Below are 56514 nucleotides of genomic sequence, written 5' to 3'. Positions count from 1 at the left end.
GTGCCGTCATCCAGCACGCGGTGGCCTTGGCCTTTGGGAGCCAGCCCCAAAGCCTCATAGATCAATAGCTCGGCGATCGTAAAGCAGTCGTGCACTTCGGCGAAGTCGAGATCAGCGGTCGTGATTCCCGCCTGCTGCAAGGCTTGCGCCATGGCCTTCTGGGGGCCTTCGAAAGCCAGAAAGTCGCGCGCCGACATGGGGAGAAGATCGCTGACGTGGGCAGTGGCCCGTATGGCGACCTCTTTTTGAAACTGCTTTGCCCGGGCGGCACTGACCAATACAACGGCTGCCGCGCCATCGGTAATCAGGGAGCAGTCCGACAACCGCAGGGGAGGCGCGATCATCGGGTTTTTGTCGGAAACCGTATTACACGCTTCTACGCTCAAGGCCCGGTGCATGTGCGCCAGTGGATTGGCGAGCGCATTATGGTGGTTTTTGGAGGCAATGGCGGCCATGGCCGACATGGGGTCTTGATAGCGCTCGGTATAGGCCTGCGCCGCAATGGCAAATACCTGGGGAAAGCTAAGAGCCCGTTCTTGCTCGCTGTTTTGGTAGCCTGCCCCAGCCAGGGCGCGGGTGACATCTTCGGTGCTGTTTGAGGTCATTTTCTCGGCCCCGACAACCAACACGACTTCAGCCTGCCCGGCTTGTATGGCGGCCATGCCGGCAAACAGCGCCGCCGCGCCCGAAGCACAAGCGTTTTCACACCGGGTGGCCGGCTTGAAGCGCAGATCGGGCGATGCCTGGTGAACCAGCGACGATGCGAAGCCGTCAGGCACCATGCCGGAATTGAAGTGCCCGAGATACACAGCGTCTATCTCCGATGCGTCGATTTTCGCATCGGCGAGTGCCTCGCGCGTGGCGGACACGATGAGGTCTTCCAGAGTCAGTGCGTCGAGCCGGCCGAACTTGGTATGGCCGCTGCCAACGATGGACACGGTATGTGATGCCATGCTGTCTCCCAGCGTTTGTGTTTTCAACGTGTTTGTTTTTTATATGTTGGCCCGCTAGCATACGTATGTCTATGCGTGCAACTACGTACATAAATACGTACAACCAAAGAGAATCATGCTCGATCACAATCTCGAAGAACTGGCGTTTCGCGAGTCGCCTGCGCCGCAAATCATCACCAAGAATCGAACCATCTTGCGATGCAACAAGGCGTTTGCGACGCTATTCGGTTACGAAGTCGAAGATCTGGAGGGAGAGCTGATCCTGAAGCTCTACCCAAGCAGCGCGGACTATTACGAGATCGGTGAACGCTGTCTGCATGCACTGCGCATCAAGACAAGTTACGAAGACGAACGCTTCATGCAACATCGCGACAGGCAGATTTTCTGGGCGCGTGCACGTGGCGTGACGCTGACGCCCGAACAGCCCTTCAACCTGATGATCTGGAGCTTCGAACGCATCCACCACAACCGGACTAAAACGGCAGAGCTGACGCACCGCGAGCAGGAAATATCCGGCTATATCGTCAATGGCCTGACTTGCAAGGAAACGGCGCAGGCATTGGGTATCTCGCACCGCACAGTCGAAGTACATCGCGGCCGGCTAATGAAAAAATTGGGCGCCAAGAATACGGCCGAACTCGTGTCAAAAATCATTATGGTGACCAATCCCGAACACTGAGACGGACGAGTTACCGTGGAGCTTGGCGAAGTTTCCGCGCACCGCAATAATCCCCGCCCTCAATCCTGCGGCGCGTCGCGCGATGAGCGCTGGCGCGCCGTGCCACCCGCAGCGCTCAGGTTATAGGCAGTATTGACCAAGCCGATGTGCGAAAAGCCCTGCGGGAAATTGCCCACCAGGCGCTTGCGCACCACGTCGTACTCTTCGGCCAGCAGTCCCAGATCATTGCGCAGCGACAGCAGACGATCGAACAAGCAGTGCGCGTCATCCAGTCGGCCCAGCATGATGTAGGCATCGGCCAGCCAGAAACTGCACACCAGGAACACGCCTTCGTTGCCCGGCAGACCATCGTCGCTACGCTCGGTCGAATAGCGCAGCAGCAGGCCGTCGCGCAACAACTCGCGTTCGACCGCCTGCACGGTGCCCGACACGCGCGGATCATCCACCGGCAGAAAGCCAACCTGCGGAATCAACAGCAAACTGGCGTCCAGCGCTGTGCCGTCGTAATACTGAACAAAGGTGTTGCGTCCGGCGTCGTAGCCATGCGTGCATATGTCCTCGCGGATCTCGGCGGCCAAGGCTCGCCAGCGATCTACCGGGCCTTCCAGGCCAAAGCGCTCACAAGACTTCACGGTACGATCCAGCGCCACCCAGCACATCAGCCGCGAATGCGTGAAGGCCCGGCGCGGCCCGCGCATTTCCCAGATTCCATGATCCGGCTGTCGCCATAGCGCTTCAAGCGGTTTGAGCAGCACCTTCTGCATGCGCCAAGCTTCGGCCAGCGGCGCCAAGTCGGCCACCCGCGCGGCATGCAGGGTCTCGATCAGTTCGCCATACACGTCCAGCTGCATCTGACCGGCTGCGCCATTGCCCAGGCGTACCGGCCTACTTCCCTCGTAGCCCGGCAGCCAGGGAATATCGTGCTCGGGGAGCCAGCGTTCGCCGGCGATGCCATACATGATCTGCAGTTGATTGGGGTGGCCGGCCGCCGCGCGCAGCAGCCATTGCCGCCAGGCCTCGGCTTCTTCCCGGTAGCCGGCATTCAGCAAGGCATACAACGTCAGGGCTGAATCGCGCAGCCAGCAGTGGCGGTAATCCCAGTTGCGGCTGCCGCCCAGTTGTTCGGGCAGCGAAGTCGTGGGCGCCGCCACGATGCCGCCGGTTGGCTGAAAAGTCAGCAGTTTCAGCGTGATCAACGATCGCACCACCGCGTCGCGCCGTGCGCCCGGACCGTCGTCCCAATGGCACCGCTTGGCCCATTCGTGCCACCAGGCAATAGTGCGGTCCATGCTTTCCATACGGTCGGGCACAAAATGCGGCGTCTTGTGCGAGCGATGGTACGACAAGGTAAAGGGCACGATCTCGCCTTGCCGCAGGATGAAGCGAGCCACGCTTTTCATGTCGCGGCCTTCCAATGGCACGGGCGTATGCAGTTCGACGGCATCGGGTCCAGCGATCGCACTCAGGCCATAATCACGCCGCCGCACCCAGGGAACCGCCTGCCCGTAGTTAAAGCGCAGCGTCAATTCCATTTGCATGTCGACCTGACCCGACTCGCCTTGCACAATGCGCACCACATCCACCCGTTCTTCGTCATCGCTCAGGGGCATGAAGTCGTACACGCGTACGACGCCGGAGGGCGTCTCATGGAGGGTTTCCAGCACGGCGGTATCGGGCAGGTAGCGGCGCGTGGTGTGCCCCGGATGACAGGGCGCGACCAGCCAGCGGCCGTGGCTATCGTCGCCCAGCAAAGCGGCGAAGCAGGCCGGCGAATCGAAATGCGGCAAGCACAGCCAATCGATGGAACCGTCGCGCGCCACCAGCGCCGCGGACAGCATGTTGCCGATCAGACCATAGTCTTCAATGGGCTTGGACATGCGCTCAACCCGCACCGCGAAACGCAGGATACAACGTCATGCCGCCGTCGATGAACAGCGTGGAACCAGTGACGTAATCGGAATCGTCGCTGGCCAACCAGGCGACGGCGCGCGCCACGTCCTCCGGTTCACCGATACGCCCGTACGGAATCAGCTTGAGCAGCGACGCCAGGCTTTCCGGTGTGTCCCAAGCAGGCGCGTTGATGGGCGTGCGTATCGCCCCGGGCGCTACGGAATTGACGCGAATCTTCATGGGAGCAAGCTCTTGCGCCAACGACTGCATCAGCAGCGACACGCCCCCTTTGGACGCTGCATAGTTGGCCTGGAATGCCCACGGGATAACCTCGTGGACTGAACTGATGAAAACGATCTTGCCTGCGGCCGCGTTGGCCGGCGGTGGGGGCACGCGATTCAGGAAGGCCCGGGCGGCGGCACGGGCACACAAGAATTGGCCGGTCAGGTTGACGTCGATGACCTTCTGCCACTGAGCCAGCGTCATGTCCTGAATGGCGGCCGGCTGTTCGATGCCGGCGTTGTTGATCAGGATGTCGACGCCCTGGTAATGATCCACGGCCACCCGGAATAGATGCTCGACATCTTCTTCGCGACTGATGTCGGCGGCAGCCGGAACAGCCTTGCCGCCCGCACGTGCGATTTCCTGCACGACCTCGACACCGCGTCGCTCGGAGTCTTCGTTGGGACGGTGGTTGACGACAACCCGCGCCCCCGCTGCCGCCAATTCCAGGGCGACGCCACGCCCGATCCCCGAGTTGGCGCCAGTGACAATAGCCACGCGCCCGGACAAATCTACCGCATGTCGCATGGTGCTCTCCTTGCGGCGAGCGGTTCCGGTATTGCTGTCTTGAGGATCCGCGGGCGCCGCTCTCGATAGCCAGCGGTCAGCTTAGTCCTTGATGGGGCATGGGTTCAACCCCGGGGCGGCCGCGCGGGGCAATCTCGGCCACCATCATCCCGACACGGTCGACTGAGTCCACGTGATAAGACGCGAAGTATTCATACGCTAGTAGCGAGGGGGCTCCTTGAATGATTTGAAGCGACTCAGCGTCGCGCGAAACGTTCACGCATGCTTCGATGATGACACCTATGCCCATACCGGCTTTAACAACGCCCAACAGCGCTTCGGTTGAATTGGTGCAACTCAGTCAGACTGACTATAGGCCATTATTGCGAAACAACGTTTCTAGCGAGCCGTAGGCAGCGAAGTCCCTGGCATAAGTCATGATGCGATGCTGGGCTATGTCAGCCAACGCCGTCGTTTCAGAAGATGGTTAAGATAATGTAGACGGCATCAATCCGCAGGCCTTATCTGGCGCCTGCGGTCTAAATCGATGAATTAAATACTCGCGAAGTGACTGCAGCCTAGCTTTACGTTGAAAGCGCCAGGCCACCTGTCTATTCACGATCAACAACAAGGTCCATGAACAACTCTTCCATGATTGAGCGCAGCCTGCGCCATGTGTGGCACCCCTGCACACAGATGAAACGGCACGAATCCCAGCCCCCAGCGCCCATCGCGAAAGCTGAAGGCGTGTGGCTATATGACTTTGAAGGCCGCCGTTATCTGGACGGCATCAGTTCCTGGTGGGTCAATCTGTTTGGCCACGGCCATCCACACATCAAGTCGGCACTGCGCGATCAATTGGAGCAGCTTGATCACGTCATGCTGGCCGGCTTCACCCATGCGCCTGTTGTGGAATTGTCCGAGCGGCTGAGCGCACTGACCGGTCTGGGACATGCGTTTTATGGCAGCGATGGCGCCAGCGCCACCGAAATTGCCTTGAAAATGAGCGCTCACTATTGGCGCAACGCAGGCCACCCTGAGAAAAGTCACTTTGTGGGCTTGGCTGGCGGCTACCACGGTGAGACAGTGGGCGCGCTGGGTGTCACCGATATCGCCCTGTTTCGCGAAGCCTATGCGCCGCTGATTCGACTGGCCGCCACCGTACCCAGTCCTGATGCGCGAGGCGCGCAGCCGGGCGAAAGCGCTGCGGACGTGGCGCATCGTGCTGCATCAGGGCTAGAACGCTGGTTGGAGCAGCACCATGCGCAAACGGCGGCGCTGATTCTTGAGCCCATGATTCAGTGCGCCGCGGGCATGGTCATGTACGACGCCAGCTATCTGACTCAAGCACGCGCGCTGTGCGATCGCTACCAAGTGCACCTGATCGTTGACGAGATCGCCACCGGCTTTGGTCGCAGCGGCACAATGTTTGCACACCAGCAGGCCGACATATTGCCCGACTTTATCTGCCTCTCGAAGGGGCTGACCGGCGGCACCCTGCCGTTATCGGCCGTGCTGACCACGGATGCGGTGTACCAGGCGTTTTACGACGACGAAGTGGCACGTGGCTTTCTGCACTCGCACTCGTACACTGGCAATCCGCTGGCCTGCCGCGCGGCACTGGCTACGCTGGAATTGTTCGAACAGTCCGACGTGTTGGCGGACAATGCTGCCCTGGCGCGGACGCTGGATCAGGCCTTTGCTCCGTTGACGCAACACCCTTCGGTTCGACATGCGCGCCGACGGGGCATGATCTGGGCCTGGGAAATAGACGAAAGCTTTGAAGGCGCAACCCCCAGGCCGGGGTTCGCCAGCCGTTACGCCCAGCACGCGATGGCGCAAGGCGTGGTCTTGCGCCCGATCGGCAACACGCTTTATGCAATGCCGCCCTACGCCCTTGATGCGGACACGGCTGCCCATTTGGCGCAAGGCGCACTGGCCGCGCTACGGGCCACGCTGGACGTTAAGGACGAAACCCATGACTAATGCCCAATCCGAAAAACTGTCAATTTTTGTCACTGGCACCGACACTGGTGTGGGAAAAACGCTGGTCAGCACCGCCCTGCTTCATGCCCTGGCCCAACACCATGGCCGCGTGGTTGGCATGAAGCCCGTGGCTGCTGGCACGGAACTGATCGATGGTGTTCACGCCAATGAAGACGTGATCGCCCTGCGCGCAGCCGCCACATGCAGCGTGCCGCCCGAACTCGACAACCCGGTGCTGCTGCCCGACCCGGTGTCGCCGCACATCGCCGCCGCGCGCGCCGGAGTGCGGATTGATATTGCCCATTTGGTCGCCTGCCAGCGCGCACTGACTGAGTTGGCCGACGCAGTGGTGGTGGAAGGCGCAGGCGGCTTTCTCGTTCCCCTCTCGGACACTGAGACCGGCGCCGACCTTGCACAAGCCTTGGGCCTGCCCGTGCTGCTGGTGGTGGGCTTGCGGCTTGGCTGCCTGAACCATGCCCTGCTGACCACCGAAGCCATTCGCGCACGTGGACTCACGCTGGCCGGATGGGTTGCCAACCATGTAGATGCCAACATGTTGGCGCAAGAAAACAACATTGCTTTTTTGCAGCAAAAGCTTCAAGTACCGCTGGTAGCAACGATCCCGTTTCAGTGCTCGCCCAATCCGCGAACACTGAGCTTCAACCTTCCACAGGCATGGCAATGACAAATTCATGGCTGGACGAATTCCCGGCGCGTATTGAAGAACTGGACCAGGCCCACCTGCGCCGCCGCCGTGCCGTGGTCGCTCCCGACGGCGGCGCGCGCCTGCGGGTCGACGGGCGCAGCATGCTGGCCTTTTGCAGCAATGATTACCTGGGACTGTCGCAACACCCAGAGATGGTGCAGGCGGCCTGCGATGGCGCCCAGACCTTTGGCGTCGGTTCTGGCGGCTCGCCGCTGGTGAGCGGCCATAGTGCCGCCAACGAGGCACTGGAGCATGAGCTTGCCGCGTTTGTGGGTCTGCCGCGTGCGCTGTATTTTTATGCGGGCTTTTCCACCAATGTCGGCATCATCCCGGCGCTGGTGGGAGCCGGTGACGCGATCTTCTCAGACGCGTTGAATCATGCCTGCCTGATCGATGGCGCCCGGCTTTCTCGCGCTCAGATTCATCGCTACGCACATATCGACCTCGACTCCCTGGACCACGAACTAAAGCACAGCAGTGCCCGCCGCAAACTGGTCATCAGCGATGCCGTCTTCAGCATGGATGGCACCTGCGCCGACATCCCTGCCCTCTTGGCGCTGTGCGAACGGCATGACGCACTGCTGCTGTTGGACGACGCGCACGGCTTTGGCGTTAGGGGCCCGCAAGGCCGCGGTAGCCTGGCCGACGCCGGGCTGTACGACGATCAGGGCACGCGGCGAGTGCTCTACATGGCTACATTGGGCAAAGCTGCCGGTGTGGCCGGTGCCTTTGTGGCCGGCGACGCAGCACTAGTGGAATGGCTGCTGCAAAAAACCCGCAGCTATACGTTTGCCACCGCAGCGCCCGCCTTGCTGGCAAGCGCACTAAGTATCAGTTTGCGCGTGATCGCAAAAGAAGACTGGCGGCGCAGCCACCTGAACCTGTTAATTGCACGCCTGCGCAGCGGCTTGGCCGCCGGCCTGCAGGGTAGCGACTGGCAGCTGACAGAATCGCACACGGCCATCCAACCCTTGCTGATTGGTGCTAACGACAAGGCACTTGCCGTCATGCAAGCTCTGCGCGAGCAAGGCATCTGGGTGCCTGCAATTCGCCCGCCTACGGTGCAGGAGGGCACTGCCCGCCTGCGCATCGCGTTGTCAGCCGCCCACGGCGAGGCCGATGTTGATCTGTTGATTGAAACCTTGATCACTCTGTCCAGATCCTTGCGCTAAACCCTCACGGCGAACGGCGTCGCGCTAGGTCAAATCATGACGCAATCGCGGAATCGGAAAGCATCGTATCGGCAATATCCAGCATCGCTCGCAGTCGATCCATATGTCGCAGGTCGTGATGGTAGCCCACCCATATATCCCTGGTTGGAGGCTCATCTGCTGTTTCGACACGCTGCAATCCAGATATGGCATCGCCAAGCGGTCTTGGCAGCACTGCAACGCCCATACCGCGCAGGCACATCTGCGCCTGAACCGCTCGGCTCGTACTTGTGAAAACACGCCGTGAACGAGGAAACCTATCGAGCAGCCAGACGACATCAGGAAAGTGGGACTGTGCCGTATTCATGAGAACAAGTCCCACAGAGCCCGGATCGTCCTGCATTGCACGTGCGGTTTCGGCCGAACCATAAAGACTATATGACATCGTCATCAGCCGGCGTTGAACAATGTCCGGCTCGGTGAAGGGAACAATACGAAAGGCCACGTCGGCATCACGCCGCGACAGGTTGAGCAATCGATAGCTCGCGATCACCTCTGGCACAACGGCCGGATGGCGGTTCGTCAATTCAGCCAGGACCGGAGCCAAAACATAGCCGGCAAACCACTCTGCTGCAGATATCCGCAGGATACCTTCGAGCCGCTCGTGATTGCCCGCCAGACGCCTTTCCATTGCCAACGCGGAGTTTTCCATGGACTCCGCCAGCGCGAGTACGGTGTCTCCGGCGTCCGTGAGCACCAGTCGATTTCCAGTCCTGCGAAAGAGCGGCTGCTCTGCCTCGTCTTCCAGTGCCTTTATCCGGCGCCCGATCGTTGGATGACTCACGCCCAAGCTTCGGGCCGCCTCGCCAAAGGATCCGCAGCGGACGACTGCCAAATAGATTCGGACGTCGCTCCATTCCATGCGATAGACCTATACGTTCAAAAGTGTACGAGAAATATACAAGAATGATAGTTCACAAACAATTTTGTTGATATCACCATAGAGCCCTAGCTGAGCTGGCCTATCCCGGGTCAGCGTTATCCGGAATCCAAGGTCATGAGCAAACTCAAAGACAAGGTCGCCATCGTAACGGGTGCCTCCAAAGGCATCGGAGCGGGCATTGCCCGCCGACTTGCCGCCGATGGGGCGACAGTCATCGTCAATTACGTCTCCAGCAAAGACGACGCAGACAAGGTGGTCGCCGACATCGAGGCGGCTGGGGGAAAAGCCCTCGCGGTAGGCGCAGACGTGACCAACAAGACGGAGGTCGAATGGCTGATCAGAGCCGCCATCGACAGCTTCGGCCGATTGGATATTTTGGTGAACAACTCTGGGATCTACCAGTTCGCCAAGATCGAAGACACCACTGAAGAACTCTACCGCAAGCAATTCGACCTTAACGTTCTTGGTCCTTTGCTGGTTACCGCCGCCGCCACACCACACATGCGCAAGGGCGCGAGCATCATCAACATCAGCTCGTTCGTCACGCGTGTCCTTCCGGTAGAAAGTGCCATCTACACGGGCTCGAAAGGAGCGATTGACGCTATCACCGGCGTGCTGTCGCGCGAACTCGGCCCCAAAGGCATCCGTGTCAACGCCGTAAACCCAGGCCTCATCGAAACCGACGGCACCCACACGGCTGGCGTCATTGGTTCAGATTTCCAGACCTGGAACGAGAGCCAGACGCCGCTGGGCCGTATCGGTCAAGTGCAGGATATTGCGCCGATCGTTTCGTATCTCGCCTCCGACGATGCGGGTTGGGTGACGGGTGAGCGCATCCTGGGTTCGGGTGGCATGCGCTGACACAACAGCGCGATCTAGCGTTGGAACGGATTATTGCGCGTACCGATGCGCAGGATTAAACGAAAGGAAAAAGCATGAAAAAGACATGGTTGATTACCGGTTGCTCGAGTGGCTTCGGGCTGCGTTTGGCCCAGGAGGCCGCAGCCCGCGGAGACGAGGTGGTGGCAACGGCCCGCAACGCGGATGCCCTAAAGGGTCTGGCGCAGCGTTACCCGAATACGGTGCGTGTTGCTGCTCTGGACGTGACCAGGCCAGAGACAATACAGGCTGCCATAGCGATGACTGAGGAAACCTTCGGCAGACTGAACGTACTGATCAACAATGCCGGACACGGGTTCATGGGCGCGATTGAGGAGGCGACGTCAGACGAATATCGCTCCCTATTCGACGTCAATGTTTTTGGTCTGATTGAGATGACGCGCGCGGCGTTGCCGCTAATGCGGCGCACTCAAAGAGGCCGGATCGTGAACCTCTCCTCTGGAGCCGGCATCATCGGCAGGGGTGGGCACGGATATTACAACGCGACCAAATTTGCGGTGGAAGGCCTGTCGGAGGCGCTTGCGCAAGAGGTAGCGCCGATGGATATTCGGGTGTTAATCGTCGAGCCGGGACCGTTTCGCACCGAGTTCCTGGGGCGCTCTATCGCGGTCGCCAAGCAGAAAATTGAGGCCTACGCGGCAACCGCAGGCGCTGCCCGTACCTATCGCGAGAGCAACGACGGACGCCAGCTGGGAGACCCGAGCAAAGCTGTAGCGGTGATGATTCGGGCCATCGATGCCGATGATCCGCCATTGCACTTGCCGATCGGCCCACGCGCCCACTCGCTTGCCGAACTCAAGCTGGAAACGTTCCGTCAAGATATTGATGCGTGGCGCGACGTATCCATCGCCACGGATTTCGATTGACGACAACGGCTGGATGCCATGGCAAGCGTCGCCGCCTAGACACGGGACGACTTTGACATGAATGTTGAAAAATCGTCCCGCGAAGTCAACCCTCATTGGCGTGGCCGTCTATGCGTATTGGGAGCAATCCTCACGGAGGGGCGTAGGCGGAGATACGAAAGATCCAGCGTATTCGCGACACACGCCCCGGGTGCCGCAATCAAAAGCACCTGCTCTGCGATCGGCTCGAAGTCAGCCCGGAAGTGGCAGGTGCTCTTCAGGACAATCAATCTCTGATTCTCGAGATCCACTCCCAGATGGTGGAATGGCGCGGGATCAAAGGCCTGCATCCGCTTTGACGTCACGACGATCTGGACGCCCTCGATACGCAGCAAGGCCATGGGGCCCAGATCTGTCTCGTTGCCGCCATTAATTTTACCGGTAGCCACAAACCGACCGTCGCCGATCTGCTCGACCAAACATTCTGCTGTCAGCGGCGTTACGCCTGCCGGCCCATGTCTACCGCCGATGGAGAGTGTCAAGCGTCGGCCCTTGCCGACCTCGCAGGCTTGGGCAGCAGTATGAGGATCATGAATCAAGCCGACGACCGCATCCTGCGCACCTGCCTCGATCAGCGCCTTAAGCAGATCTGTGGTGTCACCGGTACCGCCGCCGCCAGGGTTGTCCTGGATATCGGCCACCACGACAGGCTTCTGGGCATGGCGGGCAATTCGCAAAGCTTCGTGGACACCTGATGGAACGTCCCAGACCCGCTCGGCAAAGTCGGGCTCCCGGCTTTCGATCGCCTCCAGAAGGCTGGCCGTGACCTGCTCCGCCTCAGCTTGCGTCGTGGCATAGGCCACGACGCAAGGTCCGCACCAAAAAACGTCCGCCTGGGGAAACCCGGCTAGATATGACAGAGAAACGACTCCACCGTCATCGCATCTCGAATGTGCCACGATCGAACGCGTCGGCTCAAGCAGGGTGCATTGGCTCTCCAGCGGGATAAGGAAGCTCGCATGTCGCAGCGAGCGCCCCTGGGGCCGCCCTTCGCGCACCAACCTCTCCAGCACGGCGGCCGCTCGCCGCCCGGTATCAACGCGGTCTACGTGTGGATAAGTCCTGAAGGCAACGATTCCGTCGGCCAGCTCAACCATTTGCGGTGTGACGTTGGCGTGGTAATCCAGACTGATCACGATCGGTACGGATTCGCCAACACACGCCCGTACACGCCGCAGAAGTTCTCCTTCTCCATCCTCGAGACTGGCCGTCACCATCGCACCGTGCAAGTCCAGGTAGACAGCGTCCACTGGCGCTGCCTCCGAAAGTCGTCCCACGAGTTCGGCGCAGATACGTTCGAATGCATCGTCCGTCACCAGGCCACCGGCCCCGCCACTGGACCAGACCAGAGGCACCAGATCGACATCCGCGCCGATCGTGTCCAGGAAGCCGGACATCGCAAAGCTGGTGCCCGCTAGCCGGTCCAGGATGGCGGGCCCCCGGGTGAGCGCCGGCCGGTCCCGCTCATCCAAGAAATAACGGTAGTCGGCCCGGTGCTTGACACTGAACGTGTTTGTCTCGTATTGGAATCCGCCCAGCGCGATTCTGTGGATAGTCATCAGAGCCCTCCAATCACTTCGATGATGTCACCCCACCGCTTGCGTTCACTTTGAAGAAATTCCGTGAACTCCGCAGTACCCTTGGGTGCCGATGACACGCCCAGAGACTCCAACTGTTTGACAATGCTTGGTGCACGTGCAGCCACCAACGCCGCCTTTTCCAGACGTGACAACGCATCGCTGGGAGTGCCACTGGGCACGAAAAGCCCATTCCAGGTCGGAAAGCCAAACCCCTTGAAACCAAGCTCGGCCACTGTCGGGACGTCGGGCATGATGCCGATGCGCTGATCGCCGAGGGCTGCCAGCGTCCGCAGGCGGCCTTCGGCGACAAAGGACTTGACCAAGCCAGCGCTCATGGGCGCGATGTCGACTCTGCCTTCTTGCAGATCGATAACACCTTGGCTTTCGCCCTTGTATGGTACGTGGAGCATCTGCACGCCTGCGAGCTTGCAGAGATACTCCATGATGAGATGCAGGGACCCCAAGTGCCCCGTCGAGGCGAACGTCAGCGCATTGCCGGACAAAGATGCCGCTTGCAGAACGTCGTCCAAGGTCTTGAATTTGCTGCTTGCGGCAACCACCAACACAAAATCAACGGCACATAGACTCGCCACGGGCTGTAGATCTTTCTCGGCATCGTAGGCCAGTCCAGTCTGCGTCAGGGGAAGCACGACATTGGTTGCCAGGCCACCGAACAAGGCGCTGTGTCCGTCGGGTCGTGCTCTGGCGACCGATGACGCCCCAATCGCCCCAGATGCACCGGGGCGGTTCTCGATGATGACAGAACCGAATCCCTCTGGCACCCCCTGGGCCAACAGCCGTGCCGCAGCATCGGTGGTGCCGCCGGCAGCAAAGGGCACGACCCAGTGCGTTGGGCTGGCAGCGGCGGCGATGCGTACCTGTGGCGCCAGTAGCGCGGCGGCGAATGCAGTGAGTATGTGGCGACGAGACGGCATAGCGAGATCTTGTTCGGGATAGATGTCGCCAGTGTGCGCTTTACGGTGTGCGACAGGAAGGGCATAATCGATCACACGGTGTTGCAGTATGGGCAACACGCTTCGATTGCCATAATGAAAAACTCCCAGATCAATGAAGCCCGTGTTGCATATTTCGCAGCTGTAATGGACGCTGGCAGCATCAGGGGAGGCGCCGACCGATTGGGACTGGAAGCATCCGTGCTGAGCCGACAGATCCAGACCCTAGAGCGTGAACTGGGCGTGCAACTCTTCCTGCGCAGTGCCCGTGGCGTGACGCCAACGGATGCCGCGGCGGTGCTGCTGTCCTATGCGAGAACAGCGCAATCGAATGCCAACCTGCTCAAGGCGCAACTGGAAGAACTCACCAGCGCCAAACGAGGATTGATTCGTCTGGCAGTCGCCGAAGGCTTCATTGAACCCTTGGTCGAATATGTCTTGCGCGACTTCAACCAAGCGCACGAAAAAGTCGAAGTGACTTTGACCCTGGTGAGTTCAGTGGAAGCGGTACGCATGGTCGCTGAAGACACCGCCGACATAGGGCTGGCAATCAATCCGCCGCCAGCGGAACAGGTGCTCGTGCGCAATCGACGTGCACGGCCCACAAGACTGGTTGTCTGGCCCGAGCACAGGCTCGCATCGTGTAAGACCGCAGTGCCATTGAATGAACTCCTGCATGAACCCCTCGCGCTGATGTCGCCAGGATATGGGCTGCGACAGATGGCGCAACTCGCGGGCTATGTAGAAAGGGCATCGCTTCGGCCCAAATATATGACGAGTTCGGTGGCAGCGCTCAAACTCCTCGTACGCAATCAACTGGCGGTCACGTTTATGTCCGATGCCGCAGTGGAGAGCGATGTCCGACGGGGCGAACTGAAAACAGTTCCCCTGGAGAATGCCGTATTCAATGCAACCGAGGTGCAGTTGATCGTCAAATCTGGCAAGACGCTTTCAAGCGCATCTCAAACGCTGATGGCGTACATCGATCAACATATCTTCTAACGTGCGGCTCTTGATTCCCATGGCCCGCAAATTGACGGGTGACTACGCAGCAGTCGGAATCACGGCCAACTGCGTCGCGCGAGGTCAAATCATGACGCAATCGCGGATGCCGTCTTCAACAACTGGGGCACTAGGTCGCTGATCACACGCTTGCGCGGGTAATCGCTAAGCGCCGTGGCCAGGCTAATGGCGGCGATGGGTCGCTGCGCGTCATCGTGCAGCAGCACCGCGGCGCCAATTTGATTCAAGTGCACCTGCTCTTCGGCAATCGAATACCCCAGGCTGCGCGCCTGGCCGATCTGCGCCACCAGTTCATCGATGTCCAGTGTGGTCTTGTTCGTCATTGCACGCGGGGGAATCCGGCGCAGGATATCGCGCACGCCGTCGTCATCGAACTGCGTCAGCAGCATGCGGCCCGAACTGTTGGCCCACGCGGGCATACGCCGCCCCGGCAACATTTCGGATAGCGTGTTCTGCCGGCTGGGCAGACGCAACACGTACAACATTTCCTGGCCGGCCAACACGCTCAGGTTCACCGCCAGCCCGCAGCGATCGCGCAACGCCACCAGATGTGGCGTGGCTGCCGAAATCAATACGTCGGACCGCAGATACGAATAGCCCAATTCCAGGACCTTGTGCGCTAGGCGATAACGACGCGACCCGCTTTCTTGCGACAGATACCCCAGTTGCTCCCACGTATGTACAAAGCGTTGCGCGGCGCTTTTCCCCAAGCCCGTCAGTTGCCCCAGCTCGGTCACGCCCAGCGCGTCCCGTCTGCCCGCAAAGGCCTCCAGCACGCGCACGCTGCGCGCCACGGCGGCTACAAACAGCGGATCGTTGTGATTCAGGTCCGGATCGACGGCGGTGGAATTCTTGCCAACGCTGTTGGATACAGGCTTGGACGGCGTCATGACGGCAACCTCCGGTTCTTGGTGGATATCCCGATTGTTCGGCCCTGTTTTCGAACTTATAGTATCTTATATTCAATACATTGTATTGACATACGATACAAAAGACAGAGCGTCGTGACTTCAGATACCGGTTTATGTGACCTTAGCGCCACCGACATGCGTGCCCTGATCCAGGCCCGCGACATCAGCGCCGTCGAATTGGCTAGCGCGCACCTGGATCGCATCCGGGCCTGCAATCCGCAGATCAACGCTATCGTCACCCTCGACGCGGAACGCGCGCTTATCGCCGCGGCGCGTGCCGACCAACACCAGGCCAGCGGTGCCGCAATAGGCTTGCTGCATGGCCTGCCTATTGTGCATAAGGACTGCTTCTACACAGCGGGCATGCGCACGACCCAGGGATCGCCGTTATTCCGCGACCATGTCCCCGACTTCGACAGTCTGATCGTGCAGCGCGAACGCGCTGCCGGCGCGATTACGCTGGGCAAAAGCAACGTGCCGGAATTCTGCGCGGGATCGCACACGTTCAATACCGTGTTTGGCGCCACGCGCAATCCGTACGCACCCACGCGGTCGGCCGGTGGAAGCAGCGGTGGCTCAGCGGCAGCGCTGGCCGCGCGCATGACGCCGTTGGCCGACGGCAGCGACATGGGCGGCTCGTTGCGCAATCCCGCCGCGTTCTGCAACGTCGTAGGACTGCGACCCTCGATAGGCCGGATCCCTCACTGGCCGCAAGCGAATCCATTCAATACCTTGACCGCGATCGGCCCCATGGCGCGCACGGTCGGCGACGTGGCGTTGTTGCTGGCGGCCATTGCCGGGACCGACGCACGGGATCCCTACTCGCTGACCGACGATCCGCGGCGCTACGCCGCCCCACTACGCCGCGATTTTCGGGGCACGCGCATCGCCTATTGCGCGGACTGGGGCGGATTGCCCGTCGACGACGACATCCGCGGCGCCACTGACAACACGTTGCCGGTGTTTCGCGAATTGGGGCTGGATGTCGTGCACCGCAGCCCGGATTTCACGGGCGCCGATCAGGCGTTCCAGACACTGCGTGGCCTGGCATTCGTGATGTCCTATGAACAGACCGTCACGGACCACGGCACGCAGGTCAAAGACGCTGTCCATTGGAACGTGGCCATGGGCTTGGCGCAAACCGCTGCCGATATCGCCGCTGCTGAACGCGTCCGCGCGACCCTGCACGCACACCTGCGGGACTTCATGCGCGACCACGAATTCCTGGTCGGACCGGTTACGCAGGTTTCGCCCTTTCCAATCGAGCAGGAATACCCACCCACGGTTGCGGGCGTGTCGATGGATAACTACATCGACTGGATGCGGTCTTGTTATTACCTGACGCTGACCGGCCATCCCTGCATTTCAGTGCCCTGCGGCTTTACGCCGGCAGGACTGCCGGTAGGTATCCAAATCGTGGGGCGTTACCGCGACGAATTGGGGCTGCTGCAACTGGCCCACGCGTTTGAACAAGCAACCGGAGTTTGGCGCCAACTGCCCGATATGCAGGGCATGGCGAATTTATCTTTTCGCTAAAATCCATCAAGGGGAATTGCGTATGTTGAAGATCGTTGCGGGTGCCATTCTGGCTAGCGCCCTGGCCACGGCATTGCCTGTCGCCCACGCCAATGACTATCCGTCCCGGCCCATCACACTGGTAGCGCCTTTCCCACCTGGAGGCTCGACGGACGTGATCGCACGGCTGTTTGCCAACAAACTATCTGCCCGGCTGAACCAGAATGTCGTCGTCGAAAACAAACCCGGCGCCAACGGCGGCATCGGCGCCGCGGCCGTGGCGCGGGCCAAGCCGGACGGCTATACCCTGCTGATCATGGGTGCTTCGTCATTCACGATCAATCCCTTGCTGTACAAAAACTTGGCCTACGATCCGCAAAGCAGCTACGACTATCTGGGCATCGCAGGCGGCACTCAACTTGTCGTATTGACGAACCAAGAGACGGGCTTGACCAGCATCAAGGACATGGTGTCGCGGTCGGCCACATCGCCGCTTAGCTATGGATCGTTCGGCACGGGATCGCTGCCGCAAATCGCGGGCGAATATCTGGCGCAGCAAACGGGCGCCAAACTGCTGCATGTGCCCTACCGCGGCAGCTCGCCCGCCATGGCGGACCTGATCGGCAATCAGATTCCGCTGTCCATCGATACGATGGTCGCCAGCCTGCCCCAAATACGCGGCGGCAAGGTCAAGCCGCTGGCGGTTTCCAGTGCGCAGCGATCTGCATTCCTGCCCGATGTTCCGACGATGCAAGAAAGCGGTGTGCCGGACTACGACTTTCAGACCTGGTTCGGCTTGGTCAGTCCCAAGGGAACGCCGCAACCGGTAATCGATCAACTAAGCGCCCAGATCCGCGACATGATGGCGGATAAAGATATGCAGAAATCTCTGCAGGACCTGGGCTTCGACGCGCGCTTCGCCGATCCGCAGGGCTTTCGCAAACAGGTCGCTGACGAACTGGCGCGCAACGCCCAGGTTATCAAGTCGGCGAACATCAGCACCGAGTAGCGGTAGAGCCAACGACATGTATACGCCTTCCGCTTACGCGCACACCGATCTAGCCGCACTGCACGATGGCATCGAAGCCTGGAGTTTTGCGACCCTGGTCTCGGTCGGCCCGGAAGGGCCGACGGCAACCCACCTGCCTTTTTTATTGGACAGGTCGGTTCGCCAGCCTGAGGTCGACAACGAACTGCCGGCCCAGGGCCTGCTTACCACTCATATGGCGCGTGCCAATCCGCAGTGGCGCACCTTGTTGTCCGGTAAACCTTGCCTGGTCATTTTCCAGGGGCCGCACGCGTTCATTTCACCCAGTTGGTACAAAAACCAGCAAACGTTCCCGACCTGGAACTACACCGCGATTCATGTGCAGGGTACCCCCACGGTGATCGACGACCCGTCCCGCATTCGCAATGTGCTGGATAGAACCGTGGCGCGGTACGACACGCCATTACAAGGAAGCTGGCGTTTCCCGGACATGCCCCAGGCGCTGACGCAGTCACGATTAAGCGCCATCGTCGCCATCGACATTCCGATTGCTCGCATCGAAGGAAAGTTGAAACTAAACCAGGACAAATCGGTGGACGACCGGCGAGGCGTAGTGCGGGCATTGCTGGCATCGGGGGATCCACAGAGTGTGGCGGTGGCCCGGATGATCTTGCAGCAGCCGGATATGAAAGCATTCTCAGTACAAGGTTGACGTTGTTATAGGTATTTATCTGAGTACTCTCGACGTCAAATTCAAACTAAAAACCCAACCAACCTGGTCGACCGTGCGTCAGAAGACCTACTTCAAAAGGCCTTCCAGCGCACGGAGATGACACTCACCCGACATATTCTGACCTGCCTCGATACACCGAAGTATTCCCGCTACTTCCGCATGCATGGGCGTAGCCACACCGACATCGGTGCCCTTTGCTGCGACGAAACCGTTCATGAATTCGACTTCCGTCTGCTTACCCTTCTTCAGGTCCTGCAACGTTCCTGAAATAGCGTCTTCCGTCACGGTCTCGAACTGAGTCCGCATGACCGTGGTCACCTCCTCCAGGGCTGCGGGGTCGCAGGCGTTTGCCTGCAGCCACACATCGGGCGCCAGGCCAAAAACATCTTCGGTTGCATATCCCAGCGCGGCGCCGACTTCGATGGCTTCAGCCGCCAGGCGAAGCATGATGCGACAGCACGCGGGATCGCCGAAGACTTGCTTGAGACCCAGTCCGCACACTGCGCTGAAGCCCGAAGTCATGGTGTTGGCCACAAGCTTGGACCAGCGCAGTCCCCACAAATTGTCGGTGGCTTTGGTGGTGTCGACCTGGGACAACATGTCGGCCAGCATCGCGACGCGATCAGAGAGAGGCTGTTGCGCTTCGCCAATGTAGAACACGCAAGCTCCGTTCTTCACGGGCTTTTTACTGCGACGTATACGGCCCGGGCCTTCCAGGGCGACATACACCCCGCTGCCGATACAGCCCAGAGTGCGGTCCCAGCCGACGCGCGAGGCAACGATGCTTTCGACGAGGCTGTTCTGCAAGGTGACGACACAGCCTGATGGTTTCAGATAAGGCAGAACGATGCTGGCCGCCCAGTCGGTGTCGTAGAGCTTTACGCAGATGAAGACGATATCCAGCGCGCATGCGTCCAGGGATGACACGTCATCCACGTGCAGGGTGCGTACCGGAATGGACTGTTCATTGTCTGGCTCGGCGATGACCAGCCCGTCGCGCCGAATCGCGTCGACATGATCGCGCCAGGCGTCGATCAGGGTAACGTCGTAGCCAGCAGCGGCGAGCCGGCCGCCGACGAAGCCGCCGACCGCACCCGCACCGATCACGGCGATTCGGCCGGTGAACTTATTGGGGCTCAATGCCTGCTGCCTCGGTGATCTTCTTGAACTTCGCAACCTCGTCCTTGATAAAGACAGCGAACTCTGCAGGTGTGTTGGAGCTGGCTTCCACACCCATGTTGATGAACTGTTCCTTGATGTGCGGTTGAGCGGCAGCTTTTTCGACGGACTGGGCGAGCTCTTCGACGATGGCCGGCGGTGTGCCGGCCGGTGCCAACAGGCCCCACCAGGTCGAGACGTTATAGTCAGGCACGCCCGCTTCCTGGAGGGTCGGGACATCGGGCAAGGCCGCGCTACGGGTGTCGCCTGCGACGGCCAAGGCGCGGAGCTTGCCGGCACGAATGTGCGGAACGGTGGGGCCCATCGATCCGAAGATCATATCAACGTGACCTGCCAGGACATTGGTGTTGGCGTCTGCGTCACCCCGGAAAGGAACGTGATGCAGCTTGGTGCCAGTGCGCTCCTGGAACAATACGCCGGCCAGGTGCGGCGGCGCGCCGGTACCGGAAGAGGCGAAGGTCATGGCTTCGGGACTGGACTTCGCCAGGTCGATAAGCTCTTTGACTGAAGAGGCCTTGATCTCGGGGTTGACCACCAACACATAAGAGCCGATTGCCGCAACGCTGATCGGCGCGAAGTCGGTCACGATGTCGTAGGGCAAGGATTTGCGTACGCTGGGCGCGAGGGTGTGCGCGCCTGCGGCCATGAACAAAGTGTAGCCGTCGGCCGCAGCCCGCGCTGCCGATGCCGCGCCGATGGTGCCAGCCGCGCCAGACACGTTCTCCACGACCACTTGCTGTCCCAGGTCTTTAGACATTTCCTGACCGATTGCACGTGCAACCAGGTCGTTGGCGCCGCCCGCCGGGTAGCCTACGATGATTTTAATGGGTTTACTGGGGTAGTTGTCGGCACTCACTGCCATGCTCGACGCCAACATTCCGGAGATGCCTATGCAGGCACCCAGTACCAGTTTTAGGGTTTTCATACCGACTTCCTTTTATGACGGTTTGAATGCTTTGACGCTTACGGCTGATCGGCCTTCAGCTGCCAAGCCAGCCCTGCTTGAACGTATTCCGGAGTATCTGGTATCGGGTCCATCGCGGCCAGCATAAGCGCAAACCCCACGTAGTAGGCAGCGGTAAACGATGCGTCGGTGATCTGGCGCGGCGACATGAATTCCTTGAGCTCTGTAAAGGTGGCGTCGCTGACCGACGCGGGCGTGGAAAATTCGAGGGCGTATTGCGTCAGCGCCGCGTCGACGCCGGTAAAGGTCGTCGGAACTTCGCCGCGACGCATCGCGTCGACTTCATCCTGGCTGATGCCCGCCTGCAGAGCCAACGGCACGTGATGCATCATGGCGTATTCGTAGCCACGTCCTGTAATCACGATTACTATTTCGCGCTCACGCGCCGTTAGTGTCGAGTGGTAGCGCGCATAGTCGCCAACAGCGGCAAAGCGCTTCAGCGCTTCGGGGGCATGGCCCATGGACCGCAAGGCGTTCGAAGCCTTGCCACGACTCTTTTCCACGTCGGCCAAGGCATCGGCGAACTCCAAATCCTTGCTTTCATCCAGAAGTGGTAAGCGTGACATTCATTTCTCCAAATGTTATCGGTGGGGGTTTTCGCCCTTACGAGGCATAGAGCTCGCCCCGGATCAAGATTGTGGCCGCACAGACTTCAGCGCGCGGGACAAGGGTGCTCAGTTCGCAATATTCTTTACGCGTATGCACGTTGCCGCCCACGGGCCCCGTTGCACACAGCGTGGGCGCGCCTGCGGCGGCGGTTAAGCCGCTGTCTGCCGAGCCCCCGGTGGACTCGCCCTTGACCGACATCCCCAACTTCTGAGCGGCACGGGCATAGTCGTCCAGCAACAGGCGACTTTCGTCGGTCTGAAACAAGGGCAAGAAGCGGCCTTCGTGCGTAATGCGGCCGCACGTGCAGACGGGCGAGGCCTCTTCAATGATGGAGGCAATCTGCTTTTGCAGGGCGTCTTCGTCCGTGCCTTTCGGGTAACGGACGTCGAGTCGGCCCTTGGCAAAGGGCGCCACGGTGTTGACCGACACACCGCCTTCGACGGTGCCGACATTGGTCGTGACGCCGGTGTTCCGGTCCGTCAGCGCGTGCAGCGCAATAACCTTCCGGGCTAAGGCTTCGATGGCGCTCGCGCCTTTTTCATGCGCCACGCCGGCATGGGCGGCGATGCCTTCTACCTCGAAGTCGACGAACATTGCGCCCTTGCGCTCGACAACTACATTGCCCGTGGGCCGACCTGGCTCCGCGTTTAGAACAGTGCCGGCGCCACGCGCCATCTCTATCGTCAGGTTACGTGAGGACGGCGATGCAATTTCTTCGTCGCCTGTAAAAAAAACACGAATGGGCGCGATATTGCCCCCGCATTCATGAAAGGCTCGTGCCACGAAGGCATTCATGACCAAGCCGGCTTTCATGTCAGCAACGCCCGGACCATAGGCAACGCCATCTTCGACGCGGTAGGGCCAGTTTGCTAGCGTGCCTCGGGGGAAAACGGTGTCCATATGGCCAAGCAACAGTACATGCCGCGTATCGACACCACCGCTGCCAGCGATATCAGCCCGTAGGCAGTTGCCGTGAGCCTCCTGTTGGTAAACCATCGTCTCGATTTCTGCCTTGTGGAAAAACGCACGAAACAGCTCGCAGACTTGGTCGACTCCTGGCTTGTAGTAACTGCCGCTCTCGGTATTCACCACGCGCTCGAGGAACTCGAACATTTCCTGTTCGTGTGACCGGAGCCAGACCGCCACCTTCTCATATCCTGCAATTTGCTTCATGCGTCGGGCCTCCGTCATACATCACTACCACTAATGACTCATTATCATCATAAACAATAGTTTTTTGCAATGAAAATTGCAAAATTCTGCTGCAATCGAGCACTTGGCGTAGAATCGTCACGCCGCCTACGCCACTGCTCACACTACTCTCTAGACTTCAAGGCAAAGCTCTTCATGAAGCTGTTCGACCGGATCGCAAACTATCCCCGCAAGCTGACCAAGCACGAAACCAAGCTTGCCGACTATATTTTGTCCGGCTACCCGCAACACCTGCTGGAATCAGCTACCGCTATTGCCAACAAGGTAGATGTCAGCGCATCGACTGTCGTACGATTCTTTGCAAAGCTGGACTATGCGTCGCTGGGGGAAGTCCAGGACGAAGCTCGCCTGGATCTAGCCTCGAAGCTGACTTCGCCATCACAACGAGCGAAACAGGCTTCTAAGAGCAAACACTCGCTTACCGACGTGCTCGAGCGCACTCTGGAAATGGACCGGGAAAATCTTGGTGCCACACTGGAAGCGATAGACCAATGCGCCTTCGACGCTTTGATCGACATCCTCACGCGCCCTGAAACTCGACGTATCTACCTGGTTGCAGCAAAGAACAGTTCGGCGGTAGCACATTACTTGTACACGCACCTGAACATGTGCCTGCCGAACGTACATGCCCTGCCTACCGGCACGGCCTTGGCCGATCAGCTGCTGTGGACGAGCCCCGAAGACGTGTTGCTTGCCATCACCATCCGACGCTATTCGAGCGCAGTTGTGCAGACCGCACAGCATTTTCGGAAGAAAAAATCGTCAATCGTCTGCATTACCGACAGCCCCCTGGCACCGGTTGCCAACTTGTCCGACCACAGGCTGCTGATTCATACCTCCAGCACCTCGCCGTTTGACTCCTACACCGCGGCCTTCAGCTTGTGCAACGCTATCGTGGCGGCCGTCGCGCTAAAGCGCCAAAAGGAAGTCAAACAAAGTCTGAAGCATGGCGACGAACTATGGGAAGAGTTTGGCGTGTTTACAACGTCGCATTCGTAGCTGCTGCGTCTTTCCGAAGCAGGCGTCGCGAGATCTTGCCGGAAGCGGTCTTGGGTAGCTCCGATAGAAACTCGATTTGACGGGGATACTTGTAGGGAGCGATTACGTCTTTCACATGGCGTTGAATCGCCGCGACCAGTTGCTCCGACAGCTGGGTATCTTGCTGCAAGACAATATAGTCCTCCATAACTTCACCCCTCAGCTCGTCCTGCGCCCGCACCATCACTGAAACCGGGATCGTGAAGTTCGCAGGCATTTCGGGCGATTTTCACAAGCTCCCCTTCCTGCTATGGCTATTGTATGAAACTCTGCCTGCCCTTTAATGCAATGTTCATTGCATTAAATGAATCACAGTGGGCTTTTCGTTGCAATAAATGACAGGCCGTGGTTTGATATTGGTGTTTGGATACGCGCACGTATCTCTGTAAGTTTTACGATCCAGGAGAAACAATGAAACTCGGCGTCAAACTTTTAAGCTCCATCGTCGCCCTATCAGCCGCACTGATAACGAGTACGAGCGCCGCCCAAACCTGGCCCGAACGCCCCGTTCGCATCATCGTCCCGTTCGCCCCTGGCGGTGGCACCGACATTTTCACGCGCCTCATGGCACCACGGCTTTCCGAAGTGCTGGGCCAGCAAATCATTGTGGACAACAAACCAGGCGGCTCCAGCATCATCGGAACGCAGCAAGTGGCTCAGGCAACCCCTGACGGTTACACCCTGCTTATCGTGGACTCCACGTTCATGATCAACCCCAGCCTGCGCGACAACCTGCCCTACGATTCGGTCAAGGACTTCACACCTGTCGTACACCTCGCTTCGGGCCCCGTCATTCTGGTCACCAACCCGAAACTCCCGGCGCAGTCGCTCAAGGAACTCATCACGCTGGCCAAAAAGGATCCCGGACAACTGTTCTACGGTTCGGGCGGCAACGGCGCCTCCACCCATTTGGCGGGTGAACTCTTCAACATGGTTGCAGGCGTAGATATCGAACACGCCCCCTTCAAGGGCACGGGCGAGGCCCTTACCGCTGTCATGTCGGGCCAGGTCCCGCTTACTTTCACCGGTATCAGTTCAGCGCGCGGCCCCGTCGAGGACAACCGTCTGCGGGCCATTGCGGTTACCGGCGACAAACGCAGCGAAGCCATGCCCAACGTACCGACGTTTGACGAAGCTGGCCTTGCCAACGTAAACGCCAGCACCCAATGGGGCGTCTACGGCCCGAAGAACCTACCGACTGACGTCGTCGAAAAGCTCAACCACGCCTTCAATGAAGCGCTGAAGGACCCGACCGTCAAGGAGCGCGTCCTGGGCCTGGGATACGTGTTGCAGGGTGGAACAGCAAACGAGTTTCAGGCGCTCACAGCGTCCGAGCTCGACAAATGGAACAAGCTCATCACAGCCGCAAAGATCACGATCAACTAATTCATAGGGGCAGGTTCAACATGCATTCCACCTTCACTTCGGACGACGGCTTGGAAATCGCCTACCACATCGACAATTTCACGCCACCTTGGACCAAACCTGAAACGGTATTGTTGCTGCATCCGGCGATGGGCAACTCCACGCGCTGGTTCAGCTGGATGCCGACCCTGTTGCAGAAGTACCGCGTAATCCGAATGGATCTACGCGGACACGGCGACTCCGCTATTCCCGCCGAATCCGATCCGTTCTCACTGGATTTACTGGTGTCGGACGCGGCCCAACTGATTAATTTGGCGGGTGAGGGCAGTGTACATGTGGTGGGCAACTCGGCAGGGGGTTACGTGGCTCAGCAATTGGCCATACAGCATCCTGACAAGGTGAAGACGCTGGCCAGCTATGCGGCAACGCCGGGCCTGAAGAACAGTCACGCGCCCACCTGGATCCCGAAGATCAAGGAAATTGGACTCAAGCCCTTCCTGGCGCAGACGATCCACGAACGTTTCGACAAGACCGCAGATCCGGAACTGGTGGAATGGTTCATCGATCAAACCGGTTCCAACGATCCCACTTTTATTGCGCGCTTTGTATTACATATGTGCACGCATGACTTCATGGAAGAGCTGACAAAAATCCAATGCCCCACCCTGATCGTTGCGGCGGGCAAGGAGTCCATTGGACACGCCAACGCCTACGTGGAAATGCAGGCGCGCATTCCGAATTCGCAGTTGGTCTACATCGACACTGCCGCACACAATATTTGCGACGGCTATCCGAGAGAATGCTCGCAGTATTTAATGGAATTCCTGGCATCCCAGCCAGGCACCCGAGCTTGATAAAGGGACGCCCATGAGTCAACACTACGCATGCATCAGTTTCGACTTCGACGCCATGTCGGGGCTCGTGGCACGCGGCCTCACCACACCCACACCCGTGTCGCGCGGCGAATTCGGCGCCATTGCCATCCCGCGCATTCTCGACCTTCTGAAGCGCTACGAGATTACGGCGTCCTTCTTCATACCGGGTGTAGTCATTGGCACCTACCCCAAGGAATGCGAACTGATTCTTGCCGCCGGCCACGAGATCGGTCACCACGGCTGGACCCATGTGCCGCCCGCGAATCTCACGCCGCAAGAGGAAGAGGACGGCCTGGTCCGTGGCATGGAAACGATACGCAAGCTTACGGGCAATGTGCCACGCGGCTATCGCTCACCATCGTGGGATCTCAGCAATTCGACGGTCGAGCTTCTGCTGCGCCACGGCTTTCTGTATGAAAGCAGCATGATGGGCAACGATCATGAACCCTACCGCGTGCGCCAAGGCGACGTGGTCTTGGTCGACGAGCCCATGCAGTTCGGCAAGACCACGTCCCTCATTGAGCTGCCCATCAGTTGGACGCTCGATGACTTTCCGCACTTTGAATATTTACGTGTGGGGCAGTCGCTGGCGCCCGGCCTGCAAAATGCCACCGGCGTTCTGGAAAATTGGGTGAATGACTTCGAATACATGAGCCAAACCTGCGACTGGGGCATTCTGACCTACACCTGCCACCCGTATGTAATTGGCCGTGGCCATCGCATGATCATGCTGGAAAAGCTGTTTGAGGCCTTGCAGGAAAAGGACGCAAAATTCATCACGCTGGAACAGGGCGCCCGCCTGTACGACCAACGCAGCCCTTTCAACGCCTAGGATACTCAGCCTTGTCATCCACCCAATCACACCCCGCTCAGACCGGCCGGCTTGCCGGCAAAGTGGCCCTGATCATCGGTGCGGGAACGGGCATTGGCGAGGCCGCCGCAAGAATCTTTGCGCGCGAAGGCGCCCATGTGGCGCTTGCCGACATCCAGTTTGATGCCGTCCAATCCGTGGCGGCCTCCGTATGCCCTGATGGCACCAAGGCCAAGGCCTTTGCCGTCGACGTCACCAATGACGACAGCGTGCGGCAACTAGCCGACGACGTCATGTCCATTTTCGGTGGACTGCATTGCCTGTTCAATACGGCAGGCGGCTCGTTGCCGCAGGATTCGCTGGTTACCGACGTGCCGCTGGAGGTCTGGGACAAGACCATGAACCTGGACCTACGCGGGACGCTGCTGGGCTGCCGGTACGCCATCCCGAAGATCATTGCCTCGGGTGGCGGCAGCGTCGTCAACATGTCGTCCGGTGCGGCGCTTCGCGGCTCGGGCAAGGCACACGTATATGCCGCCGCCAAAGGAGCCATTGTGACGATCACGCGCAATCTTGCGGGTGCTTATGCCCAGCAAGGCGTGCGCGCCAACGCCATTTGTTGCGGTCGGATCAACACGCAACGTATTCGCGATACTTATGGTATTCCCGGTCAACCGGGAAAAAGCGAAGACGCCATGAAAGTCGACGAAACCATCAAGACCTACCCGTACTGGTTCGGCGAGCCGGAAGACGTGGCAAACATTGCTTTGTTCTTGGCGTCCGACGAATCGCGCATGATCACCGGGGTCTCCGTCCCCGCTGACGGCGGACGCTCTGCTTACTGAAGCGGCGCCTCGGTCATGAGTATTTCGCCCCTCAATGCACGGCGCCAGGACATACGCGACCGTTTCAAACGTTACTTCACCGTGTTGTATACGCCTTTTCTTACGAACGGCGAGATCGACGAAGAAGGCTTGCGGCATAACGTTGAAACGACCATCGCGCTACCCGGCGTTGGCGGGCTATCTGTGCACTCCATTCATCAGGAGTTCTGGACGCTGACGCAAACAGAGCGCTATCAAGTCACTGAAATCGTGCTGGACACCGTGGCGGGGCGCGTGCCTACGATCGTGGGCGTGTCGGACACCACCGTGCAGAACGTGGTGGATCAGGCCCGGCACGCAGGCGAATGCGGCGCCGACGCTGTCATGATATGGCCGCCCTACTACGGCCCCAAAACGGCGGACGGCATACAGAAGTTCTACGAGACTGTTGCCGCACGCATAGATTGCGGCTTCTTCGTGTACAGCACCACCCTGACGGAACTCGGCTTTTACCTGACGCCTTCGATGGTCAAGACGCTGCTGCCCATCGACAATCTGGTCGGTGTGCAAAACTCCACCATGGACTTCTCGGCCTACGCCGCCGTGATGGAAGCGGTTGGTGGCTCGATTTCAGTGGCCACATCGCTCGAAGAATATTTCCTACTCGGAAAGATGGTCTACCCCGACATCGCGCCCGACTTCATGATGGGTTCCTCGCGCCCGCTGCTGGTGCAAAATGCCGAACACCCGCGCTGCGGGCGCTTTATTGACCATGCCTTGGCAGGCGATATGCAGCAAGCGTCCGCCCAACTGCGGGAAATCGTTTCCATTGCACAAAAGCTGCAAAGTCGATACTTCGCCAAGGGCTTTCATCACCTGGCGCTATCTAAGGTGCTTAGCGCGCATTTGGGCCTGAAGGGCGGTGACCTACGCCCGCCTGGCGGTGCGCTCGACCCCGACGAACTGCGCGAATGCCACGAGATCATGCGTCAGGCCAAGCTTATTGCGTAACCTGCTTTGGATGGCAGGCCATACGCTTCGCTCTCGACCTGTGCAAACACGAAGCCAGTACGTTCGCCATCCATCGGTTAGTCGGGGCCCGATATACGAGGACCCTTGCTACGGCGCAGACAACCCCAGCGTCCACGCTCTTATACGTTCGCCCGCATCGCCTCGACATCCGCACACTCCTCCGCTGCCAACACTCGTAGGGTTTGCGCGAACCTGTCCACCAACCGATTTTCTCTGCGCCCCGTCGGAAACAGCATCGAACACCGGTAGGGAATCTGCGGTTCGAACGGCCGGAACACAATGTCGGCATCGCGATAGTCCCGCATGATGATCGGATTCACGATGCTGATGCCCATGCCTAGCGACACTAACGAACAAATCACCGAGCTATACGGGCTTTCCAGTGTAATCTTTCGCGTCACGCCCGCGACTTCAAACACCCGATCTATGGAATGCCGCAGTCCGTCGTGCATGGCCAGCGCAATAAACGCCTCGCCTTCCAGGTCAGTAGGCACGATTCGCGATTTGCTGGCCAATCGATGGTCCTTTGGCAACAGGCACACACCGCCGACTTCGTACAACATATCCGGATCCACCGCATACGCCTGGGCAGACAGCTGCGAGACCACGCCGATATCGCAAAACTGTTGGTCTACCCATTGGGTTACCACCATGGAATGCCCCGTGTGGATCGAGATATTGACCGACGGATGATCCGCCACGAATCGTTTGATCGCACGCGGAATCAGTCCCAATGCCAGCGTTGGCACCGCTGCGATGCGCAGCGAGCCCGAACCAAATAACCGCACGCGCTTGGCGGCTTCGTCCAGACGTTCCAAGCCCACATAACTGCGTTGCACTTCATTAAAGAACAGCCGCCCTTCTTCCGTTGGTGTTAGTTTGCCTGGCGACCGGTGGAACAGGTTCAACCCTGTCGCCTTTTCTAGTTGCCCGATGGAACGGCTTACGTTGGGCTGCGAGGTATGCAGAACGCCCGCCGCGGCCGTCGTAGACCCTGTCAACATCACGGCCCGAAATGCTTCGATCTGAGATAAATTCACGGTTAGTTCCCCCGGCCGCAAGCACCTTACGCCCTGCCTACAGCCATATCGCACAACAGCGAAAGAGGAACATTCTATCCAGCAAATCCGCGAAAACGGGTCAAACCGCCGCTGTCACGATAATCTCGACCAAGACCTCGGGTGACGCCAGTTCGCACTGACAGGTCGCGCGGGTAGGCGCGGAATCCGGGACTGTCCATCCATCCCAGACCTCGTTCATGCCTGCAAAGTCGTTTTTGATGTCCTTGATCCAGATCTGCGCAGTTAGCAAACGGCTTTTATCCGTACCTGCGTCGGCGAGGAATTTTTCGATTTTGGCCAAGGTCTGGCGCGTCTGTCCCTGGATGTCTTGGCTGCGGTCGTCAGCGGTCTGGCCGCCCACGAACACCATTCCGTTGTACACAACAGCCCTGCTGCGGCGCGGATCGGTGGCAATACGTTGTATGTCGCTCATTTCACTCTCCTGGTTAAAGCATTACTGGGCCAATTCGCCCAAGGTGATAGGTTTGATAGGTGGCCGAATTCGGTAGTAACCAATGTCCTGGGGATCTACTTTTCGGGCATCTGCAATCAGTTCGGTGACGGTCAGGCCGCACAATCGCCCCTGGCACGGGCCCATGCCACAACGCCCGAATGCCTTGGTCTGGTTCGGCCCGTGACAACCTAGCTCGACGTAATGGCGAATCTGCCCGGCAGTCACTTCCTCGCAACGGCACACAATCACGTCGTCTGCAGGCATGCGGTGAATGTCCAAAGGGCGATACAGCACATCCAGGAACGAGCGGATGGCGGTGAATTGTGTCAGCGCGTCACGTATGGGCAATGCCAGAGACTCTCGCAGCGACTCGGATAGACGATTCGCACGCAGGGCAACGTCCAAAGCCACCAACCTGCCCTGCTCAGCTGATGCCTTGGCGCCAACGATGCCCGCACTGTCGCCCGCGATGTAGCAGTTAGCACAGTCGGTCTTGCCCCATTCGTCCACGACGGGGGTCCAGCACAGCTGCTGTGAATCCCAACGATGGGCCAGCCGCATTGACAAGGACAATTGCGTATTGGGTACCACACCTTGGTGCAGCAATATCAGCGGAGATTCCACGCGTTGTGGTTGTCCGCCAATCTGGAACGTCAAGCCCTGGGCCCGCACATCACCCAACACACCCAGATGCGTCGCTCCCCGATAGACGGCCACCCCATGGCGTCGTATCGACCGTAACAACCCCAATCCTCTCTTCAGGTCGCGCCAACCTTTCAACGCCCCGTCCCAGTGTTTCAACGCTTCGCGATAGGCTTTCAACGGCGTGGTATCCACGATCGCCTTTATTGGTGCACCCGCCCGCAAGTATTGCCAGGCCAACAAATACAGCAGCGGTCCACAACCCGCCAGCACCGCAGGTTGGTCGGGCAGCGCGCCCGCGCTTTTCAGCAGGATCTGCGCGGCGCCCGCTGTCATCACCCCAGGCAGTGTCCATCCCGGGACTGGGAAGGGGCGTTCCATCGCGCCGCTGGCCAGTAGGATGTTGATGCCCTTCACCGTCGCGCTACGGCCGTCGGCCAGGTAGTGGACCGAACCGTCGCGCTCAACGCTCCACACCGCTGCCCCACGTAGGTGCTCCGCACCGCTGGCACCGAACGCACGTGTCAGGTTCTTTCCATAGCCATAATCATTGCCCAACAAATCGACTCGATCCGCCGGCGCGCTGTCGACCGCACGGTAGATCTGCCCGCCGGCGGCTGGCTGTTCGTCCAACAACATCACAGACAAGCCATAACGCCGCGCCTCGCAGGCCGCGGCCATGCCCGCAGGACCCGCCCCAATAATCACCAGGTCCACTTTCTGATCACTCATGGCCGCCCCTTTTTCACATCAAGCTGGGACACAGTCCCGAGTCCAACTACTTCCATTGAATTCCACACGGCCATATCCGCATCAGACGCGCCAGACTGCGTGCGTATCACCATCCCTTCGCGGACGCGAGTCATGCAGCTTTGTCGACTGGGAATTCCATCGATTTCGACCAAGCAATCAAAGCAAACGCCCATCATGCAATAGGGAGCCCGAGGCTTAGCGCCCACAGGTGTGGTCCGGAACGTTCGCACACCGTCAAGCAGCAAGGCCGCTGCCACGCTAATCTCTGCAGGCACTTTGCAGCGATTTCCGTCGAATTCAATAGTGACCGTCGCCTGGGACGCCCCAGATCGGAATAGCGTGTCAGTGGGCATGAGAAAAACTCCGTGTAGTGTCCAGAAACCGCTCGCCCTTAAAGGCATCGAGGCCTTGTGGCGCCTGTGCCAGGCCCGCCATCCAGGGACCCACCTCGAAAGCGTGCGTCGCGGCTAGCGACACCCCGCTATGGCTGGTCGCTACGAACGACCCTGGGTATGCGGACGATTCCTGATAAATAGGTAGGCCGTCGGGCGTCATAACACGCAGGGCTCCCCATGCCCGGACCAAGCGCGCGCGCGACAGCGCAGGAAAGGTTTCCACGCCACGCTTGGCGATCCATTCAATGGCAGATGCGGTGGTCCCATCGTCCAGGCCCACGTCTTCCACCGAATATCCCAGTTGCACCGTACCTTCGTTGGTCTGACGCGCCTTGTTTGTGGGATAAGGCAAAAAGGGCTTCAGACGCTCGGTAATCAATACTTGCCCACGATTGGGTAAGACAGGCGCGTGCAGCCCGATTTGCTTGGCCAATTCAAAATTTCCCAAGCCCGCTGCCAATGCCAACCGCCCTGCCCGCCAGCGGCCACCCTGCTTAGCGATCGCCTCGAATCCATACGGACCGGCTTTGATCGTGACCACATCGACACCCGACACCACCTGCGCACCACATCGCAGCAACCCGGCATGCAATGCATGCATCAGCATCAGCGGATTGGCGTGGCCGTCTAGCTTGCAATAGCTGCCACCCGCAACCTTCGGCCCTATGCCTGGCAGCCGCTGTTTCAACGCCGAATGATCCAACATCTCGAACGGGATGCCGCCCACCGTGCGGTCTATGCGCTCCAGTAATGCCTGACGCTCTTGTATCTCTTGTTCGGAGAACCCTATCCAGAATCCGCCAGGCTGTTGCAGCGCGGTGTCCACACCCGTCGATTCCAAAAGTTCCTCGGCGAGTTTCGGCCACAATTTTGCTGCGTCCCGGCTCCACTGCGCATAGCGTGGCAGCTTGTCGCCTTTGCTTTGGACCCAGACCAAACCAAAGTTTCCGCGGGATGCCCGATGCGCCACATCGCCTTGATCCAACAACACGACCTGCACGCCGCGTCTTGCTGCGCCGTAGGCAATTGATGCCCCGACCAATCCTCCACCAACCACCATAAACTGACCATCTTGCATGACTACTCCTCACCCAATTCGGACCACGAGTCTCGTTCGGGCACGAACGAACCCTGCGTCAGACGGGAGTCCGACGAAATCGGTAAAACGAAAAAAGATGAAAACGGGCTGCTAGCTCTTGCCGATCAGCACCTTATCCAGACCCACGATTCTGTCCAGCAGCACCATCAGCAGCAGCGTGCCAACGATCAACACGGTGGACGTCGACGCGATCAGCGGGTCGGTCATTTGAGAAATTCTGTTGTACATCGCCACAGGCAGCGTCGTCGTGCCCGGTGTTGCCACAAAAATGGTCATAGTGACCTCATCGAAACTTTGGATGAACGCCAACAGCCACCCTCCCGCCACGCCAGGCATGATCAACGGCAGCAGTACACGACGCACTGTCGTCAACCGCGCCGCGCCCAGCGACCGAGCCGCCAGCTCAGCTTCACGATCCAGTCCCACCAATGCAGCCAGCGTCAACCGCAGCGAATACGGTAGAACCACCACCGTATGCGTCAGCATCAGGGCCGTGAACGAGCCGCTGACTCCCGTTACCGAGAAAAACCGTAAAAACGCCACGCCCAGCACAATGTGCGGAATCATCAACGGTGACATCAGCAGCGCCATCAGGGCATCGCGCCCCATAAACCGGTACCGGGCAATCGCCACCGCGCAAGGTAGGGCCAGCGCTGCCGCAAGCGTTGCCGCGCCCAGTGCCAACCATAATGACAGCCAGAACGCACTGATAATGTCGGGCGCATCCCAGATCGCCACGAACCATTTAAACGACGCGCCGCTGAACGGCATCGCAAAATAGTCCTTGTCCGTGAAAGACACCAGGGCCACGACGACCAACGGAGCCAGGATGAAAGAAACCAGCAGCGTGTGGAATGTCAACGCCACCCAGCCATTCTTTACATTCGCGTCTTTCATGAGAATACCTGCTTGAATCGGCGCTCAACCAACCGGTTGCACCCCAGAATGATCACGATGTTCGCGACCAACAACAGCACTGCGATGGACGCCCCCAACGGCCAGTTCAACGAATTCAAAAATTCGTCGTACGTGACAGTCGCCACCACCTTCACACGTCGCCCGCCAATAATCGAAGGCGTCGCGAATGCAGAAGCCGCCAAGGCAAACACGATAATGCTGCCCGACAGCACACCAGGCAGCAGTTGCGGAAAGACCACCCGCAGAAACGACGTCCAGCGGCTAGCCCCCAATGATCTGCCCGCATGTTCGACCTGCGGATCCAGCTTTTGCAACGCGCTCCAGACCGCAATCACCATGAACGGCAGGAACACATGCGTCATGGCAATCACCACTCCCAAGGTCGAGAACAAGAACCGGATGGGCTCGTCAACGATTCCCAGCGCCTGCAGTACGGTATTGACCGGCCCGGAGTTGCCCAACAGGATCGACCAACCCAGCGACCGCACCACCACCGAAATCAGCAGTGGCCCCAAAATCACGATCAGGAACATCCCACGCCAGGGCGCGCGCATCCGGGCGAGAATCAGCGTCTCGGGCACGCCCAACAGCACGCACAACACCGTCACCCCTAACGCCAGACCACCTGTACGCAGAAATATCTCGTGGTAATAACCATCGCTAAAGATCTCCAGATAATTGGCCCAGGTGTAGGTCGTCTGAATTCCGCGCATGCCATCGAATGCATTGAAGGACAACACCCCTGTCAGTCCCAAAGGCACCACCAGCACCGCGACGAACAACAGCAACGAAGGCAAAAACAACGGCCACGGCGCCATCACGCCAGGCAAGCGGTTCTCAGGCATGCGTCACCTCGTCGCTGATCGCATGCAGATCCTCGTCCACCCAATCCAGACCCACCTGCTCGCCCTCGTTAGCCAAGGGCACGCGCACATTGGGAATGGTCAAATGCAGCAGGCCCAGTACCGTCTGAATCTCGTACAGCCAATAGCTACCCAGAAACAGGCGTGTCACCACCTGGCCATTCAGCTTTCCGCCACCAGACGCCACCAACTGCAAGCGCTCGGGCCGCAACGAAACCTTGATTTCACCTTGCACCAAACGACCCTGATGCAGGGCGCGGCATCGGAAAGTGCCTTTTTCCAGCCTCACAAAATCTCCGTCGTGCCCCGCCGCCTGACCAGAAAAAATATTGTTCTGCCCAAGGAAACTGGACGCAAAACCCGACGCGGGCCTGTCATACACCTCGAAAGGCGTGCCCAGCTGCGCGATTCGACCGTTGCTCATAACCGCAATACGATCACTCATCGTCATGGCCTCGACCTGATCGTGCGTCACCAGAATGGTGGTAATGCCCAAGCGCTTTTGCAGTGACCGCAATTCCACGTGCATCTCGCCTCGCAGCTTTGCGTCCAGATTGGACATGGGTTCATCCAGCAACAACACCTGCGGCCGAATAGCCAATGCACGAGCAATCGCCACCCGCTGACGCTGTCCACCGGACAGCTCCTTGGGATAACGCGCGCCTAGTCCATGCAAGCGCACCATCTCCAATGCCTCGGCAATGCGAGTCTTGGCCTGGGGCTTAGCCATCTTGCGCATCTCTAGTCCGAAGCCCACGTTTTCCTCGACAGTCATGTGAGGAAACAGCGCGTACCCCTGAAACACCAAACCCATGTCACGTTTTTCGGGCAGCAACTGCGTGATGTCCACGCCATTCAGATGAACCCGTCCCTCGGTTGGCGCCACGAACCCCGCAACCATCTGCAACGTCGTAGTCTTGCCACAGCCCGATGGCCCCAGTAGCGAAATGAACTCGCCCTGCTGCACATCCAGGCTTAACGACTTAACAACCTGCAGATCGGTGCCATAGACTTTGGACAGCCCCTGCAAAGAAAGAAAGCTCATAATCTAGCCCTAGTCCGTCAGTTAACAGCGACGCGATTAGCGCTCGATCGTGCGATTCCAGCGATTGGTCCACTCGGATCTATTTTGATTGATCACATCCCACTCCATGGGTACCAGCTTCGCCACCTGATCCTTGCCATACGGAACGTTCTGGGCAACCTCACCTTCCAGCTTCGTCTTGCTGTTCGTCGGTCCCCAGCCTTCTATAGCCAGCCATTTCTGTACCTGAGGCGACACTAGGAACTGAATGAACGCCTGCGACTCCTTGGGCGCGCTATTCTGCACCACCGGACACGCCGCCGTCACCAACGCGGCCGCGCCTTCTTCGGGATACACGAACTCAATCGGGAAGCCCGTTTTCTTTAACGCGTATGCACGGCCACTGCCCCAGACTGCCACGTCCACATCCCGGTTCTGGAACATCTCAGCCAGCTTGGCAGGTGACGACGACCAACTAAGCACGTTCGGCTCCAATTTGTCGGCAATCGCCTTGAAACCAGGTTCGATGTTGTTCTCGTCGCCGCCATTGATATGCGCGAACATCACCAGCGTATGGACACCGTAGGTGCCCGATAATGATGATGTTGTGAAGCGATCCATGAATTTTGGATCTGTCAGGTCATTCCAGGATTTGGGCGGCTGCCAGCCCTTTTTCTGAAACGTGTCCTTGTTGTAGGCTATGCCCGTCGCCACGAATCCAACGCCTACCGCATTGCCGCCGAACTTTGCCGCGTCGTACAAATCGCCATATACCGAGGCGTCTTCCAGTTTTTCGCAGTATCCGTACTGGATAGCTTGGTACATAGGACCATCGTCGACGATCACCACGTTCATCTCTTGCTTGCCGCGCTGTGCCTGCAACTTGGCGACCAGCGCGCTGGAAATACCAGGAACGTAGGTGATTTTGACCTTGTGCCCCGACTCGAACGCAGGAATGATTTTTTCCTGGAACATCTTTTGCGTGCTGCCGCCAGGCCCGCCAACGTAGAGATTAGTTTGTGCCGAGGTGGCCCCGCCGCAAGAAAGGAAAGCGACCAGACACGCTGCAGTGATAGGTTTCATGACTTTTCCCCGCTACGAAAGTTTTGTATTCGAGTCGAATAACCAACGCGTTACCGTAGCTATGTAACGTGTGAGAACTTTATCGATAGGGGTACAAGACGGTCAAATCAATATAAGGGCGTGGCGGATGCAGAATTGATATACGCGGGTTTACCCGGCAAGGATAGTTGGTTTCCCAACGCAAGTGCGCGCGGGCTAGCGTTTCGAAAACTATTTCCCGTTAATGACGTAGAGCCATAAGTACAAATCAACGACTGCCTGCAGCGTGACTCCAACAAACACGCTGGGCAATCTCGGCCACCATCATCCCGACACGGCCAACTGAGTCCACGTGATAGGACGCGACGTATTCATACGCTGGTAGCGAGGGAGCTCCTCGAATGATTTGGAGCGACTCCGCGTCGCGCGAAACGTTCACGCATGCTTCGCTGATGACACCTATACCCATACTGGCTTTAACAACGCCCAGCAGCGCTTCGGTTGAATTGGTGCAACTCAGTCGAACTGGCCATAGGCCATTATTGCGAAACAACTCTTCTAGCGAGCCGTAGGTAGCAGAATCCCTGGCATAAGTCATGATGCGATGCTGGGCTATGTCCGCCAACGCCATCGCTTCAGGAAAGTGAAGCGCTCGGCTGGCCACCCATTGTGTTTCGTAGCGTGCAAGCGGCAGATTGCGAACCCCCGCACTCAGGGTATTGCCCATGATGAGGGCCAGATCCAACTTTCCTCGTTCCAGCAAGCTTCGTAAACGTGGTGACGTGTCGACCATCAGCTCGGCCGTTAAATGAGGAAGATCACGTTCCATCTCTTTGAATAGGTCGACAATCCACGCATTAACGATCGTGCTGGTCGTGCCAATACGCACTCTCTGCAATTTTTTCTGCTCGCCCGAAGCCAATACTTTCAGTTCTGAGGAGGTATCGAGCAGATGTTCGGCAAGCTGCAATAGCTGCATGCCTTTAGGCGTCAGCTGCACATCGCCGCCACTGCGATCAATCAGTTCTACCCCAAGCTCCCGCTCCAGTGACGCAAGACGCATTGAAATTGCCGGTTGAGTGATATGTAGTCGATTGGCAGCCACTCGGAAATTTCGCAGTGTTGCGATCGACACGAAAGCCTCAACTTGTCGTAACTCCATGCCCCTTCCTCTCATCAGCGAAATTTATCGGAGTTTCCCATAAAAATGAATTGGACGAATGACCTCTCAAAAAATAAAGTCGATATGCAGGGAGTCCACTTACGAAGTGGATCAGGATTTTGCTGAGGAATCGTTTGCATGGAGAAAATTGTTGTGAGCAATAACGCCGAACCGCTTTCGCATGGCCGCACTCTGGCGGAGGCCCGGCTAGACTCAGCGCCTTCCGATTTAATGGTGAAGCTTTTTGAGCTGCCGCATTTGGAACGAGAACTGCTGCAGTTTCATGAATATCTTCAGGTCGACATCGCACACACAATCATGCTGGCCGAACAAAACATTCTTGAGCCAGAGCAAGCCCGGTTGATCTTGAGCACGCTGCAGGAAATCGCCGCAATGGGGCCCAAGCAGTTTCCGGTTGACCCGCGGCAAGGAAGCTTCTTACTCCAAGTAGAGAGCTATCTGTTCCATCAAATTGGAGAATCCGTTGGGGGGCGAATGCACACGGGCCGCAGCCGCCTGGATCAAGGCCCGACGGTCCGCCGACTCTACAAAAGACGTCTTTTGCTGGACGTGTTTGACCAGATCATAAGGCTTCAGGAAGTCATTCTTCGCCTTGCATCCAAACACGCCGACACGCTAATGCCGGGATATACATGCATGCAGCATGCTCATCCAACAACCTTCGGGCATTACCTGTTGTCCTTCAGCACAAAGATCTCGGACGATTTTGATCGGTTGCGCTGCGCATTTAGCCGACTCAATTTGAATCCTTTGGGGGCCGCCGGTCTGGCTGGAACAGCCTGGCCGATAAACCGGACGCGAACCACTGAGCTGCTGGCCTTCGACGGGATCGTCGTGAATTCGAAACTCGCACGGGAAGCCTATTACGCAGCCGAAGTGGCAGCGGCACTTTCTTTTGTCATGTCGACGTTAAATGACCTGGCAACGGATCTTCACCTTTGGTCGAGTCATGAGTTTTCTTTTGTGGAAACCGCTGATCAGTTTTGCGGCACGAGCTCCATCTTTCCGCAAAAAAAGAATCCGGCGGGATTGGAAGTGGTGAAGTTCGCTGCAGGCGCAGCCACGACCTGGTTGACAAATGCGTTGGCAACGTTCCGTGCCGAAGGTACCGGAGACGTTGTGATGCGGGAATTGCCTTTGCTTGATAATGCCTTTGCGGAAACGAATAGAAGCCTCCGACTCATGGCCGCCATGGTCGAAAGCCTGGCTGTGCACAAAAAGAATATGGCTCGCGCGGCAGACGCACATTGGTCCACTGCCACAAACTTGGCTGATCAGATCGTCAGGGGCGGCTCGCTGTCATTTCGAGAAGCTCACAGTCTTGTCGCTCGTCTGGTGCGCTTGTGCGTGGATAAAGAGGTTTCCGTCCGAGACGTTACCAGTGAGTTATTAAGCGATGCAGCGCGGATGCTTGGCATTCCTGGTCCTGGCTTATCGACAGAGGTTATTCGTAACAGCTTAGATGCCCGTGCTTTCGTCAACTCACGAACGTCTTTGGGGGGAACGGCCGCTGCCGAAATAGATTCACTCATCGAAACGGCCCGAACCGTGATAGGCGAACAGTATGAATGGCTTGCAGCGCGCCATAAGCAAGTCGAGACAGCCGCAGCATCGCGAAAAAATGCAGTCGCACGCTGGCTAGGCTAGATGCAAAAAGGGCGACTACTGATCGTTGGCAACTTGGAAATAATTGTTCGCTCATAGCTTGTTTATGAGCTATTCGCACCATGCATTCGCATGGCTAAAAAAATGCTGTCTGTTGTATGACAGCAGTGAATCGTTATATAGGCAAAACGGAGTGATTTGATGCTTAAGACAATCGCAACTATCTTCGCGTTGGCGCTTTCGTTCAACGCAAGTGCCCAAGACTATCCAAACAAACCGATCACATTAGTCGTCCCGTTCGCACCCGGAGGCACTGTGGATCTGATGGGTCGAATCATCGCAGAGCGATTGTCAGCCCACCTCGGCCAGCCTGTCATTGTGAACAACCGTGCGGGTGCAGGGGGCATCATTGGCACCGGTTACGTTGCAAAGGCCCCGGCTGATGGATATACCCTTTTAGTAGGGACCCAAGGGCAAGTATTGCAGCCATTACTCTACAAAAACCTGGATTTCGACAGCAATAAGGATTTTTTAACTGTAGCCACCTTTGCCTCCGTGCCTAACGTGTTGGCCGTATCCCTGAATACTCCTGCTAATACCATGAGTGAGTTTGTCGAGCATGCGAAATCCAATCCTGGCTCGATCAACATGGGCTCAGCCGGGGTAGGCTCAATCAATCACCTCGTTGGGGAGGTCTTTCAAGATCGCGCCAAGGTGAAATTGACGCATATCCCTTATAAAGGCGCCGCACCCGCGACGGCTGATCTGCTATCTGGTGAAGTCAACGCCTTATTTGTGAATCTGCCAAATGTAATGTCCTATGTATCGGCAGGCAAGATACGCTTGCTTGGCGTCGCATCAGAACAGCGAGCACCCTCCATCCCGGATGTTCCGACTTTCGCCGAAGGCGGAGTGAAGAACGCTGTTCTTGATTCATGGTACGGCGTCATGGTGTCGGCCAAGACCCCTGAACCGGTGGTAAAAAAGATTCAAGATGCCGTATTGGCCATGACACAAGAGCCGGATTTCACCGCAAAACTTGTCGAGCAGGGCGCTAGTCCTTTTGCAAATGATACCGCTGCTTCGGCCAAAATAATGGAAGATGAGCTGAAACTCTGGGCTCCCATCGTAAAGAAGCTGAATATTCAAATGGACTAGCTGTGAGCCGCTAGCGTGTCTGCAGCCCTTCCCGTCGAAGGACGGGTGGGCGCGCTACTGGCAATTTTTTTCCCATTGCCGGGCTTATTTTTTCCAATTTCCGCTTCCCTGCTCGACGTCTCCAATCTGTAAGCTATTGATCAGCCCTTCCAAGGCAAGAGAGGGGTGGCCGCGCCACACGAGATGAGTCCGATTGACGGAGAATCGCTTTGGCAACTTATGCTGACGCACCTGTTCTGTCGCTTGCAGGGCTACCAGTACGGACTTAGGCACAACCGCAAAGCCGGTCCCCGCAGCCACACAGGCAATCATGCCTTGATATGACCCGAATTCGAGAACACGCTCAGGCATCACGTTGTCATCGCCCAGCCAGTCTTCGAGCCTCTTTCGGTAGGAGCAGCCATGGGCAAAGGAAATCATCGTACTTCGCCCCAAATCGCTGGCTGTGGGAACATTTCGGGTCTGCTTAGACGTAATCAGAACCAACTCTTCGCGAAAGACAACCATCGACTCAAGCTCCGATGCGGTGAACGGCTCGGACACGAAAGCGGCTTCGATCTCGAAACTCATGACGCGATTGACAAGAGTGCCCGTAGTGCCGGTAATGAGCTCCACGACCACCCCAGGGTTCTCGATGTGGTAGCGGGAAAGAATAGGGGCTAGGCGACTGCCTGCCGTGCTCTCCAGAGAACCGAGGCGAAACACTCCTTGAGGTTTTCCTGTGCGCAGTTCATTGACTGCTTCGTCCGCCAGTCTGAGCAGCCGCACCGAATAGCCCAGAAGGGTCTGGCCTTCAGCCGAAAGGCTCAGCGTACGCCCTTGTCGGCGGAACAAACGTACGCCTAAGTATTCCTCCAGCGTCCGAATACGGGTCGTCACATTTGAGGGCACACGGTGCAGCTTCTCTGCTGCCCGAATCACGCCCCCTTCTTCCACGACTGTTCGGAAGATGGCCAAGGATTCCAAATCAATTGTTCTCATATAGAGAATGGTAATCCAAATTTATTCATTATTCATAAAGCCGCAAATAGACTTTAATCAGTCCATGTTGACTTCAATCCTTTCTCTCCGTGCTGAATCAGGTCGAGCCGCCGTGATGGTCTGTGTGGCAGCCATGATCTGCCTGGCGGTTGCCATGGGCGTAGGTCGTTTTGCCTTCACCCCACTTTTTCCCTTGATGGTCCGAGACGGCCTACTTAATAGTGAAGCTGGTGCGCTGCTCGCGGCCAGCAATTACCTCGGATACCTCGTGGGGGCTTTACTGGCCGCGCGAATCAAGGTGAAGCCCGCGACGATTCTTGCCATAGGATTGGTCAGCACCGTGGCGGTCACTGCGGCCGTGGGTTGGACCTCATCCGTTGCTTTTTGGGCGATCCTTCGGTTTATGGCAGGAGTGATGAGCGCCTGGACTTTGGTTGCCACAAGCGCATGGGGCTTGGGGTGGCTTGCCTTTTATGGGCGTCCTAATCTGGCTGGGGTCATTTTCGCGGGTGTCGGACTCGGCATTGCGGCAGCAGGCATGTTTTGTCTTATCGTCGCCGGGCCCGAAGTGTCATCGTTGAAGATGTGGGTCGAATTGGCGTTCCTCGCGGCAATAGCCGCGCTCATTCCATTAGCAGTAAGTTGGCAGTTGCCGGTGCCGACCCCGGTTCTCGACACACAGGCCTCAGCGCAGCAAAGACCCTCGCGCGATGCGGCTTCCAACACCGGCGGCCTGATTGCTTGCTATACCCTGTTCGGATTCGGCTACATCCTGCCGGCGACCTATCTGCCCGAGTTGGCCCGGCAACTGATTGATGACCCCCAAGTATTCGGTTGGGCTTGGCCTTTATTCGGGATCGCTGCGGCAGCGTCCACGGTGGTAGTAGCCTGGGGGTTGAAAAAAGCGAATCGGCTGAGCGTATGGATGGCTTCTCACATCTTTATGGCGATTGGCGTGGTGCTGCCCGGTATTTGGGCTTCGCTTGTCAGTGTGGTGATCGCAGCCTTGTTGGTGGGCGGCACTTTCATGGTGGTCACGATGCTTGGCATGCAAGAAGCCCGGGCCCGCGCTCACGGCAATGCCACGGTGATCTTGGGACGTATGACGGCGGGGTTCGCGTTTGGACAATTGATGGGTCCTGTTGCATCCGCTGCCATTGGCCATTTCACCGCCGATTACTCCACGGCGTTGAACGCTGCCTTGGCGCTGTCGGCGGCCGGCTTGCTGTTAAGCGCTTTATACCTGTGGCGAGAGGTACATCGCCACAATCTTCACTAAGAAGCAATGCAGCAGTAAGCCCCCCTCAAAGCCGACTTGCAATCGACCTCAGTATGCACAGCGAGCGATTGCACAGGTCTCTCGTAGCCCAGCCGCGCTACCCCCGCATATTTTTTTGAACGAACAAAAAGTTTTTTCTCTTACTCTGGGCGAGAGTTTGCGAACATGCATCGGTCATTTCGATGCCATAAAAACCCATAAGGAGACAACCATGTTCTGTAAACGCTCTGCCCCCAAGCGCCTGCACGCGATGGTTGCGGCCATCATGGCGGCCACAACATTTGTGATTCCTTTCAGCGCACAGGCACAGTCTGCGGATGGCTATCCCGAGAAACCGATCCGCTTGATCATCCCCTATCCGCCCGGAGGCGCGACCGATGTCATCGGGCGTATCGTGGGCCAGCACCTGAGCGAGAAAATCGGTGGCCAAGTCGTGATCGAGAACCGAGGCGGTGCCGGTGGCAATATCGGCGCAGCAGAGGTCGCCCGGGCCGAACCGGACGGTTACACGTTGCTGATGGGGGCCTTGACGTCGCATTCCGTCATGGCAACCCTGGAAAAAGACACCATCCAGTACGATCTGCGCAAAGACCTGACTCCCGTCGGGATTGTAGGTTTTGTACCGCTGGTCGCCGTGGTCAACCCCAAGCTGCCGATTCATTCACTGACCGAGTTGGTCGACTACGCCAAAAAGAATCCTGGCAAGCTCAATTTCGCCTCATCGGGCGCCGGCGCCCCCCAACGTATGGCCATGGAGCTTTTCAAGCAGATTGCGGGTGTAGATATCACGCACGTTGCCTATCGTGGCAGCGGCCCAGCCATGACCGATCTCGTGGGTGGCCAGGTGGAAACCATGACGGAAACCGTGCCCGCCGCGATTTCGTTCATCAAGTCCAAACAACTGCGTCCCCTTGCCGTGCTGACACCCGAGCGCATCTCGATATTGCCGGATATCCCCACGGCGGAAGAACAGGGGTTCAGCGGCTTTAACGTCAGTTCGCTTTTCGGAGTGATGGCTCCCGCGGGTACGCCGGCGCCTATCGTCGAGAAGCTCAACAAGGCGTTGACGACGGCTCTGGCCACGGACAAAGCCAAGGAACAATTGTTGGCACAAGGCGTTTTTGCCGATCCGCTTGATATCGATGCGTCGAAAAAACGGTTAAATGCCGAAATAGACCAGTGGGCCAAAGTCATTCACGACGGCGGAATTACCGTTAATTAACCAGAAGCGACTGAAGCAAGATGAGCAAAAAAAGCAGCGAATCCTCTCAGGATGAAGCCCGAGGCCTGCGCAAGGGCCTCACCAGCTACGGCGATAATGGGTTCTCGTTATTCCTGAGAAAGGCCTTTATCAAGGGCGCCGGTTATACAGACGGCGCGCTCGATCGCCCTGTGATCGGTATTGCCAACACGGGCAGCGCCTACAACCCCTGTCATGGCAATGCGCCGCAGCTCATCGAGGCCCTCAAGCGCGGCATCATGCTGGCGGGTGGGCTCCCGATGGATTTCCCGACGATCTCCATCCACGAGAGCTTTTCCTACCCGACCAGTATGTATCTGCGTAACCTCATGTCCATGGATACCGAGGAACTGATACGCGCGCAGCCGATGGATGCGGTGGTGCTTATCGGCGGATGCGACAAGACCGTGCCGGCTCAACTCATGGGAGCCGCTTCAGCCGATATTCCGACCATTCAACTGGTTACGGGATCAATGCTTACCGGTTCACATCGCTCCGAGCGGGTAGGCGCGTGTACCGACTGCCGCAGGTATTGGGGTAAGTACCGGGCCACCGAGATCGACGATCAGGAAATTTCCGACGTCAACAACCAGCTTGTGGCCAGCGTGGGAACCTGTTCGGTCATGGGAACGGCCAGCACCATGGCCTGTATTGCCGAAGCGCTGGGCATGACGGTGCCCGGTTGCGCGACGCCTCCGGCGGTGACGGCGGACCGGATGCGGATTGCGGAACTGACCGGCACGCAGGCCGTCGAGCTTGCCAAGCAACGGCTGAACATTTCAAAGATCCTGACGGCGGACGCATTCGAAAATGCCATGCGTGTGTTGCTGGCCATCGGCGGCTCGACCAACGGCATCATCCACCTGACGGCCATCGCCGGCCGGCTTGGCCTGGATCTCGATTTAAAGACGCTGGACCGCATGGGGCGTGACACGCCGGTGCTGGTGGACCTCAAACCGTCCGGCCAGCATTACATGGAAGACTTCCATAAAGCGGGGGGCATGGCCACGTTGCTGCGTGAACTCAAGCCGTTGCTCAAACTCGACGCGTTGACCGTAACCGGACGCACGCTTGGCGAGGAAATCGAACGCGCGGGGCCTGGATTCTCGCAAAGCGTGGTCAAGACGGTGCAGAATCCCATTTACCCGCAGGGAGGCATTGCCGTTCTGTCGGGCAACCTGGCACCGGAAGGCGCGATCATCAAGCAATCGTCGGCCGACGCCACGCTCATGGAGCATGAGGGGCGTGCCGTCGTATTTGAAAATGCCGAGGATCTCGCCGACCGGATCGACTCCCCTGAGCTGGACGTCACTGCCGAAGATATTCTTGTTCTGAAAAATATTGGCCCGAAGGGGGCACCTGGTATGCCGGAAGCGGGATATATCCCCATTCCGAAGAAACTTGCCTCGCAGGGCGTCAAGGACATTATCCGTATCTCGGACGGTCGCATGAGCGGCACGGCTTTCGGCACCATCGTTCTGCATGTCACACCCGAGGCGGCGATCGGGGGAACGCTTGCCTACGTCCGCAATGGCGACCGCATTCGCCTGAGCGTGAGCAACCGAGAGATTGCTTTACTGGTGTCTGACGAGGAACTCGATCGCCGTCGGCTCGAACAGCCGGTGACACCGCCCACTGCTGCTCGTGGTTACAAGAAACTCTTCCTTGACACCGTGACTCAGGCGGATAAAGGGGTGGATTTCGATTTTCTGCGCGGTGTACCGGATCAATCGAAATGAGGCGCGAACACCCGAACATGGTGGTGCGTGGCCGAGAGGACAGAATGAGGGGCTGTATGTAGTGCGTATGCCGTTTAGCGCACCTGCACTACGATAAAGAGGAGACATCAGCATGACTAACTTTAACGATAGGCGAGCGTGCTTGAAGACATTGAGTGCGTTGACAGTAGTTGCCGCGGGTGGTCTCGGTGCTAGCGGCTGCGCTCAGTCCAGCTTTAGGCGTACGACGCTGGCCGATCCGGTGAAATGGTCGACGGGTCTAGAGTTGCCAAAAACTCAAGTCCCTCCAAAGGCGACCGATTGCCATCATCACATTTATGATTCGCGTTATCCCTTCGCGCCTGAGGCGACGCTACGGCCCGGCGAGGCCACGGTAGCCGACTATCGTGCGCTGCAAAAACGCATTGGAACGAGCCGGAACGTGATCGTGCAGCCGTCCTCCTACGGGGTGGACAACCGCCTGCTGGTAGAGGCACTTGGGCAATTTGATGGTCAGGCGCGAGGTGTTGCCGTCGTAAATACCAAGGTCACAGACATCATGTTGCAGGAATTGCATCAAGCGGGCGTACGAGGTATTCGATTTAACCTGTCGCCTCCAGGCACGACGACGCTGGATATGGTCAAGCCACTGGCGGCGCGTGTGGCTAAACTGGGATGGCACGTGCAGATCAATGCCCCGGCCAACTATCTCCTGGAAAACCGTGCGACGTGGAGCGATTTGCCCTGTCCCGTCGTGTTCGATCATTTGGCCCATATCCCCAAACCCGATCCGTTGCAGAGCCCTGTTTTTGCTATGGTTCGCGAATTGCTGCAACAGGGGCGTGCCTATGTGAAGCTGTCGGGTTTTTACTTTGATTCTCAGGTAGGGGCGCCGTCATATTCGGATAACGTTCTGGTGGCGCGTACGTACGCACGCGAGGCTCCTGATCGTGTCGTTTGGGGTAGCGACTGGCCTCATCCTACCGAGCAACCCAACAACATTCCGAACGACGCGACGTTGCTGGATTTGTTTGCACAAGCCGTGCCAAATGAGGCCGCGCGCAACCATATTTTGGTCGACAACCCGGCTGTGCTCTATCAGTTTAATTGAGTGGCAGGGGGTAAAACACCTCAGGATAGGCCGATGTGCCTTGTGGCGCGTCGGCCAGTTGATCTGAAAATCAGCGGCAACGGTCCTTAATTTTGCACGCTAAAAATCGCCTTGGCATCTTCCAAAATCGACGCTGCCGTCTTGGCATGGTGGCCTTGTATGTTCCAGATTAAGCCGTTTCTGCGTACGGGGGCTCGTTCTGGCAAGGGGACGCGGGTGACATCCAGCGATTTCCACATCGACGACCAATCGGGGATCAGGGATACACCGAGCCCCTCGTGGACGAGCGAGACAATGGCCAGCAAGCCATCAATCTCCAGGCGCTGCTTTACCTGAATATGATGATCGCGCAGATAGCGGTCGGCTAGCTGGCCACCGTAGATGTTTCGGTCGTACCGGACAAACGGCTGTGTGGATAGCAGTTCATGGGCATCGCAACCCGCAAGATGCGTTGGCGCCACGACGACCAAGGGCTCTTCCATGAATGGCCGCCAGACACAGTTCTTGGGGATGGCGAATTGTGGCTCCACGACGATGGCGGCGTCGAGTTCACCATTAGTTACTTTGCTGCAGAGATTGACGGATCCACCTGGCGTCACAAATACGGACGCGTCGGGGTGTCGTTGATACAGGCGTTTGAGGATCGGGGGCAGTACGTTGGTCAGCGCGGAGACAAAGCAGCCAAGACGCAGTTCACCAGGCTGGTCGCCATCGACCGCAATCGCACGCAGATCGCGAATATTCCGGATAACGGCCTTGGAGCCTTCGAGAATCCGCATGCCACTGTCCGTCGGCTTGACGGAATGTCCGGAACGCTGCACCAGCTTTACGCCCAAATCCCCTTCCAGCGCCTTGATGCGCGCAGCGATGGCGGCTGGCGTCAGATCTAGCTTTCGTGCTGCTTCGGCGAATGAGCCCGCTTCGACGACAGCGACGAAACTTTGTATGTACTTTATGTCCATGATGCTAGGCCCGATCGTACTGAAAACAAAAAAAATTATGTGTGAAATATGACATGAGCGGCTTCGGGCTCTGCGGCAACTGTTTCATACTTATGGTCCTGACCAGCACTATGCTACAACGCTCCTGCTTTGATCCATGACAACCCACTCGTTTTCTGGAACAGCCCAACCTAGGGAAAACCACGACTTCACCAGCCGCGAGCTTCCACCGTTACTAAAGATTGGTGTATTTCCGCCATTAGTAGACAAGCAGATCCGGTCGATATTTACGCTGCTCGATGAGCAGGAACTCGATCAAAATCCGTCACAAGCAACAAAGATCGGCGGCATCATCACCCGCTCGAACTATCGGATTTCCACCGAGCTGATCGACCGTTTGCCAAATTTGCGCATCATCACGACCAACGGCGTTGGCTACGACGGTATTCCCGTCGACTACGCCAGGCAGAAAAATATCGTTGTCACCAATACGCCCGATGTCTTGAACAAAGCGGTGGCTGAACTGGCGATAGGCCTATTGCTTGCCCTGCTGCGTCGTATCCCGGTCGCCGACCAGTTTGTGCGTACCGGCGCCTGGGCGCAGTCACCATTCCCGCTGGGAACCAACTTGGCGGGCAAGAAAATAGGAATCGTCGGGCTGGGACGTATCGGCAAAGAAATCGTTCAGCGGTTGGTGCCTTTCGATGTAGACGTGAGCTATTACGGACGGCGCAGCCAGGACGTGCCATGGACGCATTTTGATTCGTTGGTGGCCATGGCGACTCACGTTGACGTGATGACTCTGTCGTGCCCGGGCGGTAAAGCGACGCATCATCTCGTTGACGCTGCCATACTAAAAGCCCTGGGCGCCAGTGGAGTCATCGTCAATATCGCGCGTGGCACAGTGATCAGTGAGACGGATCTATGCCAGGCATTGGAAGCAGGCACCATCCAGGGAGCCGCGCTCGACGTGTTCGAGTCGGAACCTCTGGACGATAGCCCATTGCGGCGTTTCTCAAATGTGATTTTGTCGCCGCATATCGGCAGTGCAACCGTCGAAACACGACGCCAGATGGCGGAGCTGGCGATACAGAACCTGGTTTCTTTTTTTCAGACAGGCAAAGCGATCACGCCGGTCGTGGCATAACACGAACGGCCACCGCGCCGCACCATTCGAACGAGCGACGACGGCAACTTGGCGATAGCGACTGCGGGCAATAGATTAAGAAAGCCGTTTCTGCAATTGCACTGCCCCTTAAAATTGAATACCTGTTCCAACCGTTGGGGTGCAGTTCACCAATGCAGCGCGGTTTTTTGTTTTGTGCACATTAACGCATCGACGATGATGGATTGCACTATCCATTCGTGCCCCTCTACGAACACTAATCCCTGGAAAATGGCTTGCCGTTAAAGTCGACGGTAACCAGATTCCCGTCCAACTCTCCCATCCCTGGAGAGTTGGACGGCATACCAGGCGCCGCAACACCTCTGACAGACGAATCTGCCAAGAGCTTACGCACCGCATTCGCAGGTACATGACCCTCGATAACCTGCCCGGTGCCCTCCACAACACCCGTATGGCACGAACCGAGCGCCACCGGCACGCCAAGCTTCTGCTTGATCGTGGCCATTTCGGCCGTCTTGATCGCCTTTACTTCAAAACCGGCGTCACGCATATGTTCGACCCAACCAGAACAGCAGCCACAATTGGGGTCCTGGTAGGCGGTGATGGCGTGGTCCTCTGCGTGCGCAAAGAACGATACGGCTGTCAGGGCAACAACGGTGAACCAGCGTTTCATGAACAAAGCTCCATAATTGAATGAGGTGACGACGCGTCAACAAGTGTAGCCAGGCAATGCCCTAGCTTCGCGGGTTAGGTGCTGATTTCCCGCGCGACCACTCCAGATGGTCGCGGGCCGACGATTTCGCTACGCCCCGCACAATTGAAGCAAACGCCGCTACGGCCGGCGCGCGTGGCTGGCCGTCCACCCAGATCAGGCCGGGCATGCGCGTCATCGTGGGCGCTTCCAGGGGGATTGCGTACAAGCCGTCGCGACCGCGCCAGGCGCTGCGCGAGACAATGGCTGCGAGCGCCGTCTGCTCGACCAGCGCGAGGATCGCGGCAAGCGACACCATCTCGATCACCACGAACGGCTGTGCTCCCACTGCCGTGAAAGCCTCGTCGATCTGCTGGCGCGTGGTGAACTTGCGCGGCGGCAGGACCAGCTCGCGCCGATGTAGTTCGGCCATGCGCACGCGCCGGCGACGCGCAAAAGCGTGCCGCTCGCCCACGACCAATATCATTTCCTCGGTATACAGCGGCTCGAACACAATGCCTTCCAGCACCAGCGGCCGATAAGCCAGGACAAGATCGAGCCGCTGCGCCCGCAGGCCCGAAATCAATTCATCACCAGTCTCTTCTTCTACCAGGATGTGTACCGAAGGGTGATCCTCCGTGAACTGCGCAATGCAGCGCGGCACGACTTCCATATTCAGCGTGGGTGTCGTGCCGATCCTCAATTCACCCGACAGGTCTTTATTGAGGGTATTCATCAACGCGATGCCATTGTCGATCTCGGCCAGTGCATTGATTGCCTTGGTCAAGAACAGTTCGCCGGCAGCGGTGATGGTGACTCGCCGGTCGGATCGGTCGAACAGGCGTTGGCCCAATTCGTCTTCGAGCTGGCTGATCTGATGCGAAAGCGTCGACTGGGTCACGTGTACCTGAGCGGCTGCCTGCGTGAAATTCAGGCGTTCGGCCAAGGCTAGGAAATACCGCAAATGTCTCAATTCCATGCCGTGAGCGTCCCGCTATCGATGAGGTCGATAGAGCCGAACGAAATTCGTCATTTGCCGCCCCAGGGGCCGCTCCCTATCATGGTTCATCATAAAAATTTCGCAGAAAAAAGGACAGAGACATGCAAGCGTTACTGGGCCGCGCCGCAGCGCTGGGACTGAGCCTGGGACTACTGGCCGCAGGGCCCGCCCAGGGCACCGGATACCCTGATCGTGCCGTGACCATTGTGGTGCCGGCCGCGCCCGGAGGCGGCGGCGATTTCACCGCCCGGTTGCTGGCCGACGGCCTGACCGCAGCGCTTAGCCAGAGCGTCATTGTGGAAAACCGGGCCGGCGCCAGCGGCAACATCGCCGCTCAATATGTAGCACGAAGCCAACCGGACGGCTACACCTTGTTATTGGCGTATTCCGGGACTCACGTCGTCAACCCGGTTCTGTTTGACAAGCTGCAGTGGGATCCCATCAAGAGTTTCGCGCCGGTCGCGCTGACCATCACCGCTCCGCAAGTCATCGTGGTCAACAACGACCTGCCCGTCACAACCCTGAAAGCGCTGGTCGACTACGCCAGACAACACCCCGGGGAAATCAACTACGCATCGTCGGGGGTCGGCACGATGCAGCACATTGGCGCCGAGCTATTGGGGCTGCGCACTGGCACGCAGATGACCCACGTCCCGTACAAGGGCGCGGGTGCGGCGATGACGGATTTGCTGTCGGGCCAGATCGGCCTGTTGGTCACCACGCCGCCGGCCGTGGTCGGGTACCTGCGCTCAGGCTCGCTGCGAGCGCTCGCGATCGCCAGCAAGCGGCGTCATCCGATGCTGCCCGACGTGCCCACGACGGCGGAAGCCGGCGTCCCTGATGTCGAACTTGACGCCTGGTTTGCACTTTATGCCCCGATCGGCACGCCGCAAGCGGCGATCGATCGCTTGGCGGCGGCTGTCAAGACGGTCGTAGAAAGCGACAACTTCAAGCAGCGCGCAGAGCAGGCGGGAACCTATGCGACTTTCATGGGACCGGACGAACTCGGCGACTTTACCCGCTCGGAACTGAAATACTGGTCGGATGCCATCGGGCAGACCGGAATCAAGGTGGAGTAAGCCATGCCTTTTCACCATACCGCCGGCATTCGGCTCTTTTACCGCCTGGACGGCCATCCCGACCGCCCTCTGCTGGTATTGGGCAATTCGCTCGGCACTGATGTGTTCATGTGGGAACCCCAGATGGAGGCGCTCACGGCCCATTATCGGGTGCTGCGCATCGATACCCGGGGGCACGGCGCCAGCGACGTCAAGCAAGGCGACGCCCGTATCGAAGACTTGGCGCGCGACATACTGGACGTGGTCGATGCCCTGCAAGCCAGTCAGTTCGCATTCTGCGGACTGTCGCTAGGAGCCATGGTTGGGCAATGGCTAGGTATCCACGAACCCGCGCACCTCAGCAAACTCGTGCTGTCGAACGCATCGGCGCATCTTCCCCCGCGCGAATCCTGGTCGGACCGCATCACCCTGGTCCGGCGCGAAGGCATGGCCAACCTGACGGATGCCGTGATGGCGCGGTTCTTTTCACAAGACTACCGCGACAGAGACGAGCCGTTCTTTCACTCGATGCGCACCAGCTTTGCCTCGATGCAGGCCGAAGGCTATGCCGCCTGTTGCGCCGCTGTGCGTGATGCCGATTTCCGTGCACACCTGCCGCACATCGCCGTGCCCACGCTGGTGATTGCCGGGGCGCTGGATACAGCCACCCCTGCCGACGCTCACGGGCAGCCGCTGCGCGAGGGCATCCCCGATGCCCGGTGGGCGCTGCTGCAGGCGGGGCATATTGCCAATGTCGAACAGCCGGAAGCTTTCAACCGTGCTGTTCTGGATTTTCTGCGCGGCTGATGAAGCCGTTGCATCCCTTCCCTTTTTCACCAACGAACCTGACCTGGAGATTCCACATGGCAGACCAGCTTTATGAAGACGGCATGAAAATCCGCCGCAAGATATTGGGTGACGCTCACGTCGATCGTGCTAACGCGCGCATCACCAACGTAAGCCGTGAATTCCAGGACTTTATCACCCGCTATGGCTGGGGTGAAATCTGGACACGGCCGGGTTTCGATCACCGCACCCGCCGCATCCTGGTTTTGGGCACCATGATGGGATTGGGTCGATGGGAAGAATTTCGTATGCACCTGCGCGCCGCTTTGCAGGGAGGGATGTCGCTGGCCGACATCAAGGAAATATTCCTTCAACAAGCCATCTACTGCGGCCTGCCGATCACCAACACGGCCTTCCACCATCTTGAGGAAATCATGACGGAACTCCAGGCCGAAGGAGTCTCGATCCAGGGTCAGGAGGACTAGAGCAGGACAAGACGTCGCGTCATCAAGGCGGTACCGCGTGCTGTCCAGCGACGACGATAGGGCTTTCCCCCTTGTGCTGGCGGCACAAACCCATAACGACAGCAAGTGCCCAAGTGCACCTGCACAAGGAGGAGACAAGCCATGTACATCAGATCACTCATTGGACTGACGCTGGCCTGCGCACTGGCCGCTACGCCGGCGGCGCAGGCCCAGGACGCCCCCATCCATATCATTGTCCCCTTGGCTGGCGGCGGCGGCACGGATGTGCTGGCCCGCGTCATCGCCGCAAAAATGCGCGACAGCCTGGGCCAGAATGTGATCGTGGAAAATCGCGCAGGCGCGGCGGGCAACATCGGGGCCGACGCTGTATACCGGGCGGCGCCCGACGGACACACCCTGCTGTTCACCCAGCCGGGTCCCCTGGTCGTGAACCAGTGGCTCTATGCCAAGTTGGGTTTCAAGCCCGAGCGCTTCGAGCCGATCGCCATGGCCTCGTCGCAAGACATCATGCTGGCGATCGGACCACAGGTCCCGGCCAAGACGCTGCCCGAACTGATTGCCTACGCAAAAGCCAACCCCGGCAAACTCAACTACGGTTCCAGCGGCGTGGGCAGCGCGCCGCATCTGGCCGCCGAGCTGTTCCAGTCCATGGCCGGTATAAAAATGGAGCACGTTCCCTACAAGGGCAGTTCGGAATCGATGAATGCCACGCTGGGCGGCCAGGTGGATCTGACGTTCTTCGCCTTCAGTTCGGCCTTGCCTCATGCGCGTGCCGGAAAGCTGCGTGCGTTGGCGGTAGGCGGTGCCAAGCGCAACCCGCAGCTGCCAGAGGTGCCCGCCATCGCCGAAGTGCTGCCTGGCTACAATGCAGCGTCATGGACGGGTTTGGTGGCCCCGCCCGGAACGCCTGAATCAGTGACCAAGCGGTTGGCACAAGCGATGCAGCATGCGCTGAAAGAGCCCTATGTGCAGCGTCGCTTGATCGATGCGGGCGATGAACCGGTATTCATGACGCGCGATGAAATGGACGACTACCTGGCGCAAGAGCGCAAACGCTGGCACAAAGTGATCCAGGCGGTCGGCATCAAGGCGGAATAGCGCCTATCTGCCGCCCGTCTTGATCCATCATATTGAAGGACTGGAGACATGCCGTCTTTGATCGAAGACGTGGCCCGCCATGTGGCAGGCATACGCTATGCTGAGATGCCCACCGAAGACGTCGCGAGCATCCGCCGCCTTGTGCTAGATACCCTGGGCTGCGCCGTCGGCGCGGCACATTGCGGGCCTGCACGTGAACTATCGGGGTGGCTGCGGCAGCCGGCCGGACCGCAAGACATGGCCACGCTGATCGGCGACGGCCGTGTCTGCAGCCTCGACAGCGCGATCTTGTTCAATGGTGCCCTGGTCCGATATCTTGATTTCATGGATGTGTACTGGTCTCGGGACATCTGCCACCCAAGCGAGAACATTCCCGTAGCCCTAGCCGCCGCCGAGGCCGCGCATTGCGACGGCCGCCAACTGATAGAAGCGATCGCCGCTGCCTACGAGGTGCAGATACGGCTGGCCAACGCGTTTTCGCTGCAGGACATGCACATGCACCACGTCAGCGCGGCGGGATTTGTCGCGCCCCTGGTGCTGGGCAAACTCTGGAAATTGCCGGTCGAGCAGTTGGCGCATGCCTGTGCGCTGGGTGGCTTCCGTCACCTGACATTGGCCGCGCTGGTCGAAGGCCAGCTGAGCATGGCTAAGGCAGTGGGTTATGCATTGCCCGCCTCGGAATGCGTACTGACGACCCGGCTGGCCGCACAGGGTTTTACAGGGCCGCTCGAGGCCCTGGAAGGTTTGTGGCGCAGCGGCCGCGCGCAACACGCACCCAGTTTGCGCGACGCGCTCGACTTATCTGCGGGCACAGCCCAGGCAAGCAAGGTAAGTCTGAAGCAGTTTCCCGTGCAATTCGGGCTGCAGGCTCCCATTGAAGCCGTACTGAAATTGCGCCACGAGCTAGGCGATGCCGCGAAGGAAATAACCGCGTTGCAGGTCGACGTGCCCGAGAAGATCTGCCGCAGCACGGCGGACCCTGCGAAGTTCAGGCCCGAAAACCGGGAAACAGCCGATCACAGCCTGCCCTGCTGCGTGGCGATGGCCTGGCTCGATTCACGCCTGGATGCCCATCAGTTCGAAACAGGCCGTTGGCGCGACCCCGACGTGCTCGATCTGATGCAGCAGGTGCGCGTTGCGCCTGCCCCTGACCTGGAAGAACGCTGGCCGCAGGGCCGCCCAGCCCGCGTCACCTTGCACTTGCGCAATGGCTCGGTCCATACGCATACGGCGCTGGTCGGCATTCCGTTGGGCGATGCCCGCCGGCCCATGAGCGATGCCGATGTCGAGCGTAAATTCCTGGCCCTGGCCGAGCCGATATTGGGTCCGACACGCGCCGACCAGGTGATAAAGATGGTGGCCGCTCTGGATGAGTTGCCCGATGTCGGTGCGCTGTGTCGGATATTGGCGCCACCCGGCATGGACCGCTGATCGGCCTTGCGGACAGGCCGGTGCCCAACGACGCACCGGGCCCATCGTCTCAGGGATTGGGGCTGGCCTGGCGCTGCAAGACCGTGGTGTAGCTGAATCGGTCTGCAGGCTGCACGCTGATCGCCACCTCGAACAAGGCCCCGGACTGGTCGTAGTATTCGCGCACGAACTCCAGGGCATGGGCTCCGGTCTGGGCACCGAGCTTGTCGGCCAGCTCTGCCGGCACGCCGACCGCCCGTACCGTCTGCCGGACCTCCTTGACCACGGTGCCCGTCGTCTCGCAGATCAGATCACATATCAGGCTCTGGCTGCGGCGCAACAGGTTCCGGATACGGGCACCGTCGGCGGCCCGGACATACACATGCGACCAGGCCAGCGGATAGGCCGGCGCAACGGGACTCATGCGCGACGTCTGGATTTCGGTCCAGCGGGTGCCGGGCGGACATCCCAGGCGGGCACTCATGTCCAGGTCGATGACCAGATTGCGCACGCTGTGGATCACGCGCTGCGCGTCGGCGCCGTACTGCACCAGCTCTTCGAGCGTGGAAATGGTGGGGCCGTACTCGGGGCTACGTGGCACGGCGGCCTCGACGCGGGTGCCGGCTCGCTTGCGGCGTGAAATCAGGCCCAGCGTCTGTATCTGGTCGAGCGCCGCACGCACCGTACCCCGGCTGACACCGTACTTTTCGGCGAGCTCAAGCTCGCCGGGCAGACTGGTGCCGACGGGGTAGACTCCAGACGAAATGTCATTGAGCAACAGTTTCGTCAACGCAACGTAGCGCGGTTCCATCGGGCCATCCTTCTCGGACCAGTTCATTGGCAAGCCGCGATTTTATCG

The 56514-nt window shown here is 58.7% G+C and carries 55 protein-coding genes (1 of these 55 cut by a window edge); 28 read left to right on the top strand and 27 right to left on the bottom strand.

Going from position 1 to position 56514, the window contains the following annotated elements; all coding sequences use genetic code 11:
• A protein-coding gene (locus tag ACNAZS_RS09605) for an acetyl-CoA acetyltransferase (protein WP_415788595.1) crosses the window boundary here: on the bottom strand, window positions 1-953 show its 5' portion. Its footprint begins 226 nt before the window's first position; 953 of the gene's 1179 nt are visible here — the first part of the coding sequence; it begins with the start codon at window positions 951-953; its stop codon lies off the left edge, out of view.
• Window positions 954-1068: 115 nt separating this feature from the next.
• Between ACNAZS_RS09605 and ACNAZS_RS09600 the strand changes: the two genes are divergently transcribed.
• Window positions 1069-1632 (top strand): LuxR C-terminal-related transcriptional regulator, encoded by a 564-nt coding sequence (locus ACNAZS_RS09600; RefSeq protein ID WP_415788593.1) that lies wholly within the window; start codon window positions 1069-1071, stop codon window positions 1630-1632.
• Window positions 1633-1691: 59 nt separating this feature from the next.
• Here ACNAZS_RS09600 and ACNAZS_RS09595 read toward each other — a convergent pair whose 3' ends face one another.
• Both ACNAZS_RS09595 and ACNAZS_RS09590 read right to left on the bottom strand, forming a co-directional pair.
• Entirely contained in the window at window positions 1692-3509 is a 1818-nt protein-coding gene (locus ACNAZS_RS09595) for a glycoside hydrolase family 15 protein (RefSeq protein WP_415788591.1), read from the bottom strand.
• Window positions 3510-3513: 4 nt separating this feature from the next.
• The gene (locus ACNAZS_RS09590; protein ID WP_415788589.1) at window positions 3514-4332 is read right to left on the bottom strand and encodes a glucose 1-dehydrogenase; all 819 of its coding nucleotides are present in this window, start codon (window positions 4330-4332) and stop codon (window positions 3514-3516) included.
• 615 nt (window positions 4333-4947) lie between these two features.
• Here ACNAZS_RS09590 and bioA point away from each other — a divergent pair.
• The 3 genes from bioA to bioF are packed head-to-tail and all read left to right on the top strand — an operon-like array spanning window position 4948 to window position 8175.
• Window positions 4948-6297, top strand: coding sequence for an adenosylmethionine--8-amino-7-oxononanoate transaminase (gene bioA, locus ACNAZS_RS09585; protein ID WP_415788587.1), 1350 nt, complete (start codon window positions 4948-4950; stop codon window positions 6295-6297).
• Complete coding sequence (gene bioD, locus ACNAZS_RS09580; RefSeq protein ID WP_415788585.1) at window positions 6290-6982, top strand: dethiobiotin synthase; 693 nt, start codon at window positions 6290-6292, stop codon at window positions 6980-6982. The genes bioA and bioD overlap by 8 nt, the downstream gene beginning before the upstream one ends.
• On the top strand, window positions 6979-8175 hold the full coding sequence (bioF, locus tag ACNAZS_RS09575; RefSeq protein ID WP_415788583.1) for an 8-amino-7-oxononanoate synthase: 1197 nt from the start codon (window positions 6979-6981) through the stop codon (window positions 8173-8175). Before bioD ends, bioF begins: the two co-directional genes overlap by 4 nt.
• Window positions 8176-8209: 34 nt before the next feature.
• On the opposite strand, the gene ACNAZS_RS09570 is transcribed toward bioF, so the two are convergent.
• Window positions 8210-9076: a LysR family transcriptional regulator gene (locus tag ACNAZS_RS09570; protein WP_415788581.1), complete on the bottom strand. Its 867-nt coding sequence runs from the start codon at window positions 9074-9076 to the stop codon at window positions 8210-8212.
• Between the two features lie 135 nt (window positions 9077-9211).
• Here ACNAZS_RS09570 and ACNAZS_RS09565 point away from each other — a divergent pair, with 135 nt between their 5' ends.
• Both ACNAZS_RS09565 and ACNAZS_RS09560 read left to right on the top strand, forming a co-directional pair.
• Window positions 9212-9958 (top strand): glucose 1-dehydrogenase, encoded by a 747-nt coding sequence (locus ACNAZS_RS09565; RefSeq protein ID WP_415788579.1) that lies wholly within the window; start codon window positions 9212-9214, stop codon window positions 9956-9958.
• 74 nt (window positions 9959-10032) lie between these two features.
• Window positions 10033-10863: an oxidoreductase gene (locus ACNAZS_RS09560; RefSeq protein ID WP_415788577.1), complete on the top strand. Its 831-nt coding sequence runs from the start codon at window positions 10033-10035 to the stop codon at window positions 10861-10863.
• Between the two features lie 92 nt (window positions 10864-10955).
• Here the strand turns inward: ACNAZS_RS09560 and ACNAZS_RS09555 are convergent, their stop codons facing one another.
• Entirely contained in the window at window positions 10956-12461 is a 1506-nt protein-coding gene (locus ACNAZS_RS09555; protein ID WP_415788575.1) for a M81 family metallopeptidase, read from the bottom strand.
• Window positions 12461-13516 (bottom strand): tripartite tricarboxylate transporter substrate binding protein, encoded by a 1056-nt coding sequence (locus ACNAZS_RS09550; RefSeq protein ID WP_415788573.1) that lies wholly within the window; start codon window positions 13514-13516, stop codon window positions 12461-12463. Before ACNAZS_RS09550 ends, ACNAZS_RS09555 begins: the two co-directional genes overlap by 1 nt.
• A gap of 15 nt (window positions 13517-13531) precedes the next feature.
• Between ACNAZS_RS09550 and ACNAZS_RS09545 the strand changes: the two genes are divergently transcribed.
• Window positions 13532-14437: a LysR family transcriptional regulator gene (locus ACNAZS_RS09545; RefSeq protein ID WP_415788571.1), complete on the top strand. Its 906-nt coding sequence runs from the start codon at window positions 13532-13534 to the stop codon at window positions 14435-14437.
• An 89-nt stretch (window positions 14438-14526) separates the two neighbouring features.
• Here the strand turns inward: ACNAZS_RS09545 and ACNAZS_RS09540 are convergent, their stop codons facing one another.
• Complete coding sequence (locus tag ACNAZS_RS09540) at window positions 14527-15348, bottom strand: IclR family transcriptional regulator (protein ID WP_415788569.1); 822 nt, start codon at window positions 15346-15348, stop codon at window positions 14527-14529.
• Window positions 15349-15462: 114 nt separating this feature from the next.
• Between ACNAZS_RS09540 and ACNAZS_RS09535 the strand changes: the two genes are divergently transcribed.
• The 3 genes from ACNAZS_RS09535 to ACNAZS_RS09525 are packed head-to-tail and all read left to right on the top strand — an operon-like array spanning window position 15463 to window position 18584.
• Complete coding sequence (locus ACNAZS_RS09535; RefSeq protein ID WP_415788567.1) at window positions 15463-16905, top strand: amidase; 1443 nt, start codon at window positions 15463-15465, stop codon at window positions 16903-16905.
• 22 nt (window positions 16906-16927) lie between these two features.
• Complete coding sequence (locus tag ACNAZS_RS09530; RefSeq protein WP_415788565.1) at window positions 16928-17893, top strand: Bug family tripartite tricarboxylate transporter substrate binding protein; 966 nt, start codon at window positions 16928-16930, stop codon at window positions 17891-17893.
• 16 nt (window positions 17894-17909) lie between these two features.
• Complete coding sequence (locus ACNAZS_RS09525) at window positions 17910-18584, top strand: FMN-binding negative transcriptional regulator (RefSeq protein WP_415788563.1); 675 nt, start codon at window positions 17910-17912, stop codon at window positions 18582-18584.
• Between the two features lie 87 nt (window positions 18585-18671).
• On the opposite strand, the gene ACNAZS_RS09520 is transcribed toward ACNAZS_RS09525, so the two are convergent.
• The 4 genes from ACNAZS_RS09520 to ACNAZS_RS09505 are packed head-to-tail and all read right to left on the bottom strand — an operon-like array spanning window position 18672 to window position 22530.
• A complete protein-coding gene (locus ACNAZS_RS09520; protein ID WP_415788561.1) occupies window positions 18672-19745 on the bottom strand; it encodes a ketopantoate reductase family protein in 1074 nt (357 codons plus the stop codon).
• The gene (locus ACNAZS_RS09515) at window positions 19732-20709 is read right to left on the bottom strand and encodes a Bug family tripartite tricarboxylate transporter substrate binding protein (protein WP_415788559.1); all 978 of its coding nucleotides are present in this window, start codon (window positions 20707-20709) and stop codon (window positions 19732-19734) included. The genes ACNAZS_RS09520 and ACNAZS_RS09515 overlap by 14 nt, the downstream gene beginning before the upstream one ends.
• Before the next feature lie 38 nt (window positions 20710-20747).
• Window positions 20748-21314 carry a carboxymuconolactone decarboxylase family protein gene (locus ACNAZS_RS09510; RefSeq protein ID WP_415788557.1) on the bottom strand — a complete coding sequence of 189 codons (567 nt, stop codon included), beginning with the start codon at window positions 21312-21314 and terminating at the stop codon, window positions 20748-20750.
• Window positions 21315-21351: 37 nt separating this feature from the next.
• On the bottom strand, window positions 21352-22530 hold the full coding sequence (locus tag ACNAZS_RS09505; RefSeq protein ID WP_415788555.1) for a M20 family metallopeptidase: 1179 nt from the start codon (window positions 22528-22530) through the stop codon (window positions 21352-21354).
• 174 nt (window positions 22531-22704) lie between these two features.
• Between ACNAZS_RS09505 and ACNAZS_RS09500 the strand changes: the two genes are divergently transcribed.
• On the top strand, window positions 22705-23568 hold the full coding sequence (locus tag ACNAZS_RS09500) for a MurR/RpiR family transcriptional regulator (RefSeq protein WP_415788553.1): 864 nt from the start codon (window positions 22705-22707) through the stop codon (window positions 23566-23568).
• Here the strand turns inward: ACNAZS_RS09500 and ACNAZS_RS09495 are convergent.
• Window positions 23549-23791: an AMP-binding enzyme gene (locus ACNAZS_RS09495; protein WP_415788890.1), complete on the bottom strand. Its 243-nt coding sequence runs from the start codon at window positions 23789-23791 to the stop codon at window positions 23549-23551. The genes ACNAZS_RS09500 and ACNAZS_RS09495 overlap by 20 nt on opposite strands.
• 227 nt (window positions 23792-24018) lie before the next feature.
• Between ACNAZS_RS09495 and ACNAZS_RS09490 the strand changes: the two genes are divergently transcribed.
• The 5 genes from ACNAZS_RS09490 to ACNAZS_RS09470 are packed head-to-tail and all read left to right on the top strand — an operon-like array spanning window position 24019 to window position 28493.
• On the top strand, window positions 24019-24993 hold the full coding sequence (locus ACNAZS_RS09490) for a Bug family tripartite tricarboxylate transporter substrate binding protein (RefSeq protein WP_415788551.1): 975 nt from the start codon (window positions 24019-24021) through the stop codon (window positions 24991-24993).
• A 20-nt stretch (window positions 24994-25013) separates the two neighbouring features.
• Window positions 25014-25826 carry an alpha/beta fold hydrolase gene (locus ACNAZS_RS09485; protein ID WP_415788549.1) on the top strand — a complete coding sequence of 271 codons (813 nt, stop codon included), beginning with the start codon at window positions 25014-25016 and terminating at the stop codon, window positions 25824-25826.
• Window positions 25827-25839: 13 nt separating this feature from the next.
• Window positions 25840-26679, top strand: a complete 840-nt coding sequence (locus ACNAZS_RS09480) for a polysaccharide deacetylase family protein (RefSeq protein WP_415788547.1) — start codon at window positions 25840-25842, stop codon at window positions 26677-26679.
• 11 nt (window positions 26680-26690) lie between these two features.
• Window positions 26691-27503, top strand: coding sequence for an SDR family NAD(P)-dependent oxidoreductase (locus ACNAZS_RS09475; RefSeq protein WP_415788545.1), 813 nt, complete (start codon window positions 26691-26693; stop codon window positions 27501-27503).
• A 15-nt stretch (window positions 27504-27518) separates the two neighbouring features.
• Window positions 27519-28493: a dihydrodipicolinate synthase family protein gene (locus tag ACNAZS_RS09470; protein WP_415788543.1), complete on the top strand. Its 975-nt coding sequence runs from the start codon at window positions 27519-27521 to the stop codon at window positions 28491-28493.
• 140 nt (window positions 28494-28633) lie between these two features.
• Here ACNAZS_RS09470 and ACNAZS_RS09465 read toward each other — a convergent pair whose 3' ends face one another.
• The 10 genes from ACNAZS_RS09465 to ACNAZS_RS09420 form a co-directional block, all read right to left on the bottom strand.
• Window positions 28634-29554 carry a LysR substrate-binding domain-containing protein gene (locus ACNAZS_RS09465; RefSeq protein ID WP_415788541.1) on the bottom strand — a complete coding sequence of 307 codons (921 nt, stop codon included), beginning with the start codon at window positions 29552-29554 and terminating at the stop codon, window positions 28634-28636.
• 100 nt (window positions 29555-29654) lie between these two features.
• Window positions 29655-30008, bottom strand: a complete 354-nt coding sequence (locus ACNAZS_RS09460) for a RidA family protein (RefSeq protein ID WP_415788539.1) — start codon at window positions 30006-30008, stop codon at window positions 29655-29657.
• A 21-nt stretch (window positions 30009-30029) separates the two neighbouring features.
• The gene (locus tag ACNAZS_RS09455) at window positions 30030-31403 is read right to left on the bottom strand and encodes an FAD/NAD(P)-dependent oxidoreductase (protein ID WP_415788537.1); all 1374 of its coding nucleotides are present in this window, start codon (window positions 31401-31403) and stop codon (window positions 30030-30032) included.
• Window positions 31400-31777 carry a (2Fe-2S)-binding protein gene (locus ACNAZS_RS09450; protein ID WP_415788535.1) on the bottom strand — a complete coding sequence of 126 codons (378 nt, stop codon included), beginning with the start codon at window positions 31775-31777 and terminating at the stop codon, window positions 31400-31402. Before ACNAZS_RS09450 ends, ACNAZS_RS09455 begins: the two co-directional genes overlap by 4 nt.
• Window positions 31767-32897 carry an NAD(P)/FAD-dependent oxidoreductase gene (locus ACNAZS_RS09445; protein ID WP_415788533.1) on the bottom strand — a complete coding sequence of 377 codons (1131 nt, stop codon included), beginning with the start codon at window positions 32895-32897 and terminating at the stop codon, window positions 31767-31769. The genes ACNAZS_RS09450 and ACNAZS_RS09445 overlap by 11 nt, the downstream gene beginning before the upstream one ends.
• 111 nt (window positions 32898-33008) lie before the next feature.
• Complete coding sequence (locus ACNAZS_RS09440) at window positions 33009-33815, bottom strand: ABC transporter permease (RefSeq protein ID WP_415788531.1); 807 nt, start codon at window positions 33813-33815, stop codon at window positions 33009-33011.
• Window positions 33812-34681 (bottom strand): ABC transporter permease, encoded by an 870-nt coding sequence (locus ACNAZS_RS09435; RefSeq protein ID WP_415788529.1) that lies wholly within the window; start codon window positions 34679-34681, stop codon window positions 33812-33814. The genes ACNAZS_RS09440 and ACNAZS_RS09435 overlap by 4 nt, the downstream gene beginning before the upstream one ends.
• Entirely contained in the window at window positions 34674-35744 is a 1071-nt protein-coding gene (locus tag ACNAZS_RS09430) for an ABC transporter ATP-binding protein (RefSeq protein WP_415788527.1), read from the bottom strand. Before ACNAZS_RS09430 ends, ACNAZS_RS09435 begins: the two co-directional genes overlap by 8 nt.
• A 36-nt stretch (window positions 35745-35780) precedes the next feature.
• Complete coding sequence (locus tag ACNAZS_RS09425; RefSeq protein ID WP_415788525.1) at window positions 35781-36806, bottom strand: ABC transporter substrate-binding protein; 1026 nt, start codon at window positions 36804-36806, stop codon at window positions 35781-35783.
• A 247-nt stretch (window positions 36807-37053) separates the two neighbouring features.
• Complete coding sequence (locus tag ACNAZS_RS09420) at window positions 37054-37947, bottom strand: LysR family transcriptional regulator (protein ID WP_415788523.1); 894 nt, start codon at window positions 37945-37947, stop codon at window positions 37054-37056.
• Window positions 37948-38085: 138 nt separating this feature from the next.
• On the opposite strand from ACNAZS_RS09420, the gene argH reads away from it, so the two are divergent.
• Together argH and ACNAZS_RS09410 are read left to right on the top strand one after the other, a co-directional pair.
• Window positions 38086-39615: an argininosuccinate lyase gene (argH, locus tag ACNAZS_RS09415; protein WP_415788521.1), complete on the top strand. Its 1530-nt coding sequence runs from the start codon at window positions 38086-38088 to the stop codon at window positions 39613-39615.
• Between the two features lie 159 nt (window positions 39616-39774).
• Complete coding sequence (locus ACNAZS_RS09410) at window positions 39775-40731, top strand: Bug family tripartite tricarboxylate transporter substrate binding protein (protein WP_415788519.1); 957 nt, start codon at window positions 39775-39777, stop codon at window positions 40729-40731.
• Between the two features lie 84 nt (window positions 40732-40815).
• On the opposite strand, the gene ACNAZS_RS09405 is transcribed toward ACNAZS_RS09410, so the two are convergent.
• Window positions 40816-41712: a LysR family transcriptional regulator gene (locus ACNAZS_RS09405; protein ID WP_415788517.1), complete on the bottom strand. Its 897-nt coding sequence runs from the start codon at window positions 41710-41712 to the stop codon at window positions 40816-40818.
• Window positions 41713-41776: 64 nt separating this feature from the next.
• Between ACNAZS_RS09405 and ACNAZS_RS09400 the strand changes: the two genes are divergently transcribed.
• The 4 genes from ACNAZS_RS09400 (at window position 41777) to ACNAZS_RS09385 (ending at window position 47060) form a co-directional block, all read left to right on the top strand.
• Window positions 41777-42991, top strand: a complete 1215-nt coding sequence (locus ACNAZS_RS09400; protein WP_415788515.1) for a YbfB/YjiJ family MFS transporter — start codon at window positions 41777-41779, stop codon at window positions 42989-42991.
• A gap of 211 nt (window positions 42992-43202) precedes the next feature.
• Window positions 43203-44213 (top strand): Bug family tripartite tricarboxylate transporter substrate binding protein, encoded by a 1011-nt coding sequence (locus ACNAZS_RS09395; RefSeq protein ID WP_415788513.1) that lies wholly within the window; start codon window positions 43203-43205, stop codon window positions 44211-44213.
• A 20-nt stretch (window positions 44214-44233) separates the two neighbouring features.
• Window positions 44234-45970 (top strand): IlvD/Edd family dehydratase, encoded by a 1737-nt coding sequence (locus ACNAZS_RS09390; RefSeq protein ID WP_415788510.1) that lies wholly within the window; start codon window positions 44234-44236, stop codon window positions 45968-45970.
• Between the two features lie 112 nt (window positions 45971-46082).
• The gene (locus tag ACNAZS_RS09385; protein WP_415788508.1) at window positions 46083-47060 is read left to right on the top strand and encodes an amidohydrolase family protein; all 978 of its coding nucleotides are present in this window, start codon (window positions 46083-46085) and stop codon (window positions 47058-47060) included.
• Window positions 47061-47146: 86 nt separating this feature from the next.
• On the opposite strand, the gene ACNAZS_RS09380 is transcribed toward ACNAZS_RS09385, so the two are convergent.
• Window positions 47147-48022, bottom strand: coding sequence for a LysR family transcriptional regulator (locus tag ACNAZS_RS09380; protein ID WP_415788505.1), 876 nt, complete (start codon window positions 48020-48022; stop codon window positions 47147-47149).
• A gap of 136 nt (window positions 48023-48158) precedes the next feature.
• Here ACNAZS_RS09380 and ACNAZS_RS09375 point away from each other — a divergent pair, with 136 nt between their 5' ends.
• The gene (locus ACNAZS_RS09375) at window positions 48159-49148 is read left to right on the top strand and encodes a 2-hydroxyacid dehydrogenase (RefSeq protein ID WP_415788502.1); all 990 of its coding nucleotides are present in this window, start codon (window positions 48159-48161) and stop codon (window positions 49146-49148) included.
• A gap of 235 nt (window positions 49149-49383) precedes the next feature.
• Here the strand turns inward: ACNAZS_RS09375 and ACNAZS_RS09370 are convergent, their stop codons facing one another.
• Entirely contained in the window at window positions 49384-49800 is a 417-nt protein-coding gene (locus tag ACNAZS_RS09370; RefSeq protein WP_415788500.1) for a DUF411 domain-containing protein, read from the bottom strand.
• Window positions 49801-49861: 61 nt separating this feature from the next.
• Complete coding sequence (locus ACNAZS_RS09365) at window positions 49862-50797, bottom strand: LysR substrate-binding domain-containing protein (protein WP_415788498.1); 936 nt, start codon at window positions 50795-50797, stop codon at window positions 49862-49864.
• Window positions 50798-50919: 122 nt separating this feature from the next.
• Between ACNAZS_RS09365 and ACNAZS_RS09360 the strand changes: the two genes are divergently transcribed.
• The 5 genes from ACNAZS_RS09360 to ACNAZS_RS09340 all read left to right on the top strand — a co-directional run bounded on the left by ACNAZS_RS09360 (window position 50920) and on the right by ACNAZS_RS09340 (window position 55676).
• Window positions 50920-51897, top strand: coding sequence for a Bug family tripartite tricarboxylate transporter substrate binding protein (locus ACNAZS_RS09360; RefSeq protein WP_415788496.1), 978 nt, complete (start codon window positions 50920-50922; stop codon window positions 51895-51897).
• Window positions 51898-51900: 3 nt separating this feature from the next.
• Window positions 51901-52683 carry a 3-oxoadipate enol-lactonase gene (gene pcaD, locus ACNAZS_RS09355; RefSeq protein WP_415788494.1) on the top strand — a complete coding sequence of 261 codons (783 nt, stop codon included), beginning with the start codon at window positions 51901-51903 and terminating at the stop codon, window positions 52681-52683.
• A gap of 56 nt (window positions 52684-52739) precedes the next feature.
• Window positions 52740-53147: a carboxymuconolactone decarboxylase family protein gene (locus ACNAZS_RS09350; protein ID WP_415788492.1), complete on the top strand. Its 408-nt coding sequence runs from the start codon at window positions 52740-52742 to the stop codon at window positions 53145-53147.
• A 141-nt stretch (window positions 53148-53288) separates the two neighbouring features.
• On the top strand, window positions 53289-54245 hold the full coding sequence (locus ACNAZS_RS09345) for a Bug family tripartite tricarboxylate transporter substrate binding protein (RefSeq protein ID WP_415788490.1): 957 nt from the start codon (window positions 53289-53291) through the stop codon (window positions 54243-54245).
• A gap of 48 nt (window positions 54246-54293) precedes the next feature.
• Window positions 54294-55676 (top strand): MmgE/PrpD family protein, encoded by a 1383-nt coding sequence (locus ACNAZS_RS09340; protein ID WP_415788488.1) that lies wholly within the window; start codon window positions 54294-54296, stop codon window positions 55674-55676.
• Window positions 55677-55725: 49 nt separating this feature from the next.
• Here ACNAZS_RS09340 and ACNAZS_RS09335 read toward each other — a convergent pair whose 3' ends face one another.
• Window positions 55726-56493 carry a GntR family transcriptional regulator gene (locus ACNAZS_RS09335; RefSeq protein WP_415788486.1) on the bottom strand — a complete coding sequence of 256 codons (768 nt, stop codon included), beginning with the start codon at window positions 56491-56493 and terminating at the stop codon, window positions 55726-55728.
• Between the last annotated feature and the right edge of the window lie 21 nt (window positions 56494-56514).

Source organism: Bordetella tumulicola (assembly GCF_965138755.1).
GTDB lineage: Bacteria > Pseudomonadota > Gammaproteobacteria > Burkholderiales > Burkholderiaceae_B > Bordetella_A > Bordetella_A tumulicola.
This window is presented reverse-complemented; position numbering and strand designations above follow the sequence as displayed.

Bases quoted from the DNA above. Each gene is read 5' to 3' on its own strand.
- ACNAZS_RS09600 (WP_415788593.1), top strand. From the start codon at position 1,069: ATGCTCGATCACAATCTCGAAGAACTGGCGTTTCGCGAGTCGCCTGCG.
- ACNAZS_RS09595 (WP_415788591.1), bottom strand. From the start codon at position 3,509: ATGTCCAAGCCCATTGAAGACTATGGTCTGATCGGCAACATGCTGTCC.
- ACNAZS_RS09590 (WP_415788589.1), bottom strand. From the start codon at position 4,332: ATGCGACATGCGGTAGATTTGTCCGGGCGCGTGGCTATTGTCACTGGC.
- bioA (WP_415788587.1), top strand. From the start codon at position 4,948: ATGAACAACTCTTCCATGATTGAGCGCAGCCTGCGCCATGTGTGGCAC.
- bioD (WP_415788585.1), top strand. From the start codon at position 6,290: ATGACTAATGCCCAATCCGAAAAACTGTCAATTTTTGTCACTGGCACC.
- bioF (WP_415788583.1), top strand. From the start codon at position 6,979: ATGACAAATTCATGGCTGGACGAATTCCCGGCGCGTATTGAAGAACTG.
- ACNAZS_RS09570 (WP_415788581.1), bottom strand. From the start codon at position 9,076: ATGGAATGGAGCGACGTCCGAATCTATTTGGCAGTCGTCCGCTGCGGA.
- ACNAZS_RS09565 (WP_415788579.1), top strand. From the start codon at position 9,212: ATGAGCAAACTCAAAGACAAGGTCGCCATCGTAACGGGTGCCTCCAAA.
- ACNAZS_RS09560 (WP_415788577.1), top strand. From the start codon at position 10,033: ATGAAAAAGACATGGTTGATTACCGGTTGCTCGAGTGGCTTCGGGCTG.
- ACNAZS_RS09555 (WP_415788575.1), bottom strand. From the start codon at position 12,461: ATGACTATCCACAGAATCGCGCTGGGCGGATTCCAATACGAGACAAAC.
- ACNAZS_RS09545 (WP_415788571.1), top strand. From the start codon at position 13,532: ATGAAAAACTCCCAGATCAATGAAGCCCGTGTTGCATATTTCGCAGCT.
- ACNAZS_RS09540 (WP_415788569.1), bottom strand. From the start codon at position 15,348: ATGACGCCGTCCAAGCCTGTATCCAACAGCGTTGGCAAGAATTCCACC.
- ACNAZS_RS09530 (WP_415788565.1), top strand. From the start codon at position 16,928: ATGTTGAAGATCGTTGCGGGTGCCATTCTGGCTAGCGCCCTGGCCACG.
- ACNAZS_RS09525 (WP_415788563.1), top strand. From the start codon at position 17,910: ATGTATACGCCTTCCGCTTACGCGCACACCGATCTAGCCGCACTGCAC.
- ACNAZS_RS09515 (WP_415788559.1), bottom strand. From the start codon at position 20,709: ATGAAAACCCTAAAACTGGTACTGGGTGCCTGCATAGGCATCTCCGGA.
- ACNAZS_RS09510 (WP_415788557.1), bottom strand. From the start codon at position 21,314: ATGTCACGCTTACCACTTCTGGATGAAAGCAAGGATTTGGAGTTCGCC.
- ACNAZS_RS09505 (WP_415788555.1), bottom strand. From the start codon at position 22,530: ATGAAGCAAATTGCAGGATATGAGAAGGTGGCGGTCTGGCTCCGGTCA.
- ACNAZS_RS09500 (WP_415788553.1), top strand. From the start codon at position 22,705: ATGAAGCTGTTCGACCGGATCGCAAACTATCCCCGCAAGCTGACCAAG.
- ACNAZS_RS09495 (WP_415788890.1), bottom strand. From the start codon at position 23,791: ATGGTGCGGGCGCAGGACGAGCTGAGGGGTGAAGTTATGGAGGACTAT.
- ACNAZS_RS09490 (WP_415788551.1), top strand. From the start codon at position 24,019: ATGAAACTCGGCGTCAAACTTTTAAGCTCCATCGTCGCCCTATCAGCC.
- ACNAZS_RS09485 (WP_415788549.1), top strand. From the start codon at position 25,014: ATGCATTCCACCTTCACTTCGGACGACGGCTTGGAAATCGCCTACCAC.
- ACNAZS_RS09480 (WP_415788547.1), top strand. From the start codon at position 25,840: ATGAGTCAACACTACGCATGCATCAGTTTCGACTTCGACGCCATGTCG.
- ACNAZS_RS09470 (WP_415788543.1), top strand. From the start codon at position 27,519: ATGAGTATTTCGCCCCTCAATGCACGGCGCCAGGACATACGCGACCGT.
- ACNAZS_RS09460 (WP_415788539.1), bottom strand. From the start codon at position 30,008: ATGAGCGACATACAACGTATTGCCACCGATCCGCGCCGCAGCAGGGCT.
- ACNAZS_RS09455 (WP_415788537.1), bottom strand. From the start codon at position 31,403: ATGAGTGATCAGAAAGTGGACCTGGTGATTATTGGGGCGGGTCCTGCG.
- ACNAZS_RS09450 (WP_415788535.1), bottom strand. From the start codon at position 31,777: ATGCCCACTGACACGCTATTCCGATCTGGGGCGTCCCAGGCGACGGTC.
- ACNAZS_RS09445 (WP_415788533.1), bottom strand. From the start codon at position 32,897: ATGCAAGATGGTCAGTTTATGGTGGTTGGTGGAGGATTGGTCGGGGCA.
- ACNAZS_RS09440 (WP_415788531.1), bottom strand. From the start codon at position 33,815: ATGAAAGACGCGAATGTAAAGAATGGCTGGGTGGCGTTGACATTCCAC.
- ACNAZS_RS09435 (WP_415788529.1), bottom strand. From the start codon at position 34,681: ATGCCTGAGAACCGCTTGCCTGGCGTGATGGCGCCGTGGCCGTTGTTT.
- ACNAZS_RS09430 (WP_415788527.1), bottom strand. From the start codon at position 35,744: ATGAGCTTTCTTTCTTTGCAGGGGCTGTCCAAAGTCTATGGCACCGAT.
- ACNAZS_RS09425 (WP_415788525.1), bottom strand. From the start codon at position 36,806: ATGAAACCTATCACTGCAGCGTGTCTGGTCGCTTTCCTTTCTTGCGGC.
- ACNAZS_RS09420 (WP_415788523.1), bottom strand. From the start codon at position 37,947: ATGGAGTTACGACAAGTTGAGGCTTTCGTGTCGATCGCAACACTGCGA.
- argH (WP_415788521.1), top strand. From the start codon at position 38,086: ATGGAGAAAATTGTTGTGAGCAATAACGCCGAACCGCTTTCGCATGGC.
- ACNAZS_RS09410 (WP_415788519.1), top strand. From the start codon at position 39,775: ATGCTTAAGACAATCGCAACTATCTTCGCGTTGGCGCTTTCGTTCAAC.
- ACNAZS_RS09405 (WP_415788517.1), bottom strand. From the start codon at position 41,712: ATGAGAACAATTGATTTGGAATCCTTGGCCATCTTCCGAACAGTCGTG.
- ACNAZS_RS09400 (WP_415788515.1), top strand. From the start codon at position 41,777: ATGTTGACTTCAATCCTTTCTCTCCGTGCTGAATCAGGTCGAGCCGCC.
- ACNAZS_RS09395 (WP_415788513.1), top strand. From the start codon at position 43,203: ATGTTCTGTAAACGCTCTGCCCCCAAGCGCCTGCACGCGATGGTTGCG.
- ACNAZS_RS09390 (WP_415788510.1), top strand. From the start codon at position 44,234: ATGAGCAAAAAAAGCAGCGAATCCTCTCAGGATGAAGCCCGAGGCCTG.
- ACNAZS_RS09385 (WP_415788508.1), top strand. From the start codon at position 46,083: ATGACTAACTTTAACGATAGGCGAGCGTGCTTGAAGACATTGAGTGCG.
- ACNAZS_RS09380 (WP_415788505.1), bottom strand. From the start codon at position 48,022: ATGGACATAAAGTACATACAAAGTTTCGTCGCTGTCGTCGAAGCGGGC.
- ACNAZS_RS09375 (WP_415788502.1), top strand. From the start codon at position 48,159: ATGACAACCCACTCGTTTTCTGGAACAGCCCAACCTAGGGAAAACCAC.
- ACNAZS_RS09370 (WP_415788500.1), bottom strand. From the start codon at position 49,800: ATGAAACGCTGGTTCACCGTTGTTGCCCTGACAGCCGTATCGTTCTTT.
- ACNAZS_RS09365 (WP_415788498.1), bottom strand. From the start codon at position 50,797: ATGGAATTGAGACATTTGCGGTATTTCCTAGCCTTGGCCGAACGCCTG.
- ACNAZS_RS09360 (WP_415788496.1), top strand. From the start codon at position 50,920: ATGCAAGCGTTACTGGGCCGCGCCGCAGCGCTGGGACTGAGCCTGGGA.
- pcaD (WP_415788494.1), top strand. From the start codon at position 51,901: ATGCCTTTTCACCATACCGCCGGCATTCGGCTCTTTTACCGCCTGGAC.
- ACNAZS_RS09350 (WP_415788492.1), top strand. From the start codon at position 52,740: ATGGCAGACCAGCTTTATGAAGACGGCATGAAAATCCGCCGCAAGATA.
- ACNAZS_RS09345 (WP_415788490.1), top strand. From the start codon at position 53,289: ATGTACATCAGATCACTCATTGGACTGACGCTGGCCTGCGCACTGGCC.
- ACNAZS_RS09340 (WP_415788488.1), top strand. From the start codon at position 54,294: ATGCCGTCTTTGATCGAAGACGTGGCCCGCCATGTGGCAGGCATACGC.
- ACNAZS_RS09335 (WP_415788486.1), bottom strand. From the start codon at position 56,493: ATGAACTGGTCCGAGAAGGATGGCCCGATGGAACCGCGCTACGTTGCG.